At 71.2% G+C, this 56,575-nt stretch carries 54 protein-coding genes (1 of these 54 cut by a window edge); 42 read left to right on the forward strand and 12 right to left on the reverse strand.

Translation table 11 applies throughout. From position 1 onward, the window contains the following. Positions 1–46 precede the first annotated feature (46 nt). From ACFW5B_RS13620 to ACFW5B_RS13635, 4 genes are all read left to right on the forward strand, one after another. On the forward strand, positions 47–910 hold the full coding sequence (locus ACFW5B_RS13620) for a helix-turn-helix domain-containing protein (RefSeq protein WP_386438009.1): 864 nt from the start codon (positions 47–49) through the stop codon (positions 908–910). Between the two features lie 84 nt (positions 911–994). After that, positions 995–2,452, forward strand: coding sequence for an aldehyde dehydrogenase family protein (locus ACFW5B_RS13625; RefSeq protein ID WP_386438012.1), 1,458 nt, complete (start codon positions 995–997; stop codon positions 2,450–2,452). 146 nt (positions 2,453–2,598) lie between these two features. After that, positions 2,599–3,147: a DinB family protein gene (locus ACFW5B_RS13630; protein WP_386438015.1), complete on the forward strand. Its 549-nt coding sequence runs from the start codon at positions 2,599–2,601 to the stop codon at positions 3,145–3,147. Between the two features lie 61 nt (positions 3,148–3,208). Next, the gene (locus ACFW5B_RS13635; protein WP_386438018.1) at positions 3,209–3,880 is read left to right on the forward strand and encodes a PadR family transcriptional regulator; all 672 of its coding nucleotides are present in this window, start codon (positions 3,209–3,211) and stop codon (positions 3,878–3,880) included. A 17-nt stretch (positions 3,881–3,897) separates the two neighbouring features. Here ACFW5B_RS13635 and ACFW5B_RS13640 read toward each other — a convergent pair whose 3' ends face one another. From ACFW5B_RS13640 to leuE, 3 genes are all read right to left on the reverse strand, one after another. Next, complete coding sequence (locus tag ACFW5B_RS13640) at positions 3,898–5,313, reverse strand: glutamate decarboxylase (RefSeq protein WP_386438020.1); 1,416 nt, start codon at positions 5,311–5,313, stop codon at positions 3,898–3,900. A gap of 16 nt (positions 5,314–5,329) precedes the next feature. Then, positions 5,330–5,953: an NAD(P)H:quinone oxidoreductase gene (wrbA, locus tag ACFW5B_RS13645; RefSeq protein ID WP_386438023.1), complete on the reverse strand. Its 624-nt coding sequence runs from the start codon at positions 5,951–5,953 to the stop codon at positions 5,330–5,332. A 169-nt stretch (positions 5,954–6,122) separates the two neighbouring features. After that, on the reverse strand, positions 6,123–6,788 hold the full coding sequence (gene leuE, locus ACFW5B_RS13650) for a leucine efflux protein LeuE (protein ID WP_386438026.1): 666 nt from the start codon (positions 6,786–6,788) through the stop codon (positions 6,123–6,125). A gap of 113 nt (positions 6,789–6,901) precedes the next feature. Between leuE and ACFW5B_RS13655 the strand changes: the two genes are divergently transcribed. Beyond that, positions 6,902–7,660 (forward strand): MerR family transcriptional regulator, encoded by a 759-nt coding sequence (locus ACFW5B_RS13655; RefSeq protein WP_386438029.1) that lies wholly within the window; start codon positions 6,902–6,904, stop codon positions 7,658–7,660. A 52-nt stretch (positions 7,661–7,712) separates the two neighbouring features. Here ACFW5B_RS13655 and ACFW5B_RS13660 read toward each other — a convergent pair whose 3' ends face one another. After that, a complete protein-coding gene (locus tag ACFW5B_RS13660) occupies positions 7,713–8,081 on the reverse strand; it encodes a YbjQ family protein (RefSeq protein WP_386438032.1) in 369 nt (122 codons plus the stop codon). 205 nt (positions 8,082–8,286) lie between these two features. Between ACFW5B_RS13660 and ACFW5B_RS13665 the strand changes: the two genes are divergently transcribed. The 10 genes from ACFW5B_RS13665 (at position 8,287) to ACFW5B_RS13710 (ending at position 18,988) form a co-directional block, all read left to right on the forward strand. Beyond that, positions 8,287–8,988, forward strand: coding sequence for a DedA family protein (locus ACFW5B_RS13665; RefSeq protein ID WP_386438035.1), 702 nt, complete (start codon positions 8,287–8,289; stop codon positions 8,986–8,988). 209 nt (positions 8,989–9,197) lie between these two features. After that, positions 9,198–10,889, forward strand: a complete 1,692-nt coding sequence (locus tag ACFW5B_RS13670) for a threonine/serine exporter ThrE family protein (protein ID WP_386438038.1) — start codon at positions 9,198–9,200, stop codon at positions 10,887–10,889. Positions 10,890–11,127: 238 nt separating this feature from the next. Beyond that, positions 11,128–13,065 (forward strand): ABC transporter ATP-binding protein, encoded by a 1,938-nt coding sequence (locus ACFW5B_RS13675; RefSeq protein ID WP_386438041.1) that lies wholly within the window; start codon positions 11,128–11,130, stop codon positions 13,063–13,065. Then, entirely contained in the window at positions 13,062–14,546 is a 1,485-nt protein-coding gene (locus ACFW5B_RS13680; RefSeq protein WP_386438044.1) for a phytoene desaturase family protein, read from the forward strand. Before ACFW5B_RS13675 ends, ACFW5B_RS13680 begins: the two co-directional genes overlap by 4 nt. A 311-nt stretch (positions 14,547–14,857) precedes the next feature. After that, positions 14,858–15,616 carry a class I SAM-dependent methyltransferase gene (locus ACFW5B_RS13685; RefSeq protein WP_386438047.1) on the forward strand — a complete coding sequence of 253 codons (759 nt, stop codon included), beginning with the start codon at positions 14,858–14,860 and terminating at the stop codon, positions 15,614–15,616. After that, entirely contained in the window at positions 15,510–16,004 is a 495-nt protein-coding gene (locus ACFW5B_RS13690) for a transposase (protein ID WP_386438049.1), read from the forward strand. Before ACFW5B_RS13685 ends, ACFW5B_RS13690 begins: the two co-directional genes overlap by 107 nt. Before the next feature lie 246 nt (positions 16,005–16,250). Next, positions 16,251–17,096 (forward strand): alpha/beta fold hydrolase, encoded by an 846-nt coding sequence (locus ACFW5B_RS13695; protein WP_386438052.1) that lies wholly within the window; start codon positions 16,251–16,253, stop codon positions 17,094–17,096. Between the two features lie 8 nt (positions 17,097–17,104). Next, positions 17,105–17,680 carry a hypothetical protein gene (locus ACFW5B_RS13700; protein ID WP_386438055.1) on the forward strand — a complete coding sequence of 192 codons (576 nt, stop codon included), beginning with the start codon at positions 17,105–17,107 and terminating at the stop codon, positions 17,678–17,680. A 127-nt stretch (positions 17,681–17,807) separates the two neighbouring features. Continuing rightward, entirely contained in the window at positions 17,808–17,990 is a 183-nt protein-coding gene (locus ACFW5B_RS13705; protein WP_386438058.1) for a linaridin family RiPP, read from the forward strand. Between the two features lie 182 nt (positions 17,991–18,172). Further along, on the forward strand, positions 18,173–18,988 hold the full coding sequence (locus tag ACFW5B_RS13710; RefSeq protein ID WP_386438061.1) for a hypothetical protein: 816 nt from the start codon (positions 18,173–18,175) through the stop codon (positions 18,986–18,988). Between the two features lie 170 nt (positions 18,989–19,158). Here the strand turns inward: ACFW5B_RS13710 and ACFW5B_RS13715 are convergent, their stop codons facing one another. After that, positions 19,159–19,653: an inorganic diphosphatase gene (locus ACFW5B_RS13715; protein WP_018090094.1), complete on the reverse strand. Its 495-nt coding sequence runs from the start codon at positions 19,651–19,653 to the stop codon at positions 19,159–19,161. A gap of 86 nt (positions 19,654–19,739) precedes the next feature. On the opposite strand from ACFW5B_RS13715, the gene dacB reads away from it, so the two are divergent. The 6 genes from dacB (at position 19,740) to folE (ending at position 27,600) form a co-directional block, all read left to right on the forward strand. After that, a complete protein-coding gene (dacB, locus tag ACFW5B_RS13720) occupies positions 19,740–21,314 on the forward strand; it encodes a D-alanyl-D-alanine carboxypeptidase/D-alanyl-D-alanine-endopeptidase (protein WP_386438065.1) in 1,575 nt (524 codons plus the stop codon). A gap of 249 nt (positions 21,315–21,563) precedes the next feature. Then, on the forward strand, positions 21,564–22,709 hold the full coding sequence (locus ACFW5B_RS13725; RefSeq protein WP_386438068.1) for a zinc-dependent metalloprotease: 1,146 nt from the start codon (positions 21,564–21,566) through the stop codon (positions 22,707–22,709). A 191-nt stretch (positions 22,710–22,900) separates the two neighbouring features. Then, positions 22,901–23,959, forward strand: a complete 1,059-nt coding sequence (gene tilS, locus ACFW5B_RS13730; protein WP_386438071.1) for a tRNA lysidine(34) synthetase TilS — start codon at positions 22,901–22,903, stop codon at positions 23,957–23,959. Positions 23,960–24,045: 86 nt separating this feature from the next. Continuing rightward, positions 24,046–24,585 (forward strand): hypoxanthine phosphoribosyltransferase, encoded by a 540-nt coding sequence (hpt, locus tag ACFW5B_RS13735; RefSeq protein WP_030077134.1) that lies wholly within the window; start codon positions 24,046–24,048, stop codon positions 24,583–24,585. 281 nt (positions 24,586–24,866) lie between these two features. Next, on the forward strand, positions 24,867–26,879 hold the full coding sequence (ftsH, locus tag ACFW5B_RS13740; RefSeq protein WP_386438074.1) for an ATP-dependent zinc metalloprotease FtsH: 2,013 nt from the start codon (positions 24,867–24,869) through the stop codon (positions 26,877–26,879). A gap of 115 nt (positions 26,880–26,994) precedes the next feature. Beyond that, complete coding sequence (gene folE / locus ACFW5B_RS13745) at positions 26,995–27,600, forward strand: GTP cyclohydrolase I FolE (protein WP_386438077.1); 606 nt, start codon at positions 26,995–26,997, stop codon at positions 27,598–27,600. Positions 27,601–27,719: 119 nt separating this feature from the next. Here the strand turns inward: folE and ACFW5B_RS13750 are convergent, their stop codons facing one another. Then, positions 27,720–28,835 (reverse strand): alpha/beta hydrolase, encoded by a 1,116-nt coding sequence (locus ACFW5B_RS13750; protein ID WP_386438080.1) that lies wholly within the window; start codon positions 28,833–28,835, stop codon positions 27,720–27,722. 141 nt (positions 28,836–28,976) lie between these two features. On the opposite strand from ACFW5B_RS13750, the gene ACFW5B_RS13755 reads away from it, so the two are divergent. From ACFW5B_RS13755 to ACFW5B_RS13785, 7 genes are all read left to right on the forward strand, one after another. Next, positions 28,977–30,824 carry a phosphatidylglycerol lysyltransferase domain-containing protein gene (locus tag ACFW5B_RS13755; protein WP_386438083.1) on the forward strand — a complete coding sequence of 616 codons (1,848 nt, stop codon included), beginning with the start codon at positions 28,977–28,979 and terminating at the stop codon, positions 30,822–30,824. Positions 30,825–30,954: 130 nt separating this feature from the next. After that, the gene (folP, locus tag ACFW5B_RS13760) at positions 30,955–31,863 is read left to right on the forward strand and encodes a dihydropteroate synthase (protein WP_386438086.1); all 909 of its coding nucleotides are present in this window, start codon (positions 30,955–30,957) and stop codon (positions 31,861–31,863) included. A gap of 5 nt (positions 31,864–31,868) precedes the next feature. Next, positions 31,869–32,348, forward strand: coding sequence for a nuclear transport factor 2 family protein (locus ACFW5B_RS13765; protein ID WP_386438088.1), 480 nt, complete (start codon positions 31,869–31,871; stop codon positions 32,346–32,348). Between the two features lie 417 nt (positions 32,349–32,765). After that, on the forward strand, positions 32,766–33,125 hold the full coding sequence (folB, locus tag ACFW5B_RS13770) for a dihydroneopterin aldolase (RefSeq protein ID WP_386438091.1): 360 nt from the start codon (positions 32,766–32,768) through the stop codon (positions 33,123–33,125). After that, positions 33,122–33,769, forward strand: coding sequence for a 2-amino-4-hydroxy-6-hydroxymethyldihydropteridine diphosphokinase (gene folK, locus ACFW5B_RS13775; RefSeq protein WP_386438097.1), 648 nt, complete (start codon positions 33,122–33,124; stop codon positions 33,767–33,769). The genes folB and folK overlap by 4 nt, the downstream gene beginning before the upstream one ends. A gap of 136 nt (positions 33,770–33,905) precedes the next feature. Beyond that, positions 33,906–34,394, forward strand: a complete 489-nt coding sequence (locus tag ACFW5B_RS13780; RefSeq protein ID WP_386438100.1) for a DUF3180 domain-containing protein — start codon at positions 33,906–33,908, stop codon at positions 34,392–34,394. 278 nt (positions 34,395–34,672) lie between these two features. Further along, positions 34,673–35,881: a hypothetical protein gene (locus ACFW5B_RS13785; protein ID WP_386438103.1), complete on the forward strand. Its 1,209-nt coding sequence runs from the start codon at positions 34,673–34,675 to the stop codon at positions 35,879–35,881. A 76-nt stretch (positions 35,882–35,957) separates the two neighbouring features. On the opposite strand, the gene ACFW5B_RS13790 is transcribed toward ACFW5B_RS13785, so the two are convergent. Together ACFW5B_RS13790 and ACFW5B_RS13795 are read right to left on the reverse strand one after the other, a co-directional pair. Next, entirely contained in the window at positions 35,958–37,100 is a 1,143-nt protein-coding gene (locus ACFW5B_RS13790; RefSeq protein ID WP_386438106.1) for an NADH-quinone oxidoreductase subunit D, read from the reverse strand. A 44-nt stretch (positions 37,101–37,144) separates the two neighbouring features. Further along, positions 37,145–38,179, reverse strand: a complete 1,035-nt coding sequence (locus ACFW5B_RS13795) for an SAM-dependent methyltransferase (RefSeq protein ID WP_386438109.1) — start codon at positions 38,177–38,179, stop codon at positions 37,145–37,147. 173 nt (positions 38,180–38,352) lie between these two features. On the opposite strand from ACFW5B_RS13795, the gene ACFW5B_RS13800 reads away from it, so the two are divergent. Next, positions 38,353–39,552, forward strand: coding sequence for a sensor histidine kinase (locus tag ACFW5B_RS13800; protein WP_386438111.1), 1,200 nt, complete (start codon positions 38,353–38,355; stop codon positions 39,550–39,552). Positions 39,553–39,659: 107 nt separating this feature from the next. After that, positions 39,660–40,340, forward strand: coding sequence for a response regulator (locus ACFW5B_RS13805; RefSeq protein ID WP_386438114.1), 681 nt, complete (start codon positions 39,660–39,662; stop codon positions 40,338–40,340). Positions 40,341–40,377: 37 nt separating this feature from the next. Here ACFW5B_RS13805 and ACFW5B_RS13810 read toward each other — a convergent pair whose 3' ends face one another. Further along, positions 40,378–41,493 carry a DUF5937 family protein gene (locus ACFW5B_RS13810; protein WP_386438117.1) on the reverse strand — a complete coding sequence of 372 codons (1,116 nt, stop codon included), beginning with the start codon at positions 41,491–41,493 and terminating at the stop codon, positions 40,378–40,380. A gap of 100 nt (positions 41,494–41,593) precedes the next feature. Here ACFW5B_RS13810 and ACFW5B_RS13815 point away from each other — a divergent pair, with 100 nt between their 5' ends. Further along, the gene (locus ACFW5B_RS13815) at positions 41,594–41,845 is read left to right on the forward strand and encodes a hypothetical protein (protein ID WP_386438120.1); all 252 of its coding nucleotides are present in this window, start codon (positions 41,594–41,596) and stop codon (positions 41,843–41,845) included. Positions 41,846–41,980: 135 nt separating this feature from the next. On the opposite strand, the gene ACFW5B_RS13820 is transcribed toward ACFW5B_RS13815, so the two are convergent. Next, on the reverse strand, positions 41,981–43,228 hold the full coding sequence (locus ACFW5B_RS13820) for a threonine aldolase family protein (RefSeq protein ID WP_386438123.1): 1,248 nt from the start codon (positions 43,226–43,228) through the stop codon (positions 41,981–41,983). Between the two features lie 218 nt (positions 43,229–43,446). Between ACFW5B_RS13820 and ACFW5B_RS13825 the strand changes: the two genes are divergently transcribed. The 10 genes from ACFW5B_RS13825 to ACFW5B_RS13870 all read left to right on the forward strand — a co-directional run bounded on the left by ACFW5B_RS13825 (position 43,447) and on the right by ACFW5B_RS13870 (position 52,211). Beyond that, a complete protein-coding gene (locus ACFW5B_RS13825; RefSeq protein WP_386438126.1) occupies positions 43,447–44,442 on the forward strand; it encodes a Rossmann-like and DUF2520 domain-containing protein in 996 nt (331 codons plus the stop codon). A 104-nt stretch (positions 44,443–44,546) separates the two neighbouring features. Further along, positions 44,547–45,758 carry a pantoate--beta-alanine ligase gene (gene panC, locus ACFW5B_RS13830; RefSeq protein WP_386438275.1) on the forward strand — a complete coding sequence of 404 codons (1,212 nt, stop codon included), beginning with the start codon at positions 44,547–44,549 and terminating at the stop codon, positions 45,756–45,758. After that, positions 45,755–47,611 (forward strand): L-aspartate oxidase, encoded by a 1,857-nt coding sequence (locus ACFW5B_RS13835; protein ID WP_386438129.1) that lies wholly within the window; start codon positions 45,755–45,757, stop codon positions 47,609–47,611. The genes panC and ACFW5B_RS13835 overlap by 4 nt, the downstream gene beginning before the upstream one ends. A 71-nt stretch (positions 47,612–47,682) precedes the next feature. Further along, complete coding sequence (gene nadC / locus ACFW5B_RS13840) at positions 47,683–48,747, forward strand: carboxylating nicotinate-nucleotide diphosphorylase (protein WP_386438131.1); 1,065 nt, start codon at positions 47,683–47,685, stop codon at positions 48,745–48,747. A 5-nt stretch (positions 48,748–48,752) separates the two neighbouring features. Continuing rightward, the gene (locus ACFW5B_RS13845; protein WP_386438134.1) at positions 48,753–49,550 is read left to right on the forward strand and encodes a type III pantothenate kinase; all 798 of its coding nucleotides are present in this window, start codon (positions 48,753–48,755) and stop codon (positions 49,548–49,550) included. 150 nt (positions 49,551–49,700) lie between these two features. After that, on the forward strand, positions 49,701–50,315 hold the full coding sequence (locus ACFW5B_RS13850) for a hypothetical protein (RefSeq protein ID WP_386438277.1): 615 nt from the start codon (positions 49,701–49,703) through the stop codon (positions 50,313–50,315). Positions 50,316–50,361: 46 nt separating this feature from the next. Then, a complete protein-coding gene (locus ACFW5B_RS13855) occupies positions 50,362–50,541 on the forward strand; it encodes a hypothetical protein (protein ID WP_018092982.1) in 180 nt (59 codons plus the stop codon). A 170-nt stretch (positions 50,542–50,711) separates the two neighbouring features. After that, complete coding sequence (locus ACFW5B_RS13860; protein WP_386438279.1) at positions 50,712–51,188, forward strand: BlaI/MecI/CopY family transcriptional regulator; 477 nt, start codon at positions 50,712–50,714, stop codon at positions 51,186–51,188. 9 nt (positions 51,189–51,197) lie between these two features. Next, a complete protein-coding gene (locus ACFW5B_RS13865) occupies positions 51,198–51,716 on the forward strand; it encodes an amino-acid N-acetyltransferase (protein ID WP_386438137.1) in 519 nt (172 codons plus the stop codon). Between the two features lie 156 nt (positions 51,717–51,872). Beyond that, complete coding sequence (locus tag ACFW5B_RS13870; RefSeq protein WP_018092985.1) at positions 51,873–52,211, forward strand: Lsr2 family protein; 339 nt, start codon at positions 51,873–51,875, stop codon at positions 52,209–52,211. Here ACFW5B_RS13870 and ACFW5B_RS13875 read toward each other — a convergent pair. Beyond that, positions 52,142–52,843 carry an SCO3374 family protein gene (locus tag ACFW5B_RS13875; RefSeq protein ID WP_386438140.1) on the reverse strand — a complete coding sequence of 234 codons (702 nt, stop codon included), beginning with the start codon at positions 52,841–52,843 and terminating at the stop codon, positions 52,142–52,144. The two genes, ACFW5B_RS13870 and ACFW5B_RS13875, sit on opposite strands and share 70 nt — an antisense overlap. A 477-nt stretch (positions 52,844–53,320) precedes the next feature. Between ACFW5B_RS13875 and ACFW5B_RS13880 the strand changes: the two genes are divergently transcribed. After that, entirely contained in the window at positions 53,321–55,846 is a 2,526-nt protein-coding gene (locus ACFW5B_RS13880; RefSeq protein ID WP_386438142.1) for an ATP-dependent Clp protease ATP-binding subunit, read from the forward strand. Between the two features lie 210 nt (positions 55,847–56,056). On the opposite strand, the gene ACFW5B_RS13885 is transcribed toward ACFW5B_RS13880, so the two are convergent. After that, a protein-coding gene (locus ACFW5B_RS13885; protein ID WP_386438145.1) for an NACHT domain-containing protein crosses the window boundary here: on the reverse strand, positions 56,057–56,575 show its 3' end. It continues 2,163 nt past the right edge of the window; only the last 519 of its 2,682 coding nucleotides appear in the window; the start codon falls outside the window, past its right edge; the stop codon is at positions 56,057–56,059.

The following is a 56,575-nucleotide window of genomic DNA, read 5'->3' on the forward strand; positions in this document are numbered from 1 at the left end:
TGCGGCCCACTGTTGGACGGGGTGGGGTCACAGGAGGGTCTGAGAGGTGTCCGCAAGTGAGTCGAGCGGGTCGGTGGTGCGGCGAATCCTGCTCGGGTCGCAGCTCCGTCGGCTGCGTGAATCGCGCGGGATAACCCGCGAGGCGGCCGGCTACTCGATCCGTGCGTCCGAATCGAAGATCAGCCGCATGGAGTTGGGCCGCGTGAGCTTCAAGGCACGGGATGTGGAGGACCTGCTCACCCTGTACGGGGTCGGCGACGCCCAGGAGCGTGAGGCGCTGCTCTCCCTGGCGCGGGAGGCGAACGTGGCCGGCTGGTGGCACAGCTACAGCGATGTGCTTCCCGGGTGGTTCCAGACGTATGTGGGTCTGGAAGGCGCCACTTCTCTGCTCCGGGTCTATGAAGTCCAGTTCGTTCACGGGCTGTTGCAGACCGAGAGCTATGCGCAGGCCGTCGTGCGGCGCGGGATGCCCGACGCCGGGCCGGCGGAGATCGAGAGACGGGTCGCGCTGCGCATGGAGCGCCAGAAGCTGCTGGTGGCCGAGCGGTCGGCGCAGTTCCACTGTGTGCTGGACGAGGCCGCGCTACGGCGCCCGTACGGCGAACGCGCGGTGATGCGCGAGCAGTTGAAGCATCTGATCGAGGTGTCCGAGTGGCCCAATGTGCGGCTCCAGGTGATGCCCTTCAGTCTCGGCGGGCACGCCGGGGAGAGCGGTGCGTTCACCATGCTCGGCTTCCAGGAGTCGGGTCTGCCGGACGTCGTCTACCTGGAGCAGCTGACGAGCGCGCTCTATGTGGACAAGCCCGAGGAAGTCGCCCAGTACGCACGGGTGATGGACCGGCTCCAGAAAGAAGGTCCCAACCCCGCCGAGTCCAGGGACCTCTTGCGCGGACTGCTCCAACTGATATGACGCATCGGTAGGATGGCGCACCATCAGGAGTCAGCACCCCCCAATGCGGCGCCCTGAGCGCCCTGTTCTCCAGATCGGGATGGCATGTCCTATTTCGACGAGTTGGCGTATCAGTTCATCGACGGTGAGTGGCGGACCGGCAGCGGCTCGTGGGACATCGTTGATTTCAATCCGTACAACGGCGAGAAACTGACCTCCATACCCGTCGCCACGGTAGCGGAGATCGATCAGGCCTACCGTGCCGCCGAGCGCGCACAGCGGGAGTGGGGCGCCACCAATCCGTATTCCCGGCGGCTGGTCTTCGAGCGCGTGCTGCGGATCATCGACGACCGCGAGGCGGAGCTGGGCGCGGCGATCGCCGCGGAGGTCGGGGGCACGCTCGCCAAGGTGGGCTTCGAACTCCATCTCGCCCGGGAGTTCCTGCGCGAGGCCATTCAACTGGCGCTGCGCGCCGAGGGCCGCATCCTGCCCTCGCCCATCGACGGCAAGGAGAACCGCCTCTACCGGCTGCCGGTCGGTGTCGTGGGCGTCATCAGCCCCTTCAACTTCCCCTTCCTGCTGTCGCTGAAGTCCGTCGCGCCGGCCCTCGCGCTCGGGAACGCCGTGGTCCTCAAGCCGCACCAGAACACCCCGGTGTGCGGTGGCGGTCTGGTCGCCAGGATCTTCGAGGAGGCCGGGCTGCCGGCGGGCGTGCTGAACGTCGTCGTCACGGACATCGCCGAGATCGGCGACGCGCTCATCGAGCACCCGGTCCCCAAGACCATCTCCTTCACCGGCTCCGAGAAGGTCGGCCGGCACGTCGCCACGGTCGCCGCGGCCCACTTCAAGCACACCGTGCTGGAGCTGGGCGGCAACAGCGCGCTGGTCGTCCTCGACGACGCCGATGTCGACTACGCCGTGGACGCCGCCGTCTTCAGCCGCTTCGTCCACCAGGGGCAGGTCTGTATGGCCGCCAACCGGGTGCTCGTGGACCGGTCCGTGGAGCGGGAGTTCACCGAGAAGTTCGTCGCCAAGGTCGCGTCCCTGAAGGTGGGGGACCCGACCGACCCGCAGACCCATATCGGTCCGCTGATCAACGAGGGCCAGGCCGAGTCGATCACCGCGCTGGTGGAGCGCGCGGTCGCGGACGGCGCCTCGGCGCTCCTGCAGGGCGAGGCCCGGGGCACGCTGGTCGCGCCGAGCGTGCTGAGCGGCCTGCCGGAGGACTCGCCGCTGCTGCGGCAGGAGATCTTCGGGCCCGTCGCGCTGCTGGTGCCGTTCGACGGGGACGAGGAGGCGGTGCGGCTGACCAACGCGACCTCGTTCGGGCTCAGCGGTGCCGTGCACACCGGCGACATCGAGCGCGGGGTGCGGTTCGCCAAGCGCATCGACACCGGGATGTTCCACGTCAATGACGCCACGGTGCACGACGAGCCGATCGTGCCCTTCGGCGGCGAGAAGAGCTCCGGTGTGGGGCGGCTGAACGGCGACGCGATGGTGGAGGCGTTCACCACGACCAAGTGGATCTCCATCCAGCACGGGCGGTCGCGGTTCCCGTTCTGAGGCGCGGTGTCCCCTCCGGCGGTCCGGGAGCGGTCCGTGGCGCGTTGCGGACAGAAGCTGACCGCAAGGGCTTCTACGTTGAGTGGTGTCGGAAGGCGGACGGCGAGAGGCCGGCCGCCGCGGGACGTCACGAAAGGTGAACCCCCATGCCCACTCACGTTCTTGCCGAGGCCCACGGCGACGAGACCGGCGCGCTGCTGGCCTTCCTGGAGGCCCAGCGCGGCGGGCTGCGCCGGGCCGTCCTGGGGCTGACCGGGGCACAGGCGGCCCAGCGGCCGACCGCCAGTGAGCTGTCGCTCGCCGGGCTGGTCAAGCATGTCGCGGAGACCGAGCAGGGCTGGATCGAGACCGCGCAGGAGCTGCCGCACTCCATCGAGCGCACCCAGGACACCTGGCATCTGAGCTTCCGGCTGGAGGACGACGAGACACTCGCCGAGACGCTGGCCTTCTGGGACCGGGTGGCGCAGCGGACGGAGGAGTTCATCCGCTCCGTGCCCAGCCTGAACGACACCTTCCCGCTGCCTCCGGCGCCGTGGTTCCCGCCGGAGGCCCGGCAGTCGATGCGCTGGCTGCTGCTGCATCTGATCGAGGAGACCGCCCGGCACGCCGGCCACGCCGACATCCTCCGCGAGTCCGTCGACGGCAAGACGGCCTTCGAGCTGGTGGACGCGGAGCGCGCAGGCCGGGAGGGGTAGCGGGCGGGGTCCCGGCGCGCTCTAGGCTGGCGGAGGGGGCGCGATAGGGATTGAGGAGACGATGTCGGCGATCCGGCTGTTGGTACTGGGCGCCGTGCGGCAGCACGGCCGGGCGCACGGCTACCAGGTGCGCAACGACCTGGAGTACTGGGGCGCCCAGGACTGGTCCAACGCCAAACCCGGCTCGATCTACCACGCGCTCAAACAGATGGCCAAGCAAGGCCTGCTGCGCGCCCACGACATCGCGCCCAGCACCGCCGGCGGCCCGCCGCGGACCGAGTACGAGCTGACCGCGGCGGGCGAGACGGAGTATTTCGCGCTGCTGCGCACCGCGCTCTCCCAGCCGGACCAGAAGGTCGACATGCTCAGCGCGGGCATCGGCTTCGTGGTCGATCTGCCGCGGGCCGAGGCGGTGGCGCTGCTCCAGGAGCGGGTGCGGGCGCTGCAGGAGTGGCGCACCACGGTCACCGGCTACTACACCCCCGAGGGCGGGACCGGTCAGCTCGGCCACATCGGCGAGATCATGAACATGTGGGTGCACTCCGCGGACAGCGGCGCCGCGTGGACGCGGGGGCTGATCGAGCGGATCGAGGGCGGGGCGTATGTCTTCGCCGGCGAGGGGGAGCCGTTCGTCGGTGTCCTGGCGGACGGGCAGGAGAACCCGTACGCGACGCGGGACACGGACCGGCCGGGCGGGGACACGGACCGGCCGGGTGCGGGCCGGACCGGCTGACCGGGGCCGGACGCCGGTCAGTGGTGGAAGGCGGTGGCGACGCTCTCCGGGCGCTCCATCGGGCCGGACTGTTCCCGGAGTTCGGGCAGCAGCGCCTCCAGGTCCGCGAGGAACAGGTCGGCGAGGTCCAGTGAGAAGCCGTTGCGGCAGACCACCCGTAGGACGGAGAGGTCCTGGCGGTTCTCCGGGAAGGTGTAGGCGGGCAGCAGCCAGCCGCGCTCCTTCATCCGCCGGGAGACGTCGAACACGTCGAAGGCGGTGATGTGGTCCGCGGTCGTGAAGGCGAAGACCGGCAGCTGGTCGCCCCTGGTCAGCAGCCGGAAGTCGCCCAGTGCGCGGATCCGTTCGGACATCGAGAGGGCCACGTCCCGGGTGGCCTGCTGGACGGCGCGGAAGCCGGCCCGGCCGAGCCGCAGGAAGGTGTAGTACTGCGCGGCGACCTGGGCGCCGGGGCGGGAGAAGTTGAGCGCGAAGGTCGGCATGTCGCCGCCCAGGTAGTTGACCCGGAAGACCAGCTCCTCGGGCAGCGCCGCGGCGTCGCGCCACAGGGCCCAGCCGACGCCCGGGTAGACCAGACCGTACTTGTGCCCCGAGGTGTTGATGGAGGCGACCCGGGGCAGCCGGAAGTCCCAGACCAGCTCCGGGTCGAGGAACGGCGCGACCATGGCGCCGGACGCGCCGTCCACATGGACCGGGATGTCCCAGCCGTGCTTCTCCTGGACCTCGTCGAGCGCCGCGCAGATCTCGCCCACCGGCTCGTACGACCCGTCGAAGGTGGAGCCGAGGATCGCCACCACGCCGATGGTGTTCTCGTCGCAGAGCGCGGCGGCGGAGGCCGCGTCCAGGTGGTAGCGGTCGCCCTCCATGGGGACCTGGCGCGCCTCGACCTCCCAGAAGTTGCAGAACTTCTCCCAGCAGACCTGGACGTTGGCGCCCATGATGAGGTTGGGGCGGGCGCGGCCCGGATAGCGGTCCTTGTTTCGCTGCATCCAGCGGCGCTTGAGGGCCATCCCGGCGAGCATGCAGGCCTCGCTGGACCCGGTGGTGGAGCAGCCCATGGCGGTCGACGGGTCGGGGGCGTGCCACAGGTCGGCGAGCATCGCCACGCACCGCTTCTCCAGCTCGGCGGTGCGCGGGTACTCGTCCTTGTCGATCATGTTCTTGTCCCGGCACTCCGACATCAGGATGCCGGCCTGCGGCTCCATCCAGGTGGTGACGAAGGTCGCGAGGTTCAGCCGGGCGTTGCCGTCGAGCATCAGCTCGTCGTGCACGAACTGGTAGGCGGTGTGCGGGGAGAGCGGGCCGTCCGGCAGGGTGTGCCGTGGTGGCGAGGTCTCCATCCCGGCGACCGGGTCGGCCTCCCCGTAGAAGGGATTGACCGCGTGCCCGGTCTGCTTGCGGTCGGATGTCGATGCGCCTTTGTGCAGAGTCATCTGTCGCGCCTACCCGTCAACTCGCCTGCGAAAGGCCGTGTTTGATGGCTTTGGTGAACTTCACCACGCGCTCCGCCTGGATGCGGGCGGCGGTGCGTGCGTCGTCGTCGAGCGGGGTGTCGGGGCCGCCGACGTGGGAGGTGCCGTAGGGGTTGCCGTCGGTGAACTTCGCCGGGTCCGTATAGCCCGGCGCCACGAGGATGCCGCCGAAGTGGTGGACGGTCTGGTAGAGCGCGAGCAGCGTGGACTCCTGGCCGCCGTGCCGGGTGGCGCTCGCGGTGAAGCCGCTGTAGACCTTGTCGGCCAGTTTCCCCTGCTGCCAGAGGCCGCCCAGGGTGTCGAGGTACTGCTTGAGCTGCGAGGACACATTGCCGAAGCGGGTGGGGGTCCCCAGGATCACGCCGTCCGCCCAGAGCACGTCCTCGTGGGTGGCCTCCATGATGTCGGCGGTGGCCGCGGCGTTGGCGGCCCAGGCCGGGTTGGCGTCGATGGCGGTCTGCGGGGCGAGTTCCGCGGCCCGGCGCAGGCGTACGTCGGCGCCGGCGTGCTCGGCGGCGTCCGCGATCAGGCGGGCGAGGTCGGCGACGGTACCGGTCGACGAGTAGTAGATGACGGCGACATGGACGTCGTGCACGGGCATCGGCCTACCTCCTCGAACCCGACAATAAGGGCATAGGGGGTATGGGGCCTCCAGGGTTCACCCAGTGGAAGCGCGACGGGCGGGTGGCCGCCCCGGAGGACCGCCACCCGCCCGCACCCGCGCGCCGGCCGGGCCCGCTCCGGCCCGGCTCAGCCCGCTCCGCCCCGGCTCAGCCCGCGCTCGCCAGCGACAGCTTCGCGGCGAAGCCGAGGAACGCCGCCCCGGCGCCGGCGGACAGCCCGGCCGTCAGCCGCCTGCGGCGGCGGAAGGTCGCCGCCAGGAACGTCCCGCTGAAGATCAGCACCGACAGGTACGTGAAGCTGAACAGCTGAGCCCAGGCGCCCAGCGTCAGGAACGACAGCACCGGATGGGCGTAGGACGGGTCCACGAACTGCACGAAGAACGAGATGAAGAACAGGATCGCCTTCGGGTTGAGCAGACTGACCACCAGCGCCCTGCGGAACGGCCGCTCCACGGCCTCCTTCGGGGCCTCGGGCGCCTCGTCGGCCCGCCCGGCCCGGCGCGTCTCCCGGCCGCGCCACAGCGCCCAGGCGCCGCGCAGCATCCCGACCGCCAGCCAGGTCAGATAGCCCGCACCGGCGAACTTGACCACGGCGAACAGCACCGGCGTGGTCTGCAGCAGCGAGGCCACCCCGCCCGCCGACAGCGTCATCAGCACCGTGTCACCGCACAGCACCCCGGCCGCCGCCCGGTACGCCACCCGCGGGCCGCGGCGGGCCGCCACCGACACGACGTACAGCGAATTCGGGCCCGGCAGCAGAATGATCAGCGCGAGTCCCACCAGATACGTGGACAGATCCGTTATCCCCATCACGGTCGGCAGGATCTCACCCGCCGGTCCGCCGCCTCACGGCGTTTTCAGCATGCGGACTTGCACCTCACGCGGCGTGAGGCCACATCGTGGAGCGCGTACCAGAAGGAGCGGAGATGAGTTATTCGGTGGGCCAGGTCGCGACCTTGGCCGGGGTGACGGTGCGCACCCTGCACCACTACGACGAGATCGGGCTGCTCCAGCCCGGCGAGCGCAATCACGCAGGTCACCGGCGCTACGGCGACGACGACCTGGACCGGCTGCAGCAGATCCTGTTCTACCGGGAGCTCGGCTTTCCGCTCGACGAGGTGGCGGCTCTCCTGGACGATCCGGACACCGACCCGCGGGAGCATCTGCGGCGCCAGCACGACCTGCTGACCGCGCGGATCGAGCGGCTCCAGAAGATGGCCGCCGCCGTCGAGAACGCGATGGAGGCACGCAGGATGAACGTACGGCTCACCCCGGAGGAGAAGTTCGAGGCCTTCGGGGACTTCGACCCCGACGAGCACGCGGCGGAGGTCGAGGAACGCTGGGGCCACACCGAGGCCTACAAGGAGTCGGTGCGCAGGACGGCCGCGTACACCAAGGAGGACTGGAAGCGGCTGACGGCGGAGCTCGACGCCCTGCACCGCAGGATGGCGGACCTGCTCGCGGAGGGGGCGACGGCGGACTCCGCGGCGGCCATGGACGTCGCCGAGGAGCACCGGCAGTTCATCTGCGAGGCGTACTACGAGTGCTCCCACGACCTCCACAGCTGCCTCGGCGGGATATACGTCGACGACGAGCGCTTCACCGCCACCTACGAGGCGATCCGGCCCGGCCTCGCGGTGTACCTGCGCGACGCGATCCTGGCCAACGCGGCCCGTCACCGCTGATCCGTACGGGCCGGGGAGCGCGACCCCGGCCCGTACGGAGCCCTGCCGGTGGTCAGCCCTGTGGCGCGATCACCACGGCCGTGCCGTAGGCACAGACCTCGGTGCCCACGTCGGCGGCCTCCGTGACATCGAAGCGGAACATCAGCACCGCGTTCGCACCGCGCGAGCGGGCCTGGTCCACCAGCCGCTCCATCGCCTGGTTACGGGTCTCGACCAGGGTCTTGGTCAGGCCCCGCAGCTCGCCGCCGATCATCGACTTCAGGCCCGCGCCGATCTGGCTGCCGAGGTGCCGGGAGCGCACCGTCAGGCCGAAGACCTCGCCGATCACCCGTTCCACGTGAAACCCCGGGACGTCGTTGGTCGTCACCACCAGGACGTCGGACTGCGCATGCTGTCCACCGCCGTATTCATCGATGCCCATGGCGCGCACCTCCTTGCGGCCAGCATCACCCGGCCCCGGGGGGACGGCCAGCGGTCGGGGGCCGTCGGGTGGGGGCCCGGGGCCCGCCTGGAACCATGTCGGGGCACCCGGCGTTGATAGCTTTGGCCGCACACGCGCCGGTATCCCGCCGCTTCGCCCGCCGCACCGCCCGATCCGGCGCCCTCGACCCAGGAGCCTTCACCCCGTGAATACTCTCGCGCTCGGCCCCCAGTGGCTGGACCCGGACTATCTGATCGCGACGTTCGGCCTGCTCGGCGTCCTGGTGATCGTCTTCGCGGAGTCCGGCCTGCTGATCGGCTTCTTCCTGCCGGGCGACTCGCTCCTGTTCACCACCGGCCTGCTGGTGACGACGAACAAGCTCGACCGCCCGCTGTGGATGGTGTGCTCGCTGATCGTGCTGGCCGCCGTCCTCGGCGACCAGGCCGGCTATCTCTTCGGCCGCAAGGTCGGCCCCTCGCTCTTCAAGCGGCCCGACTCCCGCCTCTTCAAGCAGGAGAACGTCGAGAAGGCGCATGAGTTCTTCGAGAAGCACGGCCCCAAGTCGCTGATCCTGGCCCGCTTCGTGCCGATCGTGCGCACCTTCACCCCGATCATCGCCGGTGTGAGCCGGATGAACTACCGCTCCTTCATCACCTTCAACCTCATCGGCGGCGCGCTGTGGGGCGCCGGTGTCACGCTGCTCGGCGCCTCGCTGGGCAAGGTCCAGTTCGTCCACAAGCACATCGAGCTGATCCTGGTCGCGATCGTGCTGGTCTCCGTCGTGCCGATTGTCATCGAGTACCTCCGCGCCCGCGGCAAGAAGAAGACCGAGGCGCCCGCGCCGGGCGGCGCCCCGGACGGCGCTCCCGCGGAGTCCGCGCGCCGCGGCCGGCACGCCAAACGCTGACCGCGCTCCCGCACGCCGCCGCGCTCCCGTGAGCGCGGCCGGGTGCCGGGGAATGTGTCCCTCCGGCCGCGGGCAGGCGGGGGGAGGTGAGTCCCCGAATACGGCACGGCGCCACAGCCGAAAACGCCCGCCCCGAGGAAGCGCAGCAGATAGCCATCAGGCATCGTGTCCTTGACATCCGTCAGGAGGCCAACGAGGAGCGAAGAACGGTGGCGTCGGACCAGAGCGGTTCCCCCGAGGACCGCAAGCCCCAGTCGGACGAGGCGCACAGCGCCTTCACCCCGCCGCTGGGTGTGCCGTATCCGCCGGTACCCGAGGAAGAGCACCCCACCTCCGAGTTCGCGCTGCCCGCCGGCCTGCGCCCGGAGGCCCCTGCCGAGCAGGAGGGCTCGGCCTTCACCACGCCCAGCAGCACCACCGGCCAGACCCCGCTGCCCGTCCCCGTGGGTGCCACGGCGATGAGCGCCTTCACCCCGCCGCACGGCATCCCCGCGGTCAGCCTCACCAAGGAGGCGCCCTGGCAGGACCGGATGCGGACCATGCTCCGGATGCCGGTCCACGAGCGCCCGGTCCCCGAGCGCTTCGAGCGCGGTGACGAGGAGACCGGCCCGGCCGTCCCCCGCGTGCTCGACCTGACGCTGCGTATCGGCGAGATCCTGCTGGCCGGCGGTGAGGGCGCGGAGGACGTCGAGGCCGCGATGTTCGGCGTCGCGCACGCCTACGGGCTGGAGCGGGTCGAGCCGACCGTCACCTTCACCCTGCTGTCGATCTCCTACCAGCCGTCGCTGGTCGACGACCCGGTCACCGCCAGCCGGACGGTACGCCGCCGCGGTGTCGACTACACCCGGCTGTCCGCGGTCTTCAAGCTCGTCGACGACATCACCTCCGACGGCATCACTCTGGAGGAGGCCTACCGCGGCCTCGCCGAGATCCGCCGTAACCGCCACCCCTACCCGAGCTGGGCCCTGACGGTGGCCTCCGGGCTGTTGTCCGGTGCGGCCTCCATGCTGGTCGGCGGTGAGGCGCTGGTGTTCTTCGCGGCGGCGCTGGGCTCGATGCTCGGCGACCGGCTGGCCTGGCTCGCGTCCGGGCGGGGGCTGCCGGAGTTCTACCAGTTCGTGGTCGCGGCGATGCCGCCCGCGGCGGTGGGCGTCGCCTTCGGCCTGGCGCACGCCAATGTGCAGGCCTCCGCGGTGATCACCGGTGGCCTCTTCGCACTGATCCCGGGACGGGCCCTGGTCGCCGGCGTCCACGACGGGCTGACCGGCTACTACATCACCGCCGCCGCCCGTCTGCTGGAGGTCGGCTACCTCATCGTCGGCATCGTCGTCGGCGTCCTCAGCGTGCTCTACATCGGCCTCCAGCTGAACCCCGGCCTCCGGCGGCTCAACCCCGAGCAGGCACTGGGGGCGTACGACGAGCCGGTGGTGCAGATCGTCGCGTCCATGCTGCTGGCGCTGGCGTTCTGTGTGCTGCTTCAGCAGGAACGTCACACCGTGGCGTTCGCGACCCTGAACGGCGGTGTCGCCTGGGCCGTGTACGGCGCGCTCGGGGTCGCCGAGATCAACCCGGTGCCCGCCACCGCCATCGCCGCCGGCCTGGTCGGTCTCTTCGGGCAGTTGCTGTCCCGATACCGCTACGCGTCCGCGCTCCCGTACGTCACCGCGGCCATCGGCCCGCTGCTGCCCGGTAGCGCCACGTACTTCGGGCTGCTCAACTTCGCCCAGGGCCATCTGCCGGAGGGCCTCACCTCGCTGATCCAGGCCGCGTCGCTGGCGCTCGCCATCGCGGTCGGGGTGAACCTCGGCGCCGAGGTCGCCCGCCTGTTCCTGCGCGCGCCGGGCGTCGAGGAGGAGGCCGCCGGCGGCCGCCGCGCCGCCAAGCGCACCCGCGGCTTCTAGGCCGGCCGACGGCGGAGCAACCTTACGTCTCCGGGCGCCGGAACAAATAAAAAGCAGAGCAATTAACTGACGCCATTCGCGTACCGCTGCCATGAATTCAAGGGAGGCGCGGCAGGCAGTCAACTAACCCATAACTTGATACCGGGCGCCATGTTAGCTTCGAGCCTCTTGACGGCGGATCCCCTCTGACGGGGCTCTCGCGCGCGAAGCGACCGTCGTCAATACGGGGGGAGCACTCATGGCGAGTCATGTGCACCGCGCGGGCCTGAGAGGCGGGACACGAAGCAGCGGCAACGGGTCGGTCGCAAGCGTTGCCGGACAGCACACCAGGCTGCTGGCCGGCGGCGTGCTGGTGGGGCTGCTGGGCGTCGCCGCCTCGCTCGCGCAGCCCTGGGCCATCGGCAAACTGATCGAGGCGGCGGGCGGCGGCGGTTCGCTGGCCCGGCCCATTGCCCAGCTGGTCGGGCTGTTCTGCGCGGGGGCCCTGTTCTCTTCGCTGCAGGCCTATCTGATCGGCCGGGCCGGGGAGAATATCGTCTTCGATGTCCGTGGCATCCTGACCGGACGGCTGCTGCGCGCCGATCTCACCGCATTCGGGAAACAGTCCCAGGGCGATATTTTCACCCGTACGGTCACCGATACCTCGTTGGTGAAGATCGCCCTCTCGCAGAGCCTCGCGCAGCTGATTGTCAGCGGCGCCACGGTCATCGGCGGCGTCGTGCTGATGTTCCTCATCGACCTGTGGCTGATGGTCATCACCCTGAGCTGCCTCGGCGCCGCCAGCGTCCTGTCCATCGCCCTCGCCCGCAAGCTGCGCAAGGTCGCGCTGGAAAACCGGGACGACACCGGCGAGTTCGCCAGTGACATCCAGCGTGTGCTCTCCGCGCTGCCCACGGTCAAGGCCTCCCGCGCCGAGCCCAGGGAGGCCGCGCGCATCGGCAAGCTGGCCGACAAGGCGCGCCGTTCCGGTATCCGGGTCAACGCCTACAACGCGCTGCTGATGCCGTCCATGAACGTCGGCACACAGGGCGCGCTGGCCGTCGTGGTGGGCGTCGGCATGACCTGGGTGGCCCGCGGCGAGATGAACATGGCCACCCTGACCTCGTTCATCATGTACCTCTTCCAACTGGTCTCGCCCCTGGTGACGTTCTTCATGGGCGTGGGCCAGTTCGTCCAGGGCCGGGCGGCGATCCAGCGGGTCGACGAATTGGCCGGTATGCCGCAGGAGAGCAGCGGGACGACGGACGTACGGCCCCCCATGTCCTTCGGGCCGCTGGCCCAGCACCGTCCGGCGGTCGAGTTCCACGACGTGCGGTTCGCCTACCGGCGCGGGAAGCAGGAGGAGCTGACGCAGGTGCTCGGCGGTGTCTCGTTCACCGTGCCGGCCCGCGGGCTGACGGCGGTCGTCGGACCGTCCGGCGCGGGCAAGACCACCATGTTCCAGCTGATCGAGCGCTTCTACGCGCCGGACAGCGGCCGCGTCCAGCTCAGCGGGCAGAACATCGAGTCCCTGCCGCTCGACACGGTCCGCGGACTGGTCGGCTACGTCCAGCAGGACAGCGCCGCGATGCGCGGCACGGTCCGGGAGAACCTGACCTACGCCAACCCCCACGCCACGGATTACGAGATCCAGGAGGCGGTGGAGATGGCCGGTCTCGCCTCGGTGGTCGCCGGTCTCCCGCACGGGCTGGACACCGAACTCGGCGACCAGGGCAGCGGGTTGTCCGGAGGTCAGCGCCAGCGGCTGTGCATCGCCCGCACGCTGCTGCAGAAGCCCGCGGTCATGCTGCTGGACGAGGCCACCTCCAACCTGGACTCCGACTCGGAGCGGGACTTCCGGGACGTGCTGCGCCGGATCTCCGGGCAGTGCGCGGTCATCGCCATCGCCCACCGGATCTCCACGGTGGTCGACGCCGAGAAGATCGTGGTGATGGAGGGCGGCCGGGTCCGGGCCACCGGCGTGCACCACGACCTGATGGAGCACGACGAGCTCTACCGGCGGCTGGCGGGCTCGCAGCTGCACGCCGGGCCCGGTCACCCCGCCCATCAGGCCGCCCCGGTGCCCATGGAGCCGTGGACCCCGCCGCCGGCCATAGCGATCGGCTGGCCCGCGTACGCCGGCCTCGCCGAGCAGACCGTCCGTCTCCGGCCGATCAGGGGGGATGAGCAGTGGTGAGCGCCGCAGACGTGGCGATCGTGGGCACCGGGCCGAACGGCCTCGCGGCGGGTGTGGTCCTGGCCCGTGCTGGCCTGCGGGTGGAGCTCCACGAGCAAGCCGAGACCATCGGCGGCGGGCTGCGCACGGTGCCGCTCTTCGACAGCGGTGTCGTGCACGACCTCTGCGCCGCCGTCCACCCCATGGCCGCCGCGTCCCCCTTCTTCCGGGCGTTCGGCCTGGCGGCCCGCGGGGTCGAGCTGCTGCACCCGGAGATCAGTTACGCCCACCCGCTGGACGGCGGTCGCGCGGCGCTGGCCTACCGCTCGCTGGCGGCGACCTGCGCGCACCTGGGCCCCGACGGGCCTCGCTGGCGGCAGCTGATGGGCCCGCTGCTGGAGCACAGCGACGGCGTGGTCGACCTGCTGCTGTCCGGGCAGCGCGGGCTGCCGCGCGATCCGGTGGCGGCCGTGCTGCTGGCGCGCCGGGTGGCGGTCCACGGCAGCGGGCTCGGCGCGGCACGCTTCCGCGGCGAGGAGGCGGCCGCCCTGCTCACCGGCGTCGCCGCGCATGCGGTCGGCCGGCTGCCGAGTCTCGCGTCCGGCGCGGTGGCCATGCTGCTCGGCCATCTCGCGCACGGGACGGGGTGGCCGCTGCCGCGCGGCGGCAGCGCCCGTATCGCCGAGGCGATGGCACAGGACATCACCGCGCACGGCGGCGTCTTCCACACCGGCCACACGGTGACGGACCTGGCGGAACTGCGCGGTGCACGGGCGGTGTTGCTCGATACGAGCCCCAAGGGGCTGCTGGCCCTGGCGGGCGACCGGCTGCCCCGCCCGTATGCGCGCGGGCTGGGGCGCTTCCGATACGGTCCGGGCGCCGCCAAGGTCGACTTCCTGGTGTCCGAGCCGATCCCCTGGTCCGACCCCGCGGTGGGCCGCGCCGGAACGGTGCATCTGGGCGGCACCCATGCCGAGATGGTCCGGCAGGAGACCGCGAACGCGCGGGGCGTGCGGACCAGGGAGCCGTTCGTCCTGGTCGTGGACCCGGCGGTGACCGATCCGGGCCGCGCGCTGCCGGGGAAGCGCCCGGTGTGGGCGTACGCGCACGTGCCGAACGGGGATCCCACCGACCCCTACGACCTGGTGCGCGCCCGCATCGAGCGCTACGCCCCGGGCTTCGGGGACACGGTCCTCGACCACCGCTCCGTGCCCGCCGCCCACTACGAGGCCTACAACCCCAACTACGTGGGCGGGGACATCGGTTCCGGCGCGATCACGCTGTATCAGAGCCTCGCGCGGCCCGTCCCCCGCCTCGACCCCTACCGCACGCCGCTGCCCGGAGTCTTTCTGTGCTCCGCGGCCACCCCGCCGGGACCCAGCGTGCACGGCATGTCCGGGTATCTGGCGGCAATCTCCGCACTCCGGCACCGTTTCGGTATGCGCGATGTGCCCGGCCTGTCGGCCACGTCGGAATCCTTCAAATCGGGACGTGCCCGCTAATGCCGGTCCGGACCCGTCTGTCGCCCCGTCAGTCAACGCCAACTGCCCCTCAATGCTGTGGAGTACGCCACCGGGAAAGTATTGGAACAAGCCATAGGCACCTGATATTGTCTCAAACATAAGTACCCCCCCACACGTTCCGTTGAGGCGTCATCACGGGATCGACAAGAACTGCTGGTCCGACCAACCACGCAGGCGGCTTCGTTTTCACAGTGCCCTCTTGTCCTCGCATCACCGTGCCTCGTTCGAGCTCTTCGGCTTCGCGGCGTTCCCATCGGCATCGGCAGTGGGGATAAAGAGAGGAAGCTCGGGTGCAAAACGGGGTTGAAGACATTGGATACGGCCGGCAGTTCGAGGGCTGGTACGACAGGCTGATCCCGGATGACGGGATTACCACCGAGGCAGTGAAAGGGCTGCTGGCCCGCCATCCCGCACCCGAGGCGGGAACTCTTGAGTTCGGCGTCGGTACGGGACGGATTGCCATCCCGCTCTCCGGGAGCGTCGGCCGGGTGACCGGTGTGGACTCCTCACCGGAGATGCTGGACGCACTGCGCGTCAAACTGAAGGACCGCGGGGACGTCGACCCCGTACACGGGGACATTCGCACCTACACCTCGGAATCCCGTTACGGGCTGGTGTACTGCGTCTGTGCCACCCTGTCGATTCTGCACACCCCCGAGGACCAGCAGCAGGCCGTCTCGCGGGCGGCCGAACTCCTGGCCCCCGGCGGGCGCCTGGTGATCGAGACGCACAACAAGCCGTCGATCCTGGCACTTCACGAGGGCCGGGCCCGCACCAGCTACTTCGTGCCCTACCCGGAGCCCGGGACCGGTGTGCAGACCCATTCCACGCTGCTCGACGGCGGTCTGTGGCACTGCTCCCACATCCTCTACCAGGCCGACGGCACCACACGGGTGGGCACCGAACTCACCCGGCTGACCACCCCGGACGACGTCGACGGCTATGCCCGCGCGGCCGGGCTGGAGGCCGAAGGCCGTATGGCGCGGTGGGACGGCACCCCCTACAGCGAAGGGGCTCCCATGTTCATCTGTTGCTACGTCAAGCCCTGAAGACAGCACACAGAAAACGGGTGACGAAAGAGGGTTGAACGTGGGACGTCCTCCGATTTTGCCGGCCGACAAGAAATTCGCTCTCGTACTGAGAGTGGTGAGCGGTGAGCTGACCGCAGCCGAAGCAGCCCGGGAAGCCGGGGTATCCGAGCAGTCCGTATCGAACTGGCGCCGGCAGTTTATTGAGGGAGGCCGTAATGGCCTCGCCGGTGAGAGCGCCCGGGCCTCCGAAGGTGCCTCCCGGATAGCTGAACTGAACCGGGAAATCGCCACACTGAAGGCCACCATAGGCGAGCTCTACCTGGAACTCAGGAAGTGCAGTCGAAGCGCGGCGGTCCGTGTTCCGCAGCCGCGGGGGAAGACGCACCCCGCAACGCGAGTAAAGTAACTCGTTAATTTACCCCGGAATCGCGTGCTAGGTTCCGGGGTAACAGCCACTTCGAATCACGGGGGAGGGAATGTGGCGTCTGTTGAGCGCCATTTTGCCGTAGGCATGGCTGGACTGGCCGGCGCAAGCCTGCTGGCCGGCGCGGTAACGCGATACACCGGTAAACGCGAACGTGCGCGTCGTTATCTGCTGCATGAGAGGCCGGACGGCAGCCTTGTCGAGGTCGACGTCCATATTCCTCCGCAGGTGCAGCGTGTCGTTCTGCTCAACAATGGCCTGGGCGCGCCCCACGAATACTGGGACTGGGTGTGCGGCGCACTTCCCGCCGACACGGGATATGTGCGGTTCAACCGTCCCGGCTACGGTCTCAGCACCCCGGACAACCGCTACGGCCTGGAGCGGCACTTCGAGCTGCTCCAGGAGCTGCGCGACACCTACATCGGCGACCTCCCGGTCGTCCTGGCCGGCCACTCCCTGGGCGGCTACCTCGTCGCGGCCTACGCGTCGCTGCATCCGGACGCGCTGAACGGCGTGACCGCGGTGGTCATGATCGACGCCACCGAAGTGGTCAGCCTGCGTCATGCCCGCCGTACCGATGTCGACCGGTGGTCCCACCAGTCGATGCTGATGGAGCAGATCTTCGCGGGGACCGGCCTCTCGGTCTTCCGCCCCGCGATGAACGTGCACCAGCAGTACCGCCCGGAGATCAACCGGAGCTATACGGCGTTCCTGGCGACCCCCCGTACGTGGGCCACGTCCTACCGGGAGTACCGGGACGCCATGACCTACCCGGAACTGAGCGGTCTGGACTGCCCGTTGACCGTCATCACGGCGGAGAACAACGCGGGGGACAACGCCCGGCACCACGGGATCCAGGCCAGGCTGGCCGTCATCTCGGACCGGTCCCGGCACCACTTCGTCGACCGCTCCGACCACGAGTCCCTGCTCGCCGTGCAGAAGCACGCCGAAGAGGTGACGGAACTGATCGTCGGCGAACCGCCCTCCGAGTGGCTCGGGGAGTCCTGGCAGCCGACCACCACGGCGAGCCGGACCGCCGGGGACGCCGCGGAGCGCGAAGAGGCACGGAGATGAGGGGGAGCGTGAACACGGAACGTGTGAAGACGGCCGCCGTCACGGCGGCGCTGGCCGGCTGGCTGGTCGCGACGGCCGTGGCCCAGATTCCCGAGCAGCGCTTCGACACCCTCATGCGCCGCGGGACGCTGCGGATCCCGACCCCGAACTGGCGTTTCTTCGGGCCGAATCCCGGGGTCAAGGACAACCACCTGCTCTACCGGGACATCACGGACGGCAAGCCCGGTGAGTGGACGGAGATTCCGATCACCCGCGACCGGCCGTGGTACGCCCTGGCGTGGAACGCCCGCAACCGGTGTCCGAAGGCCCTGTTCGACGCGAGCCAGCACACCATCGCCCAGTCGGTCGCCTTCGGTTCGGAAGTGCTGCCGGTGACGACGGCGTCCGGGTACCGGCTGCTGGCCCGCTACATCCAGCTCCACCTGCCGCACGCCGAAGGCGCCTCGCACAGCCAGTTCATGCTGCTGCACTCGTACCTCAAGGACCCCGAGGACCGGCACATCGATCCGGTCTTCGTCTCCCTGGAATTCCCGCTCGACGGAGACGTCACCCCCGCCGGGGCCCCGTCCCTGGCCGCCGCATAGCGAGCCGCTCAGCCCTCTCGACTGGAAGCTGCGAGCTCACTCGGCGCCCCGCGCCGCGTGAGTCCGCGCCCTCCCGCCGAACGGTTGGAGAACGTGCTCAAGCAAGCCTGAGAGAAAGAGAAAAGAAATGTCTGTTGTGGCTGACTTCGCCAACACCGAGCTGACCGACGTGGCGCCGGGCCGTATCGGCAACGACGCGACCCCGACCATGCTCACCCCGCTGGCCACCCTCGCGACCCCCGAGGGTGTCGCCGTGACCTCCGCCACCGCTTACGCGCTGCACGAGGTCACCAAGGACGTCCAGCGCTGAACAGCCGGCCGGCAGGCGATGCCGCCCGGCATCGTTAGCCCCGTCTGATGAAGACGCGGCGGCACGGTACGCCCGATACGCATACCGTGCCGCCGCTTTCCATATCCACCGTACTCGCATCACATCAACGGGAGCACCCATCCATGTTCCTCAGCGCTCCACCCGAGGTCACGGCACGCCGAGTGGCTTCGCTGGGTACGCTGGTCTCCGCACTGGAAATGCTGAGCCAGTCGCGTAAGTTCGAAGAAGGCGAAATGCTGAGCGGGCAATTGGCGAACATGCGCCCCAAGTTCGCCAAGCGCTTTCCCAAGCTGACCCGCGCCCTCAGCTCCAAGAAGGCCGCGGTCGCCCTCTACGGGGTCCAGGCGGGTGCTTCTGCCGCCACACTGATCTGGGGTCACAAGCGCGGCGTGCGCACGGCCGGCAGCGCCGTGCTGGCCGTGACGGGCGCGGCCGGACGGCTGCGCTCCCCCTTCGGCGGGGACGGCGCCGACCAGCTCCAGCAGGTCATCAACATCGTCCTCGCCTCGACCGGCACCTTCCAGGACGACGCGAAGGCCCGCGACGTCGCCATGCGCGCGCTGGCCCTGGAAACCAGCATCTCGTACGTCGCGTCCGGTGTGGTCAAGCTGGTCTCCCCGGTGTGGCTCAGCGGCGAGGCGTTCAGCGGCGTCATCCGTACGCACAACTACGGGGACCCGCGGATCTTCCAGCTCGTGCACAAGTACCCGCTGCTGGGGAAGCTCATCACCTGGGGAACGATCGCCGCGGAGGTCGGCTTCCCGCTGGTCTTCGTGCTGCCGAAGCCCGCGGCGAAGGCCTGGCTGGGCTCGATGACGCTGTTCCACCTGGGCATCGGCCAGTTCATGGGGCTCAACCGCTTCGTGCTGGCCTTCGGCGCCACCCACCCGGCCCTCCTCTACGTCCTGACCCAGCAGGACAAGCCGGCGCTGCCCGCCGGGAGGACCGCCACCGCTCCCGTCCTCACCGCTGCCTGAGAGCGCTGTCCGTGGCGCCGGGCCACCGCCCGGCGACGCCGTGACACGGACAGACGGACAACGGGCGGCACCCGACCGGGTGCCGCCCGTTGGCGTACGAAAAAACGGAGCGCGCACCTCCCCGTACGGGGCCGCGAACGGCCCCGCCGGCGAGGTGCCGGGACGCTACGTCAGTGCGCGCCGCCCTGCGCCTCGAGGCGCTTGAACGAGGCCTCGATCTCCGCCTCGGCCTCGGTGCGGCCGACCCAGTTGGCGCCCTCGACGGACTTGCCGGGCTCCAGGTCCTTGTAGACCTCGAAGAAGTGCTGGATCTCCAGGCGGTCGAACTCCGACACGTGGTGGATGTCCCGCAGGTGCTCCACGCGCGGGTCGGACGCCGGCACGCACAGCAGCTTGTCGTCGCCGCCGGCCTCGTCCGTCATCCGGAACATGCCGATGGCGCGGCACTTGATGAGGCAGCCGGGGAAGGTCGGCTCGTCCAGGATGACCAGGGCGTCCAGCGGGTCGCCGTCCTCGCCCAGGGTGTTCTCGACAAAGCCGTAGTCGGCCGGGTAGCTGGTCGAGGTGAAGAGTCGACGGTCCAGGCGGATCCGACCGGTCTCGTGGTCCACCTCGTACTTGTTCCGCGAACCCTTCGGGATCTCGATGGTGACGTCGAACTCCACGGGTGGCTCCTCCATGATCAACACATACGTCTGGTGATTAAGTGTCCCCCACGCACGTGTGTGGTGGCGAAAGGGGCTGGTCCGAGGTGCCGGAGACCGGAAAGTGGCAGGTCAGATGGCAGTCGGCGGAAAGGTCCGCGCGGTCGGCGACGCGCGCGGCGGTCCGGTCGGCGCAGACGGCGGTCACGACCACGCGGCAGGTATGGCACGCCACACCGCGCCATACCCAGCAGACCTGGCAGCTGACGGCGGTCTCCGCAGCCACCGGCCTGGCGGTCGCGATCGCCGCGGTGGCGGCGGCCGGTCCGTGGGACTCGGGTCAGCGTACGGCCGAGCGGGCGGAGGCGGCGGCCATGGACGGTGCCAGTGGCGAGCATCACGCTCCGGACGCCCGGCCCGCGCCCAGCGCACCGCCCGTGCTGCCCGCGCTCGGCGGCCGGGCGCCCGGTGCCGCGGGCCGCGGCGCGGCGCCCGCCCCCACCGACGCCGGGCTCGCCGACGCGCTCGAACCGCTGCTGAAGGACCCGGCGCTCGGCCCGCTGCGGACGGCGTCCGTGCTGGACGTGGCCGCGGGCCGCGAGGTCTTCGGCGCCGACCAGCGCAAGGCCGCCACGCCCGCCTCCACCGTCAAGCTCGCCACCGCCGTCGCCGCGCTCTCCGCGCTCGGCCCCGACCACCGCATCGACACCACGGCCGTCCTGGCCGGCAAGGACCGCGTCGTCCTGGTCGGCGGCGGCGACCCCACCCTCACCGCCCGCGCCCCCCGGCACGGCGCCGAGGAACAGCCCGCGAACCTGCGCACCCTCGCCGACACCACCGCCCGGGCGCTCAAACGGCGCCACCTCACCAAGATCAGCCTGGGCTACGACACCGCCGCCTACTCGGGCCCCGCGCAGCACCCCATCGGCCCGAACGAGAACATCGCCCCCGTCACCGCCCTGATGACCGACGAGGCCCGCCTCGACGACTCCGAGCACGGCACCGCCCCCCGCGACCCCGACCCGGCCCGCACCGCGGCCCGCACCTTCGCCGACCTGCTCCATGACCGCGGCATCACCGTGGACGGCGAACCCGAAGGCGCCAAGGCCCCCAAGAAGGCCGCCCGGCTCGCCGCCGTCCACTCCCTCCCCCTGTCCGCGCTCGTCGAGCGGATGCTCACCTACAGCGACAACGACATCGCCGAGGCACTGGCCCGCCAGACCGCCCTCGCCTCCCGGCAGCCGGCCAGCTTCGCCGGCGCCGGAAAGGCCGTCCGCACCGCCCTCCAGCGGGAGCACCTCCCGCTGTCCGGCGCCGTCTTCGAGGACGGCAGCGGCCTGGACCGCGACGACAAGGTCACCGCCGCCCTGCTCTCCCGCCTCCTGCTGCACGCCTCCTCACCCGACCACCCGGCTCTGCGCCCGGTCGTCACCGGCCTCCCGGTGGCCGCCTTCACCGGCACCCTCAGCACCCGCTACCGGGGCCAGAGCGCCGGCGCCGGCGCCGTACGCGCCAAGACCGGCACCCTCACCGGCGTGAACACCCTGGCCGGCACCGTCGTCGACGCCGACGGCCGTCTCCTCGTCTTCTCCTTCATGACCACCGGCACCACCGACCCCCAAGGCGCCCAGACCGCCCTGGACAAACTCGCCTCAGCAGTAGCCAACTGCGGCTGCCGCTGACCCAACCAGCACCGACGCACCACCCCGCCCTGGCACCGCCCCACCGAGGTGAACCCCCACCCACCGCACCCCGACAGTCCCGCGCAGCGGAGCGGCCCGCCGCAGGCGCAACGGCGGGAAAGCCAAAATCGTGGGAGGCCGGCAAAGCGCAGCGAAACGGCGAGCAACAACCACGGCCGGAAAGCCAAAAACGTAGGAAGCCACAACAGCCGCTACCCCCCACACCAACCCCCCACGTACGGTGAACTCATGACGAGCATCGGTGGAGCCGAGATGGTCGACTGGAACCTCGCGGTCGCGACCGCGACCCGCTTCGTGCGGCCGGGCCCGGACGTGAGCCGGGACGAGGCGCGCGCGATCGTCGCCGAGCTGCGCAAGCACGCCAAGGCCTCCGAGGCGCATGTCCGCGCCTTCACGCGGATGGCACAGCCCGACGCGACGGGCGAGGCGCCGCATGACACACCGGTCCTCGTCGTGGACCGGCCCGGCTGGATCAAGGCCAATGTCGCCGGGTTCCGGGCGGTGCTGAAGCCGCTGCTGGCCAAGATGGAGGACCGCCGCTCGACGGTCCCCGGGGGCGGGGTGCTCGGCGCGGTCGGCGGCAAGGTGACCGGCGTGGAGCTGGGCATGCTGCTGTCGTTCCTGGCGTCGCGGGTGCTCGGCCAGTACGAGACCTTCGCACCGGCCTCCCGGGACCTGCCGGCCGCGGCACAGGGCGGCCGCCTGCTGCTCGTCGCGCCGAACATCGTGCACGTGGAGCGCGAGCTCGAAGTGGCCCCGCACGACTTCCGGCTGTGGGTGTGCCTCCATGAGGAGACCCACCGCACCCAGTTCACCGCCGTCCCGTGGCTGCGGGACCACATCGAGGGCGAGATCCAGGCGTTCCTCGGTGAGACGGACATCGACCCGGGCACCCTCTTGGAGCGGCTGCGGGAGGCCGCCCAGTCGCTGGCCGGTGCCAGGCCCGAGGGCGAGGAGGGCGAGGAGGAGAGCCGCTCCCTCGTCGACCTCGTCCAGACGCCCGCGCAGCGGGAGATCCTCGGCCGGCTGACCGCGGTGATGTCCCTTCTGGAGGGGCACGCGGATTTCGTGATGGACGGCGTCGGGCCCGATGTCGTGCCGTCGGTCGCGGAGATCCGGGAGAAGTTCCAGAAGCGCCGGGCGAGCGGCGCCGGCCGGCTGGACCAGGCGCTGCGCAAGCTGCTCGGCCTGGACGCCAAGCTGCGGCAGTACCGCGACGGCGAGCGGTTCGTCAGCGCGGTCGTCGAGGAGGTGGGCATGGAGGGCTTCAACCGGGTCTGGACGTCGCCGAACACCCTCCCGACCAAACAGGAGATCGCCAAACCGGCGGACTGGATCGCGCGGGTGCACCGCAAGGCGGACGGGGCACCGTAGGCGAACGGCGTGAGCTGGGCACGCCGCGTGGCAGTAGAGCGCCCCTTCAATCACCCGTCTGAGGGACCGTTACCGATGGATAGGCGTGCAATGCTCGGGGAACCGCTCGCCTCTGTCACCATCTAGGCACTCTGTGTGACGAAGTGCCGTCCACGGCCCGAGGCTCCCCAGCTGAACGATTGGAAACGGACATGGGTCCCCATCCAGCGGTCGCCGCGATACGCCTGGCGGTCCGCCGCGTACTCCACGACGTGCTCACCCACCACTCCGCGCACGACCGGCGCGAGCCCCCGCTCGTGCTCGTCGCGTGCTCCGGCGGCGCCGACTCCATGGCGCTCGCCTCCGCCCTCGCCTTCGAGGCCCCCAAGCTCGGGGTCCGCGCCGGGGGCGTCACCATCGACCACGGCCTCCAGGAGGGCTCGGACCTCCGCGCAGCCGAGGTCGCCCTGCGCCTGCGGGCCCTGGGACTCGACCCCGTAGAGGTCGTCGCCGTCGACGTGAGCGAACCCAACAGGGTGGCGCACGGCAGCGCATACCGGGGGAGCGGCAGCCGCCCGGCGGGCGGACCGGAAGCCGCCGCCCGTGACGCCCGCTACGCCGCTCTGGACGCCACCGCCGAGCGCCACGGCGCCACCGCCGTCCTCCTCGGCCACACCCGCGACGACCAGGCGGAGACCGTGCTGCTCGGTCTCGCCCGCGGCTCCGGGACCCGTTCGCTCTCCGGTATGGCCGCGACCAGCGGCCGCGACGGGCGCTACCGCCGGCCCTTCCTCGACGTGGACCGCCAGACCGCCCGCAAGGCCTGTCTGATCCAGGCGCTGCCCGTCTGGGACGACCCGCACAACGCCGACCCGGCCTACACCCGCTCACGGCTCCGCCACGAGGGCCTGCCCGCACTGGAGAAGGCGCTCGGCAAGGGCGTCGTCGAGGCGCTGGCCCGTACCGCCCAGCTCTCCCGCGACGACGCCGACGCCCTGGATGCCTGGGCCGCCGATGCCGAGGGCTCGGTGCTCGACGACAGCGGCTCCCTCGACATCGCCGCCCTGTTCGCGCTGCCCCCCGCGGTGCGCCGCCGGGTGCTGCGCCGGGCCGTCATCGGCGCCGGTTCACCGGCCGGTTCGCTCTTCGCCCGCCACATCGAAGAAGTGGACCGGCTGATCACGGCCTGGAGGGGCCAGGGGGCCATCAACCTCCCCGGGCGCGTGGGTGTGCGACGCCAGGGTGGCAGACTGGTGATTCGGCAGGGCTGAGCCGCAGCCCCTGCCCCGTTTACGAAGTCTCACGACTGACGCGAACACCGAACCGAGCGAGAGTGGCACGGGTGGACGACAAGGACATGGGTTCCGACCTTCAGTCGGTACTCATCAGCAAGGAAGAGATCGACGCGAAGCTGGCGGAGCTGGCCGCGAAGATCGACGCGGAGTACGCGGGCAAGGACCTGCTCATCGTCGGTGTCCTCAAGGGCGCGGTGATGGTGATGGCGGACCTGGCGCGCGCGCTGTCCACCCCCGTCACGATGGACTGGATGGCCGTGTCGTCGTACGGCGCGGGCACCCAGTCCTCCGGTGTGGTCCGCATCCTCAAGGACCTCGACACCGACATCAAGGGCAAGCACGTCCTGATCGTCGAGGACATCATCGACTCCGGCCTGACGCTGTCGTGGCTGCTGTCGAACCTGGGCTCGCGCGAGCCGGCCTCGCTGGAGGTCTGCACGCTGCTGCGCAAGCCGGACGCGGCCAAGGTCGCCATCGACGTGAAGTGGATCGGCTTCGACATTCCCAACGAATTCGTCGTCGGATACGGCCTCGACTTCGCGGAGAAGTACCGCAACCTGCCGTTCGTCGGCACCCTGGCGCCGCACGTCTACGGCGGCTGAGGGCGCTCCGCGCTCGTCCGGCCGGCCTGGCCGGGCGAGCTTGGTCCGGTCCGCTGCGGCCCGGCGGGAACCCTTCGGGGCCTCCCGCCGTTGGAGCAGGGAGAGCGGAATCCTCGGCTGCATGTTCACCCTCGGCGCAGGCGCCGGGTGACAATGCTGGGGTACCGTCCGAAGGCAGTTCTTTTTCGGGCCAGTAATACACCGTACGCACGACCAGCCCTCCCAAAGGGCGTTGTGCCTCACTGTGGCAGGAGGGACGGGGCCTCAGCGGCTCCGTATGGATGGACGTGAAGCGATACTTCCGTGGGCCGGTCATGTGGATCGTGCTGGCCGTCCTCGCCGTGGTCGTGTTGATGCAAGTCGTCGGCTCGTCCGGCGGCTACAAGACGGTGGACACCGGTCAGGTCGTCAAGGCGATCGCTGACAACAAGGTGAAGTCCGCCGAGCTGACGACCGGTGACGAGAACAAGATCAAGATCGAGTTGTCGGGCTCCAACAAGGTTGAGGGCTCCAACAAGATCCAGGCGAGCTACATCGGCGACCAGGGCGTCGACCTGGCGAAGAATCTCCAGGCCAAGTACCAGACCGGCGAGATCAAGGACGGATACACCGTCTCCCCGGAGAAGCAGAACCCGTTCGTCGGGCTGCTGATCACGCTGCTCCCCTTCATCCTGCTTCCCATCGTCTTCCTGTTCCTGATGAATCAGATGCAGGGCGGCGGCTCCCGGGTGATGAACTTCGGGAAGTCGAAGGCGAAGCTGATCACCAAGGACACCCCGAAGACGACGTTCAAGGACGTCGCGGGGTCGGACGAGGCGGTCGAGGAGCTCCACGAGATCAAGGAATTCCTCCAGGAGCCGGCGAAGTTCCAGGCCGTCGGTGCCAAGATCCCCAAGGGCGTGCTGCTGTACGGCCCGCCCGGAACGGGCAAGACGCTGCTGGCGCGTGCCGTCGCCGGCGAGGCGGGCGTCCCGTTCTACTCGATCTCCGGCTCCGACTTCGTCGAGATGTTCGTCGGTGTCGGTGCCTCCCGGGTCCGTGACCTCTTCGAGCAGGCCAAGGCGAACGCCCCGGCGATCGTCTTCGTCGACGAGATCGACGCGGTGGGCCGCCACCGTGGCGCGGGTCTCGGCGGCGGTCACGACGAGCGCGAGCAGACGCTGAACCAGCTGCTCGTCGAGATGGACGGCTTCGACGTCAAGGGCGGCGTCATCCTGATCGCCGCCACGAACCGTCCGGACATCCTCGACCCGGCGCTGCTGCGCCCCGGCCGTTTCGACCGGCAGATCGCCGTCGACCGCCCGGACCTGCAGGGCCGTCTGGAGATCCTCAAGGTCCACCAGAAGGGCAAGCCGGTCGCGCCGGACGTCGACCTCTCGGCCGTCGCCAAGCGCACCCCCGGCTTCACCGGTGCCGATCTGTCCAACGTCCTCAACGAGGCCGCGCTGCTGACGGCCCGGAGCGACGAGAAGCTGATCAACAACCACTTCCTGGACGAGGCGATCGACCGCGTCGTGGCCGGCCCGCAGAAGCGGACCCGGATCATGTCCGAGAAGGAGAAGAAGATCACCGCGTACCACGAGGGCGGACACGCCCTGGTCGCGGCGGCCTCACCGAACTCCGACCCGGTCCACAAGATCACGATCCTGTCCCGCGGCCGGGCCCTGGGCTACACCATGGTCCTGCCCGACGAGGACAAGTACTCCACCACCCGCAACGAGATGCTCGACCAGCTGGCGTACATGCTGGGCGGCCGCGCGGCGGAGGAGCTGGTCTTCCACGACCCGACCACGGGCGCCGCGAACGACATCGAGAAGGCCACCGCCACGGCCCGCGCGATGGTCACGCAGTACGGCATGACCGAGCGGCTCGGTGCGATCAAGTTCGGTACCGACAACTCCGAGCCCTTCCTGGGCCGTGAGATGGGTCACCAGCGCGACTACTCGGAAGAGGTCGCCGCGCTGGTCGATGAGGAAGTCAAGAAGCTCATCGAGACCGCGCACAACGAGGCGTGGGAGATCCTGGTCGAGAACCGCGATGTGCTCGACAACCTCGTGCTGACGCTCCTGGAGAAGGAGACGCTCGGCAAGGAGGAGATCGCCGAGCTGTTCAAGCACGTGGTCAAGCGCCCGGCCCGCCCGGCGTGGACCGGCTCGTCGCGCCGTACGCCCTCCAGCCGCCCGCCGGTGCTGTCGCCGAAGGAGCTGGCCCCGGCCAACGGCTCGGTGACCACCACCGCCACCGTCTCCACGGAGAAGGCGGAGCAGCCCGAGGAGCAGCGCCCCGAGAGCTGAGCCCGGCGGCCCGGGCCCCGGAATAGATGCCGCGCCCCCCAGGTTTACTCTGGGGGGCGCGGCATTCCGCGTTTCCACCGCGAATCGTGCGGGCGCAGAAGGAACGAGGCACCACATGACGGACCCTGTGACGCTGGGCGTCGACGGCACGATCGGCACGTTCGACGAGAAGCGCGCCGAGAACGCCGTACGCGAGCTCCTCATCGCGGTGGGCGAGGACCCGGACCGCGAGGGGCTGCTGGAGACGCCGGCGCGGGTGGCACGGGCGTACAAGGAGATCTTCGCCGGGCTGTGGCAGAAGCCGGAAGACGTGCTGACCACCACTTTCGACCTGGGCCACGACGAAATGGTGCTGGTCAAGGACATCGAAGTGGTCTCCAGCTGTGAGCACCACCTCGTCCCGTTCGTCGGTGTGGCCCATGTCGGCTACATCCCGTCCACCGAAGGCAAGATCACCGGCCTGTCCAAGCTGGCCCGGCTGGTCGATGTGTTCGCCCGGCGCCCGCAGGTCCAGGAGCGGCTGACCACACAGATCGCGGACTCGCTGATGGAGATCCTGGAGCCGCGCGGCGTGATCGTCGTCATCGAGTGCGAGCACATGTGCATGACCATGCGCGGGGTGCGCAAGCCGGGCGCCAAGACCACGACCTCGGCCGTCCGCGGCCAGCTGCGGGACGCCGCCACCCGCGCCGAGGCGATGAGCCTGATACTCGCCCGCTGAGGCGCCGGGCGCGGGCCCGTATGGCGCCCGTCCCGCCCGCAGACACAGCGCGACGGCCGGGCCCCTCCTGTGAGGGACCCGGCCGTCGTCGTTCTCCGGGGGCGTGGGGCGCCACCCCGTCAGGCCTTGAGGTGGTTGCCGAGCCACGCCAGAGCGGCGGGGATCTCCCGGCGCCAGGTGTTGAAGTTGTGGCCGCCGCTGTCGAGGATGATCGACGAAACCCGGCTCGGCGACTTCGTCTGCTGGATGAACCGCAGCGTCTGCCGGTAATTGCTCTCGCCCTGCTTGCTGCTGGTGACCAGCAGGTTCACCGGGGGCGCGGGCAGATTCCGCTGACGCCACAGCAGATTGTTCTCGCGCTCCAGCTGTTGGCTGCCGCCGAACAGGTCACCGGTGGTGGCATCGCGCGGGGCCTTGTAGGCGCCGGAGAGGGCCACGGCGCTGGAGTACGCCTCGGGGTGGCGCATGGTCATCTTCAGCGCGCAGTAGCCGCCGGTGGAGTCACCGACGACACCCCAGCTCCTGGCCTCGCGGCCTATTCGGTAATGCTCGGTGATATCCGCGCGCAGGTCCTTGGTGAAGAACGTCTCGGTCTGCGGGCCGTTCGGTATGTCCATGCACTCGGTGTCGCGGGGCGGTGCCACCGTCGGGCGCATCATCACCAGGACGGTCGGCCGCATCTTGCGCTGTTTGAGCAGTTCGTGCTGGGTCTGCGGGAAATGCAGCTTCTTGTAGAGCGCCTGGGCGGTGCCGGGGTAGCCGGTGAGTACGAGAGCCGCCGGGAATTTCTTGTGGGCGTATTTCTTCTGGAAGTACTGCGGCGGCAGATAGACATACGCCGGGCTGGCGATCTGCGAGTGTTCGCCCTGGACCAGCACTTTGTCGATCCGGCCGCCGGTCGTCGGGTGGGAGCCGTTCCGGACGCTGACCCGTTCGGTGCCCAGCATCCGCAGTTCGGTACCGTGCGGCCCGGTCTTGTAATCGGTGACCACGCCCGGCTCCTGTTCCTGGCCGAAGAGGTCGGCCCAGGAGGCGTAGAAACCGAAGGAATTGTTGGCGTAGAGGCCGATGACGGCGAACAGGGTGATCTGCGTCGCCACCAGGAGACCGATACGGCCGAGAACGGCGCGCCAGTTCCCCTTGGAGAGGCGCGGCCAGAGCCACACGGTGAGGACGAACAGTGCCACCGCGACGAGGACGGCAAGAAGCAGCACTTTCTTACTGGTGAGACCCATGCGGTGCTTTCTTCCGGGCGGCCGGGCCATCCGTACCGCTGGTGGAACCCCGAGCCCTGAAACGCCGTCATACAGGGCGCAAAAAGTCCAGATGCTGCGACAAGGCTCGCACGTTCTCTCGACCGGGGCGACGGGAAAGTGATGTCTGACAGGCTAGATGGCGAAAAGTCGGAGACGGTTGCGTGGCGAACACCACGCTGGCTCCGTGGCCCGCGGCCCGAAGCGGTACCCGGAATCGTCGGGACGGCCGGCGCGGTCGTCGGCCTGCTGAACCTGGCGGCAGGGGTGTTCCCGCGGTTCAGGCACAGCCGGATGCACGCCCTGGCGGAGGTGCTGCCGGGCGCCGTGAGCCCGCTGGCGGCCGCCGCCTCCATCGTCGTCGGCATCCTGCTGCTCCTTTTGGCGCACGGGCTCAAGCGGCGTAAGCGGCGGGCCTGGGGGGCGGCCGTGGCGCTGCTCCCGGTGGGGATCGCCGCCCAGCTGGTGTACCGCCACTCCGTCTTTGGGGCGGTGCTGTCGATGGCGCTTCTGGCCTACCTGGTGTGGCACCGGCGGGAGTTCGCGGCGCTGCCCGACCCGCGCAGCCGCTGGAAGGCGCTGGCCAACCTCGTCGTCCTCGGCGGGGCGAGCTTCGGCATCGGCATGGTCATCGTCAGCTCGCACCCCCACAAGACCGTCGGCTCGCCGACGCTCTGGGAGCGCACCCAGCACGTCCTGTGGGGCCTGTTCGGCTTCGAGGGCCCGGTCTCCTACACCCAGCACGTCGACTACACCGTCGGCTACTCGCTCGGCGCGCTCGGCCTGCTGACCGTCGCCACCACCGCCTATCTCGCCTTCCGCCCCGAGCACCCGGCGGCCCGGCTCACCGACGACGACGAGCGGCAGCTGCGCGCGCTGCTCGACCGGCACGGCGCCCGGGACTCGCTCGGCTACTTCGCGCTGCGCCGCGACAAGGGCGTGGTCTTCTCCCCGACCGGCAAGGCCGCGGTCTGCTACCGGGTGATCTCCGGGGTGATGCTCGCCAGCGGCGACCCGATCGGCGATGTGGAGGCCTGGCCGGGCGCCATCGAGCGCTTCATGGCCGAGGCCAGGGCGCACTCCTGGACCCCGGCGGTCACCGGCTGCAGCGAGACCGGCGGCCAGGTGTGGACCCGGGAGACCGGGATGGACGCGCTGGAGCTCGGCGACGAGGCGATCGTGGACGTCGCCGACTTCACCCTCTCCGGCCGCGCGATGCGCAACGTACGGCAGATGGTCAAGCGCATCGAGCGCAACGGTTACGAGACCCGGGTGCGGCGGGTGCGCGACCTGGAGCCGGCCGAGCTGGAGCGCATCCAGCGGGCCGCGGACGCCTGGCGGGACACCGACACCGAGCGCGGGTTCTCCATGGCGCTGGGCCGCATCGACGCGGTGGCGGACGGCGACGCGGTGATCGCCACCGCGCACCAGCCGGTGCCCGAGGGCGAGGAGCCCGGCCCGTACGGCGACCTCAAGGCGATGCAGCACTTCGTGCCGTGGGGCGACAGCGGGATCTCCCTGGAGCTGATGCGGCGCGACCGCAGCGCCGACCCCGGGATGAACGAGCTGCTGATCGTCGCCACCCTGCAGGCGGCCCCCGACCTGGCGATCAAGCAGGTGTCGCTGAACTTCGCGGTCTTCCGCTCCTCTCTGGAGCGCGGCGAGAAGCTCGGCGCGGGGCCGGTCATCCGGGTCTGGCGCGGGATGCTGATCTTCCTGTCCCGCTGGTACCAGATCGAGTCGCTCTACAAGTTCAACGACAAGTTCCGGCCGCGCTGGGAGCCCCGTTTCGTGGTCTTCCGCAACAGCCGTGACATCCCCCGCATCGGCCTGGCGGCGCTGCAGGCCGAGGGTTATCTGGAGCTGGGCCTGCCGCGCGTGCTGCGGCGCCGGAAGACCTCGGCGCCGCGGCCGTGCGCGCACCTGCCGCAGCCGGCCGCCGCGTCGGGCGTGGTGGAGCGGGCGGCCTGACGCCGGACGGGCCGCCCGACGGGGGTGCGGCCGGGCTGTCCCGTACGGCGTGCCGCGGCCCGGCGGCCCCGGGATTCCCGCACGCGGTGGCGGCAATCCGGCCGGTCGGCACACGGCCTACGCTGGTGCCATGAGTACCTTGCGTGGCCGGGTGGCCGGACTGCCGGACTGGGAACGCTGCGCGGTGATGGGCGTCGTCAATGTGACGCCCGATTCGTTCTCCGACGGCGGTGAGTGGTTCGACACCGAACTCGCCGTCAAACACGGTCTCGACCTGGTGGCGCAGGGCGCCGACATGGTGGACGTGGGCGGCGAGTCGACCCGGCCGGGCGCGGCGCGGGTGGACGAGGCCGAGGAGCTGCGCCGGGTCGTCCCGGTCGTCCGGGAGCTGGCCGCGGCCGGTGTGGTGGTCTCCGTGGACACCATGCGGGCCGCAGTGGCCGAGCGGGCCGTGGAGGCCGGGGCGCGGCTGGTCAACGACGTCAGCGGGGGCGCCGCCGACCCGGCGATGGTCCCGGTGGTGGCCGCGCACCACGTCCCGTTCGTCGTGATGCACTGGCGCGGCCAGTCCATCGACATGAACAACCGCGCCGTCTACGGGGACGTGGTCACCGAGGTCGTCGCCGAGCTCGCCATGAGCATGGAGTGCGCGGTGTCCGGCGGGATCGACCCGGACCGGATCGTGATCGACCCCGGCCTGGGCTTCGCCAAGGAGGCCGGGCACGATCTCGCGCTGGTCGCCGGGCTGAACCGGCTGCGGGCGCTGGGCCGGCCGCTGCTGGTGGCCGCATCGAGGAAACGGTTCCTGGGCAGGGTGCTGGCAGGCGGCGAGGGAGCCGCCCCACCGCCGGCCCGGGAGCGGGATGCCGCGAGCGCGGCGGTGTCGGCGATCGTGGCGCGAGAGGGGGCCTGGGCGGTGCGGGTGCACGAGGTCAGGGCGAGCGCGGATGCGGTACGGGTGGCCCGTGCCGTGGAGGGCGCGACAGCGGCCGGCAGCGGTACGGACACGACGACGGCGAACATGACGGGAACGGTGTGAGCGGCTTGGGCCCGCAGACGGACATCGAGCTGGTCGAGCAGGCGAACACCACCCTGTACGAGACCATCGAGCGCGGTGATCACGAGGCGCTGTCCGAACTGTGGCTGGACGGCCAGGTGAGCGTGGTCCACCCGGGGTGGCCGGTGTTGCGCGGGCGCGGCGAGGTGCTGCGCTCGTACGCCCTGATCATGGCGAACACCGAGTACATCCAGTTCTTCCTCACCGACGTGGAGATCGATGTCGTCGGGGACACCGCGCTGGTGACCTGCACCGAGAACATCCTCAGCGGCGGGCCCGCCGAGGACGACGGCTCGGTGGGGCCGCTGATCGGCCAGCTGGTCGTGGCGACCAATGTCTTCCGGCGCACGGACGACGGCTGGCGGGTGTGGTCGCACCACGGCTCGCCGGTGCTGGCGGACCGCGACGACGAGGACGAGGACGACGAGAACGGGGGAGCCGGCGAGGGCGGCGAGGAGGCCCTCTGAGCCCGTCCGGGAGCGCGGGTGCCGGGACGGGCGGCTCCGGCCGCGGGCGGCGTGTGAGCCTTGCCATGCCGGACGCCCTTGCGTCCGGGGCGCCGGCCCGCACCGCCGTCAGGGGCGGACGTCAGCCATACGGGCGAGGGCGCACCCGTTCGAGCCAAGTGCGGCCCGGGTAGGGGTGGGGCGTGAGCAGGGGGGTAAGAGGGCCGCGCGGACGATCTCCCGGCCCGCTGGCCGCTGCCTCGCGGGGCAGCATCTAGCAGCCGGACGGGGTCTTGTCCATAGCCCCCGTGGGCGAGGACTGTCGGCACTCGAAGGTAGATTCGACGGCGGGGTGTGTTGCCGGATCGCTCCGGCGGCGGCCCGGAATCCGACGAACAGTGGCGCCAGAGGTGCCGTGGACCAGTGGGAGTGATTCGCGTGGATCGTGTCGCGCTGCGCGGGCTGAAGGCCCGGGGCCACCACGGGGTGTTTCCCCGGGAGCGCGAGGAGGGGCAGACCTTCGTCGTCGATGTGGTGCTCGGCCTGGACACCCGTCAGGCGGCGGCCGGTGACGATCTCGCGAAGACCGTGCACTACGGCGTCGTGGCCGAGGAGGTGGTGGCCGTCGTCGAGGGCGATCCGGTCGACCTCATCGAGACCCTGGCCGAGCGCATCGCCGACCAGTGCCTCAAGCACGAGGGCGTGCAGGAGGTGGAGGTGGTGGTGCACAAGCCGGAAGCGCCGATCACCGTCCCCTTCGACGACGTGACCATCACCATCACTCGGAGCCGAGTATGAAGCACACCCGCCAGCCGACCACCACCCCCGCCGGCGCCGCGCCCGTGCGCCCCGGCCTGGGTGACCCGACCGTGCAGCCGGTGCCCGCCTCCGTGGTGGAGCAGGTGGACGCCGCCGATGTGACGCTCTCGAACCCCAAACGCGCCGTGATCTCCCTCGGCAGCAACCTCGGCAACCGCCTGGAGACCCTCCAGGGCGCCGTCGACGCGCTGGAGGACACCCCGGGCCTGCGGGTCAAGGCGGTCTCCCCGGTCTACGAGACCGTGCCGTGGGGCGTCGACCCCGGCTCCCAGCCGTCGTACTTCAACGCCGTCGTGCTGATCAAGACGACGCTGCCGCCGGAATCCCTCCTGGAGCGCGGACAGGCGATCGAGGAGGCCTTCGAGCGGGTCCGCGACGAGCGCTGGGGCCCGCGCACGATCGACGTCGACATCCTGGCCTACCAGGACGTGGTCTCCGACGACCCGCGGCTGACGCTGCCGCACCCGCGCGCCCATGAGCGGGCGTTCGTGCTGGTGCCGTGGTACGACATCGACCCGGAGGCCGTGGTCCCCGGGCGCGGCGGGGTGGCCGACCTGCTGTCCGCGGTCGGCCGCGACGGGGTGGAACCGCGGGCGGACCTGGAACTGCGGCTGCCGGAGTAGTCGTTAGGGTTGCGGGCCGGCTCCGTGCGGCAGGCATCCGTACGGAACGGACACGGCGGCCCGACGACGGCGGCGACGAGGACAGGACGGCCGTGACGGCAGAGAAGGTCATGACGGCGCGAGGGGCGATCGCTCGGTGAAGCAGCTACACATCAAGGTGCTGGTCGGGCTGTTCCTGGCGGCCGGGGTGCTGGCCTGGGGCGGCGCCCGGCTGTGGGACTCGTTCGGCAGTCTGCCCAGCGTTCCGGTTGCCGCCCCGGTCGTGCTGGCACTGATCGCCGCGGTGCTCGCGGCCACCGCGTTCTCCTTCCGGTCGCGGCTGCGGGCCCAGCGCGAGCGGCGGCCGGGCGCCAAGGGCGTCGAACCGCTGGTGGCCGCCCGAGCGGTGATCTTCGGCCAGGCCAGCGCGCTGGTGGCGGCGCTGGTCGCCGGGCTGTACGGCGGTGTCGGCGTCTTTCTGCTGACCGCCGGGCTGGAGACCGCCCCGCGCCGGGACCAGGCGATCTACACCGGGCTGTCGGTGGTCGCCGGAGCGGCGGTGGTCGCCGCGGCCATCTTCCTGGAGCGGGTGTGCAAGCTGCCCGAGGACGGCGACGGGAACGGCGGGGTGGACGCGGCGCGGTGACGCCGCGACGGGCCTGACCCGGCGCGCGCGGAGGGCGCCGGCCCGCGGAAGGCAGGGTCGAATTCGGGACGGAAGGGCGAACCCGCCGCGGGCGCGGAACGCACGTCCGGGGCCATGCCGGGCCGGTCCCGGACAAGACGTACGGCATCGGCAGCACGGGGCCGTTCCCCGGGGCATTGGCCTATAAGGGGCCAAGGGCATGGTCGAGAAGTAACCAGCGGGAAACGGATCGGTGTGCACGGCCCCATAAGTCCCGCACGCACGGTAAGTTTCTGGCCATGCCACGAGGACGCCACCGCCAATCACCACCCCTCCACCGGCTGCTTCCTCCCTCCGCGGTCGCCGGTGCGTCACTCGCCTGCGCCGCGGGCGCGTGGTTTGTCGGCGACGATCTGGTGCAACGGGTGCTCGCCGCGGGCGCCGCGGCCGCCGCACTGACCGGCGCCGTCCTTCTGCGGACCTGGGACCGAAACGCCGGCCGACAGGTCGCCGAACTCACCCGCGCCCGGGTGCGCGACGAGTGGCGCACCGAGGAGCGGATCGCCGAACTCGAAACGGACGTCGAGGAAGCCCGCGAGATGCGGGCCGGCCTGGAGACCAAACTCCGCGCCAAGCGCGCCGAGTTGGCCCGGCTGCGCAGCGAACATGCCGCGCTGCTCCGCCGGTACGCCACCGCCGAGACCGAACGGGCCAGCGCCCTGGAAGGCCGCCGGCTGCTCGCCATCGAGGCCGCCCCGGCCAAGGCGCTGCCCGCCGCCGACCTCCCGGGCACCGGCAACTCCCCGCTGAGGCTCTCGACTTCGTCCGCGCAGAAGGGAACCGCCCGCGCGGCGGAGCCCTCCGTGCCGGACCGCCGCGAGCCCGCCACCTTCGCGCAGGCCGACCAGGCGCTGCGCCGGCTGGCCCGTAACGCCGCCCGGCAGCGCGCCGCCCAGCAGGTCGCGCGGACGTCGACGGCCGGGGCCGGGGCCGACGGAGCCAAGCCGTCCGGACCGCCCGCCCCCCGCGACGCCCAGGGCGCCCGGGACGGTGACAAGGGCCGGGGGAAGGCACCGGCGGCAGCCGCGGAGCCCACGGGAGGTACCGGCCCGGCCCGTCCGGACAGCGCCACCGGACCGACGCTCCGCCCGGTGCCGGCCACCGCCACCGCCGTCACCCCGTCCCGCCCCGCCGCGTCGCGTGCCACGGGCGGCTTCGACTTCTTCGGCAACGAGACCGCCGCCGGCCCCCGGCAGCTGACCGGGCCGATGGAGGAGGACCTGGCGGACGTCGTCGGGGACGAGGCCGTCGCCGAACAGTCGGCCCGTACGCAGCCCGCGGACGCCGCCGAGGCGGACGCCCAACAGGCGGAGCGGTCCGGGAAGTCGGAGCGGCCCGAGCAGACCGAAGGGGAAACGACCACCGGCAGCGGCGAGGTCATCGACCTGACCGCCCACGACGAGACCGAACAACTCGACCTCGGCGCCCTGCACACCGCCATCTCCTGACCGACCGTCAGACACCCGGCCCCGGAGCTTCCCTGAGCTCCGGGGCCGGACGGCGTTCGGGGGCGGTGCGCGCCGCCTACTTGTCGATGTCCCCCACCACGAAGAACAGCGAGCCGAGGATCGCGACCATGTCGGCGACCAGCGTGCCCGGCAGCAGTTCCACCAGTGCCTGGATGTTGTTGAACGACGCCGAGCGCAGCTTGAGGCGGTAGGGGGTCTTGTCGCCCTTGGAGACGAGGTAGTAGCCGTTGATGCCGAGGGGGTTCTCGGTCCAGGCGTACGTCGCGCCCTCGGGAGCCTTCAGGACCTTGGGGAGCCGCTGGTTGATCGGGCCCGGCGGCAGCTCCGCGAGCCGGTCCAGGCAGGCGTCGGCCAGATCGAGCGCGTTGTGGCTCTGCGCCAGCAGGCATTCGAAGCGGGCCAGGCAGTCGCCTTCCTCGCGGGTGATGACGTCGAGCGTGGACTGCAGCTCCCCGTACGCCAGATACGGCTCGTCGCGCCGCAGGTCGAAGTCGACACCGGAGGCGCGGGCGATCGGCCCGGAGACGCCGTACGCGTGCACCGTCTCCGGCGCGAGGACCCCGACGCCGCGGGTACGGCCGCGGAAGATCTCGTTGCCCAGGACCAGGTTGTCGTAGACGTCCATCCGGGAGCGCACATCGGCAACGGCCTGCCGGGCCCGGCCGAGCCAGCCGGCCGGCAGGTCCTCCTTGAGGCCGCCGACGCGGTTGAACATGTAGTGCATCCGGCCGCCGGAGATCTCCTCCATGACGGTCTGGAGTTCCTCCCGCTCCCGGAAGGCGTGGAAGACGGGCGTGATCCCGCCGAGCTCCAGGGGGTACGAGCCGAGGAACATCAGATGGTTCAGCACCCGGTTCAGCTCGGCGAGCAGGGTCCGCGTCCAGACGGCACGCTCGGGCACCTCCATGCCCAGCATCCGCTCCACGGCCATGACCACGCCCAGCTCGTTGGAGAACGCCGACAGCCAGTCGTGCCGGTTGGCGAGCATGATGATCTGGCGGTAGTCGCGCGCCTCGAAGAGCTTCTCGGCGCCGCGGTGCATATAGCCGATCACCGGCTCGGCGTGCTGGATGCGCTCGCCGTCCAGGACGAGGCGCAGTCGCAGCACGCCGTGCGTCGAGGGGTGCTGCGGGCCGATGTTCAGCACCATGTCGGTGCTCTCCGCCGCGCCGCCGATGCCGACCGTCGTCTCCGTCATGGGAACAGTCTCGCAGCCCGCCCTCCGGCCAGGGGCCCTGGCCCTCAGGCGTCCCACTCCTTGAGCAGCCCCGCGCACGCCCCGCCCACCGGCTCCAGCAGCCAGCCGAAACCGCCCAGGCCCGCCGGGTCCGTCAGCTCCGCCGCCGCCCCCGCCGCCGAGAGGGCCCGTACGTACCCGGACGGGTCGGTGGCGGCCATGGCCAGCGGCGGGCGCCGGCCGTCCACCCCCAGGGCGTGCAGCGCCGCCCGCTGGGTCAGCAGCTCGGCCGACGGCCCGGCGCAGGCGTCGAGCGCCACATGGGCCGTGATGTCGCAGCTGCCGTCCGGTACGGGCGGCACCTCGCGGCCGTCGCGGAAGCCGGTGAGCGTGCCGAACAGCGGACGGTCGCCCCGTTGGTGCGCGTAGTCGGCGGCGACGGCCAGACCGGCGCGCAGCGTACGGACCGCCTGGGCCCAGGCCTCGTCCCGGGGGCGGCCGATTTCGGCGCGCAGTCCCGGGGCGGCGCCTCCGGTGGCGGCGGGGGCCAGCGGCGGTGCCCACCAGCGGTCGAGCCACTCCGCGTCCGCGCCGGTCACCGGCTCGCCCAGGCGCTCCGTGCCGTCGCCGCGGACCAGCACCCGGCGCGGCACCCCGTCCCCGTCCGTCTCGACGACCTCGACCGGCACGTTGTCGAGCCATTCGTTCGCGAACAGCAGGCCGGTGACCGAAGCCGGCGCGGGCAGCTCGCCCCGCCAGTCGATCCGCGGGTCGAGCCCCTGGGGGCGCGCGGCGCGCTCGACCGCATACGGGCGCAGCCGCGCGGACACCTCCGCGGGCAGCACGGCCAGCACGCCAGTGAGCAGCTCGCCGCGCCCCGCGCCCACATCGACCAGTGCCAGCTCGTCCGGATGGCCGAGCGCGGCGTCGACCCGGCACAGGAGACCGGCGACGGCCCCCGCATACAGCGGTGAGACGTGCACGGAGGTACGGAAGTGGCCGGCCGGGCCGGGGCCGCCGGGCCGGGTGTAGAAGCCGTTCTCCGGGCCGTACAGCGCCCGCTCCGTGGCCTCGCGCCACCCGCACCACTCGTTCGTCATCTGCCCCACGGTACGGGCGCGCACCGGCCCGTACGGACGGCACGGGGTGCCGGTCCTCCAGAGGTCCGGCACAGGGGGAGCAGAGGGTCTCCACCTTGGGGAGTAGGCCCGGCTGACAGGATCGCTCGCTCGGTTGACTCGTACATGTATTCATGGTGCCTACGCTGGGTTACGTGCAGCGTCTCTACGACTTCCTCCGCAGGCACCCGACAGGGGTGGACGCCTTCTGGGCCGTCCTCCTCTTCGGGTTCTCCAGCCTGTGGGTCGCCTTTCAGACGCACGGCCTCGCGCAGGTGGCCGCCGCGGTCTTCTCGGCCGGCCTGTGCCTCGTCGTCGCGCTGCGCCGCAAGGCACCCGTGAAGATGCTGCTGCTGACGGCCGCCATCGGCATCGGCCAGCTGATCGTCGGCCTCGGGACCAACCCCGGCGACGCCGCGATGTTCGTGATCACCTACACCGTGGCGTCCGCGCCCGCCGTCCCCCGCTGGGCCTCCCGCTGCGCCCTCGCCGGCGCCGTCTTCGGACCCGCCCTCTCCTTCTGGCGCGAGGGCGTCGGCGGGCGGGGGCCGGGGGAGAGCCTGTTCGTCACCGTGCTGCTCACCGTGCCCTTCGTCCTGGCCTGGGTGCTCGGCGACTCCATGCGCACCCGGCGCGCCTACTGGGCACAGCTGGAGGAGCGGGCCGCCCGGCTGGAGAAGGAGCGCGAGGCCCAGTCCCGGATAGCGGTCGCGGCCGAACGCGCCCGTATCGCCCGCGAACTGCACGATGTCGTCGCCCACAACGTCTCGGTGATGGTCGTCCAGGCCGACGGCGCCGCCTATGTGCTCGACGCCGCGCCCGAACAGACCCGGCAGGCCCTGGAGACGATCTCCGGCACCGGGCGCCAGGCGCTGGCCGAGATGCGCCGGCTGCTGGGCGTGCTCCGTACCGGCGAGCAGCCCGAGAGCGGCGAATACGTGCCCCAGCCGGGCATCGAGCAGCTCGCCGAGCTCATGGACCAGGTCCGCAGCACGGGGCTGCCGGTCGACTTCCGGACCGTGGGCGAACCCCGTGAGCTGCCCAGCAGCGTCGCACTGACCGTGTACCGCATCGTCCAGGAAGCACTGACCAACACCCGCAAACACGGCGGCCCCCATGTCGGCGCGACCGTCCGGCTCGCCTACCGGGACGACGACCTCGATCTGCTGGTCGAGGACGATGGCCGCGGCGCGCAGCGCGAGCTCTACGAGGAGGGCGGGTCGGACGGTCTCGGCCACGGCCTCATCGGCATGCGCGAGCGGGTCGGCATGGTCGGCGGCACCCTGACCGCCGGGCCGCGGCCCGGCGGCGGATTCCGGGTCAGCGCCGTACTCCCGCTCAAACCGGCCCGGTGAGGACGCCAACCGGCCCGGACCTGACGGCGTCCTAGGAACGGGACACGCACCACCGGCGCTGCACCCCGTACGCTCAGCCCCATTCCTGCCCGAAGGGACCCCTGCCAATGACCATCCGTGTGATGCTCGTCGACGACCAGGTGCTGCTGCGCACCGGTTTCCGGATGGTGCTGGCCGCGCAGCCCGACATGGAGGTCGTCGCGGAGGCCGGGAACGGCGCGGAGGCCCTGGAGGTGCTGCGCGGCACCCAGGTCGACGTGATCCTCATGGACGTCCGGATGCCGCAGCTGGACGGGGTGGAGGCCACCCGCCGGATCTGCGAGGGCGGGCAGAAGGAGGGCGCGCCGAAGGTGCTCATCCTGACCACCTTCGACCTGGACGAGTACGCCTTCTCCGCGCTGAAGGCCGGGGCCAGCGGCTTCATGCTCAAGGACGTCCCGCCGAGCGAACTCCTCGCCGCGATCCGGGCGGTGGAGAGCGGCGACGCGGTCGTCGCACCGTCCACCACCCGCCGGCTCCTGGACCGTTTCACGCCGATGCTGCCCACCACCTCCGGCCCGTCCCGGCCCGAGCTGGACCGGCTGACGGAGCGCGAGCGGGAGGTGCTGCTGCTGGTCGCGCAGGGCCTGTCGAACGGCGAGATCGCGGCGCGGCTGGTGCTCTCCGAGGCCACCGTCAAGACCCATGTGGGCCGCATCCTCACCAAGCTGAGCCTCCGCGACCGCGTCCAGGCCGTGGTGCTGGCGTACGAGACGGGGCTGGTGCGGGCCGGGGGGACGGGGGCTTAGGCGGGACGGGCCTGAGCGTCCCCCACGTCGCGCTTCCTCAACGCAGCACACCTTCGAGGAAGTCGCTGCCCAGCCGGGCCACCACCTGGAGGTCCAGCTGGTGCAGGACATAACGTCCACGGCGCCGCGTCCGGATCAGCCCGGCCTTCTTCAGCGTCGCGACGTGCCGGGACACCTCCGGCGCGGTGATGCCGAACGCGGCCGCCAGCTCGCCCGTCGTGTGCGGCCCCCGCGACAGCGTCCGGCACAGCTGCATCCGCATCGGGTGGCCCAGCGCCTCCAGCCGCTGCTGGACGAGCTCCAGCGCGGCCGGCGCCGGCAACTCCTGCCCGGTGACCGGGTACTGGAGCACCGGGCGCCAGCCCGGGGCATGGCTGAACACCAGATGTGGCCAGCCGAACGACGTCGGCAGGAAGGTGACCCCCGGATCCGCGGGGTCCGCGAACGCCGTCGTACGTCCCTGGGCGAGCTTGTCGAGGAGGATGCGGGTGCCGGTGCCGCCGCTGCCGTTCTGCCCCTCGTCCAGGGACAGCGCCTGCGAGGTCGCGGACAGCGTTTCGGCCAGGCCCTTCCGGCGCAGCAGCTCGGTCTTGTGCCGGGCATCGGCCGCCAGCTGGATGCCCACCCGGCGCCAGATGTCCCCGAAGAACGCCTCCTCGCAGTCCTCGAACAGGCGGCGCAGCCACACCCGCAGGCCGTCCGGGTCGGTGAGCATCCGGTCGGTGAAGGCTGCCTGCCGCGGGCCGCGCGCGGCGGCCATCTCCCGTACCCGCGCCCGCTCCTCCGCGTCGACCAGGGGCGACGGGGTGGGTGTGCTGTACCGCGCCGAGCAGGTGATCTCGAACGCGGCGGCCACGAACCGCTCGTCGTCGATCCGGTCCAGCTCGTCCAGGTCCTCGGCCAGCGTCGCCCCCGGACGGGTCGGCAGCAGGATGTCCGAACGGGAGGACCGCCACAGGAAGTCCGCCTCGCACAGCCGGTCGGCGAGGTCGGCCTTCAGCGCCGCGTTGGTGGCGGTGACCCAGCCGTGCAGCCCCGGGTGGTGCCCCGGCTCGGACAGCGCGTGCAGCGCGGCACCCAGCTCCGCCAAGGGCGACGGGGCGAAGACGAGGCGCTCCGGCGGCAGCCCGGTGATGTCGATGACGTTGGCCATGCGCCCATCATGCGCGAGGCCCCGACCTGCGCGGACGTTGATTGACGGGTCCCGTCAATCAACGGGCGGGGAGCGGCCGCACCACCGCACAGTGAGGGACATGAACGCCGGTCAGCAACACCTCCTCGACCTCTACCGCGCCGCCCGGCGAGGCGAAGCCGCACCGCCAGCCCCGGGCACCCACACCGTCGCCACCGCCCGCGAGATCCGCCGGTGGTTCCGCTTCCGCGCCGTCGTCAGGGCCCCCGCCGACCGCCTGCCGGCCCGTATCCGCCGCGTCGTGCGCTCGGTGGGCACGGCCTTCCGGCGCCGGGGGACAGGCGAGGCCCGCGGGGCCGTCCTCCGGCCCTGACGACTCACCTCAGGCCTCGCCACGTCCTCCCCGCATCACGTTCCATGTGCCTCGCCGCGTCCTGCCGCATGACGTTCCACATGCCCCGCCACACCCGCCCGCGTCACCTCCGGCACGCCCTCATGTCCTGCCGCATCACCCCACACCTTTGCCACGCCCTCCCGCACCGCCTCCCACACGTCTCACGAAGTCCATGAACTCCCCGGCCGCCGACCGGATGTCCGCGGCCGTCCAGCCCAGGGCCGCCGCGCCCGCCATGACCTCTGTCAGTGCCACCCCGGGCGGGCCGCCCGGACCCGGCTCGCGCCAGCCCCCGAACAGCACCGTCCCGGCTTCAACCGCCTGGCGCACGACGGCCTCGTTCAGCAGCGCGGGCGGTTGCGGCAGCCACACCTGGAACTGGTGGGTGTGCGGCACCGCGGGGTGCACCCGGAACCACGGCACACCGGCCCCGGCCAGGCCCTCGCCGAGCGCGTGGGCCACCACCTTCGCGTGGGCCACGTACTCCGGCAGCCGTGGCAGCTCTCGGTCCAGCCCGGCCAGGGCGGCCAGCGCGGCCGGCCACTGCTGGAACAGCCGGCCGCCGTACCGGTGCCGCCAGACCCGTGCCTCCTCGACGAAGTCCTCGCTGCCCGCGAGCGCGGCGCCCGCTATGCCGCCGAGCGACTTGTAGTAGGAGACGTACACGCTGTCCGCGAGGGCCGCGATCTCCGGGAGCGGGCGGCCGAAGTGCGGGCCGCACTCCCACAGGCGCGCACCGTCGAAGTGCACCACCGCCTCCCGGTCCCGCGCCGCCCCCACGGTCGCGGTCAGCTCGTCCCACGACGGCAGCACGAACCCGGCGTCCCGCAGCGGGAGTTCGAGGGCGAGGGTCCCGAACGGCTCCGGGAGGTCGTATATCTCCTCGGCGGTCGGTGGCCGCGGTGCGTTCGTCGGATGCACCATGCGCAGCCCGCTGACCACCGCGAAGGCATCGCCCTCATGGACTTCCAGATGTGACAGCGGATGGCCGGCGACCGTCGCGCTGCCCGTACGCCCCGCCCAGCAGCGCAGCGCCACCTGCTGGGCCATCGTGCCGGTCGGGAAGAAGACGGCGGCCTCGGCGCCCAGAGCGCCGGCGGTCCGGCGCTCCAGCTCGCCGATGACGCCGTCGTCGTTGCCGTAGACATCGGCCGGGGTGTCCAGGTCGTAGGCGTCCGGCGCCTCGGCGACCAGACGGTCCAGCCGCTCGCGGACCGTATCCCGCCGGACACCGTCCGGCAGCACCCGCCGTGCGGCGCGGAACGCCGCGTGCCTCCGCTCCTGGCCGACGGCCCGCGCCGCCCCGCCCGACGCGCCGTCCGCCCCGCCTGCACCCGCTTCCCGTGCGTCCGCTTCCCGCATCCGTCTCCTCCCCCTGATCCGGCCTGGCGCACGCTCTCCGCGTGCCGTCGCACCGATCGTCGCGCAGCGCCGCGCGGCTCCGCGACCCCTGTGGATAACTCTCGGGAGACCCCGGTCTCACCTTCCGTACAGCTCTGAAAGCCACCGGAAACACTCGCGTAGCATGGCGAGGAATCGTCCGGTACCCCCCGCGGACTGGAACGGAAGGCCATCGCCGCGTGAATGCAATCCCACCCCTCGAGGCCCAGGACCGACCCGCCCGGCTGACCGTCGGGGTCGTCGGCGCGGGCCGTGTCGGGCCCGCCCTGGCCGCCGCGCTGCAGCTCGCGGGGCATCGCCCGGTCGCCGTGTCCGGCGTGTCCGACGCCTCCGTACGCCGCGCCGCCCAGCTGCTGCCCGACGTTCCGCTGGTCCCCCCGGCCGAGGTGCTCGCCCGCGCCGACCTGGTCCTGCTGACCGTTCCGGACGACGCCCTGGCCGGCCTGGTGAGCGGCCTCGCCGAGACCGGTGCCGTACGGCCCGGCCAGCTGCTGGTGCACACCTCGGGGCGGTACGGCACGGCGGTCCTGGACCCGGCCACCCGCGCCGGCGCCCTGCCGCTCGCCCTGCACCCGGCCATGACGTTCACCGGCACCTCCGTGGACGTCCAGCGGCTGGCCGGCTGCTCGTTCGGGGTGACCTCGCCGGACGAGCTGCGGATGGCCGCCGAGGCACTGGTCATCGAGATGGGCGGAGAGCCCGAGTGGATCGCGGAATCCGCCCGTCCGCTCTACCACGCGGCGCTCGCCATCGGCGCGAACCACCTGGTCACGCTCGTCGCCCAGGCGATGGAGCTGCTGCACGACGCGGGGGTGCAGGCCCCGGACCGGATGCTGGGACCGCTGCTCGGCGCCGCCCTCGACAACGCCCTCCGGTCCGGTGACGCGGCGCTGACCGGCCCGGTCGCACGGGGCGACGCCGGTACCGTCGCCGCCCATCTCGCCGAGCTGCGCCGGCACGCGCCCCAGAGTGTCGCCGGGTACCGCGCCATGGCCCGTACGACGGCGGACCGGGCGCTGGCCCACGGTCTGCTGAAGCCGGAACTGGCCGAGGACCTGCTCGACGTGCTCGCCGACTCCGGAGACGGCCCCGGCACCACCCCGGGCGGTGCCCCCGAGGCCCCCGGCCACGGCCCCGACGCCCCCGGCCACGGCCCCGAGGGAGGCGACCGATGACCGCCTCGCCCCTGAGCCCGCCCCCCGGACCGGGCCCCCACCCGGACCCCGCCGCGGCACCGGACGTGCCCGTGAACCAGGAGCCGGACCAGCCCATGGACGCGATGGCCGAGAGCCGCCCCACCCAGCCCGTTCGCCCCGCCCGGCCCGTGCACCTCCTCCACACCGCCGCTGACCTCCGCGATCTGCCCCGCGGCGCCGGGGTCCGCGCCGTCGTCATGACCATGGGCGCGCTGCACGAGGGCCACGCCACCCTGATCCGCGCCGCCCGCCACCGCGCCGGACCGCAGGGCCAGGTCGTCGTCACGGTCTTCGTCAATCCGCTGCAGTTCGGGGCGGGCGAGGACCTGGACCGCTATCCGCGCACCCTGGAGGCGGACACCGAGCTGGCCGCCGCCGCGGGCGCGGACGTCGTCTTCGCCCCGTCCGCCGACGAGGTCTACCCGGGCGGAGAACCGCAGATCCGGATCACCGCGGGCCCCATGGGCACCCTCCTGGAGGGCGCCAGCCGCCCCGGGCACTTCGACGGGGTGCTGACCGTCGTCGCCAAGCTGCTGCATCTGACCGCGCCGGACATCGCCTTCTACGGGCAGAAGGACGCCCAGCAGCTCGCCGTCATCGCACGGATGGCGGCCGACCTCAACTTCCCCGTCGAGATCGTCGGCGTCCCCACGGTGCGCGAGGAGGACGGGCTCGCCCTCTCCAGCCGCAACCGCTACCTCTCCGCCCCGGAGCGGCGCACCGCGCTCGCGCTGTCGGCGGCGCTGTTCGCGGCCCGCGACCGGCTCGCCGCCGAGGAGGCGCTGCGCGCCCGCGCCGCCTCCACGGGCCACCCGGCGCAGGACCGTGCCGCGGCGCTGGCCGCCCTCGGCGAGGACCGGGCCGCCGCCGACGCGCACGCCGTCGCCTACGCCGCCGCGGGACTCCGGCACGGCCCGTCCGTGGCGCGCGCCGCGGCCCGTGCGGTGCTGGAGGACGCCGCCCGTCTGGAACCGCCGCTGCTCCTCGACTACCTGGCGCTGGTCGACCCGTCCGACTTCACCGAGATCCCGGACACCTACGAGGGCGAGGCCATCCTCGCGGTCGCCGCCAAGGTCGGCACCACCCGGCTGATCGACAACATCCGCCTGGTCTTCGGAGCCGGACGCTCCGGACCGGCCACCGCCCACCAGGGCGGCACAGGCACGGACACCGCCACTTCGGATGCCGCCGCCTCGGACACCGCCCTCTCGTACGGCCCCGCTTCCGACGCCCCCACCACCTCAGCCACCACACCGCCCACCACCCCCCAAGGCCCCCTCGGAGCGACCCGATGACCGCCACCGGAACAGGCACCGGCCCCGGCCCCGCAGCAGGCACCGGCATACGCCTGACCGCCCCCGCCCCCGGCTGGTCCATCGACGCGGACGTCGTCGTGGTGGGCTCCGGGGTGGCCGGGCTGACCGCCGCACTGCGCTGCGCCGCGGCCGGCCGCCGGACCGTCGTCGTCACCAAGGCCCGTCTGGACGACGGCTCCACGCGCTGGGCACAGGGCGGGATCGCGGCGGCGCTCGGCGACGGCGACACCCCGGAGCAGCATCTGTCCGACACCCTCGTGGCGGGCGCCGGACTCTGCGACGAGGCCGCCGTCCGCGCCCTGGTGACCGAGGGCCCGGACGCCGTCCACCGGCTGATCGGCACCGGAGCCCGCTTCGACACCGCCCCGGACAGCGACGAGATAGCGCTCACCCGCGAGGGCGGCCACCACCGCCCTCGTATCGCGCACGCCGGCGGCGACGCCACCGGGGCCGAGATCTCCCGTGCGCTGGTCGCCGCGGTCCGCGCCGCCGGACTGCGCACCATCGAGAACGCGCTGGTCCTCGACCTGCTCACGGACGCCGACGGCCGGACGGCCGGCGTCACCCTGCACGTCATGGGGGAGGGCCAGCACGACGGCGTCGGCGCCGTACACGCCCCGGCGGTGGTGCTCGCCACCGGGGGCATGGGCCAGGTCTTCTCCGCGACCACCAACCCGGCGGTCTCCACCGGCGACGGCGTGGCCCTGGCGCTGCGCGCCGGCGCCGAGGTCTCCGACCTGGAGTTCGTCCAATTCCACCCCACCGTCCTGTATTTGGGGCCGGAAGCGGAGGGCCAGCAGCCGCTGATCTCCGAGGCCGTACGGGGCGAGGGCGCCCACCTCGTCGACGCCGCCGGCACCCGCTTCATGGCCGGGCAGCACGAACTCGCCGAGCTGGCGCCGCGCGACATCGTCGCCAAGGCGATCCTGCGCCAGGCGCTCGAACAGGGCGTCGATCACATGTATTTGGACGGCCGGCACTTCGGTGCCCCGATGTGGGAAACCCGTTTCCCGACCATCCTCGCCGCCTGCCGCAGCCACGGCATCGACCCGGTCACCGAGCCGATACCGGTCGCCCCGGCCGCGCACTACGCCTCCGGCGGCGTACGCACCGATCTGCGCGGGCGCACGACGGTCCCCGGCCTCTACGCCTGCGGTGAGGTCGCCTGCACCGGCGTGCACGGCGCCAACCGGCTCGCCTCCAACTCCCTCCTGGAGGGCCTGGTCTTCGCGGAGCGGATCGCCGCGGACATCGCCGGGACGCCCGCCCCGGAGACCGCGGCGAGCGGCACGCCCGGCACTACGGACGGCGCCGCGCAGCTCCCCGAGGGCCCCGCCCCGCAGCACGCGCCCCGCACCGCCCTTCCGCTGCTCGCCCCGGAGACCCGTACGGCCGTGCAGCGGATCATGACCGCCGGCGCCGGTGTGCTGCGCAGCGCGGAGAGCCTGGCCCGTGCGGCCGCCGAACTGGACCGCCTCCACCGGGAGGCGACCGTGGCGGCCCGTCCGGCCGAAGGTGACGCACCGGCAACCGTGCCCGCCACCGGAGACACCGCAGCCTCCGCAGCCTCCGCCGCCGCACCCGCCGACCGTAAGGCCCCCGAGCCCGGCGTGGACGCCTGGGAGGCCACCAACCTCCTCTGCGTCGCACGGGTGCTGGTCGCCGCGGCGCAGCGCCGGGCGGAGACCCGCGGCTGCCATTGGCGCGAGGACCACCCGGACCGGGACGATGTCTCCTGGCGCCGCCATTTCCGCATCACCCTGGACGCGGACCGCGCGTTGACCCTCCGGATGACGGAGACCGCCGGCTTCCCGCCGACGGTCACCCCGTAGCCCCGACCGCACCGCCCGCCCAAGACAGCCCGCACCGCACACCCCACCTCCCCGAATACGGAGCGCACCCCGTGAGCAGCACCCCCGACGACCTCCCCCTCCTCCAGATCGGCGCCCCCACCGGCGGGGCCCCCACCGGGGGCTGCGGCGACGCCTGCGGCTGCGGCGACGACGGAAGCGCCTACGAGATCGACCCGCTGACCTGCGGTCTCGACCCCGACCTGGCCGCGCTCCTGGTGGCCGGCGGTCTCGACCCCGTCCAGGTGGAGGCCGTCGCACACCTCGCCCTGGAGGAGGACCTCGACCAGGGCGTGGACGTCACGACCGTGGCGACCGTCCCCGAAGACGCGGTCGCCACCGCCGACTTCACGGCCCGCGAGGCCGGAACGGTCGCCGGGCTGCGGATCGCCGAGGCGGTGCTGTCCCTCGTCTGCACCGAGGAGTTCGAGGTCGAGCGGCACGTCGAGGACGGCGACCGGGTCGCGGCCGGCACCCGGCTGCTGAGCGTCACCACCCGCACCCGTGACCTGCTCACCGCCGAGCGCAGCGCGCTGAACCTGCTGTGCCGGCTGTCCGGCATCGCGACCGCGACCCGGGCCTGGGCGGACGTCCTCGAAGGCACCGGGGCCAGGGTCCGCGACACCCGTAAGACGACGCCGGGCCTGCGCGCCATGGAGAAGTTCGCGGTGCGCTGCGGCGGCGGCGTCAACCACCGGATGTCGCTGTCCGACGCGGCGCTGATCAAGGACAACCACGTGGTCGCGGCGGGCGGCGTCGCCGCGGCGTTCACGGCCGTACGGACCGAGTTCCCCGGCGTCCCGATCGAGGTGGAGGTCGACCGCATCGACCAGATCCCGCCGATCCTCGCCGAGGGGGCCGATCTGATCCTGCTGGACAACTTCACCCCCGGGCAGACCCGCGAGGCGGTGGCCCTGGTCGCCGGCCGGGCGATGCTGGAGTCGTCGGGCCGGCTGACCCTCGACAACGCCCGCACCTACGCCGAGACCGGTGTCGACTACCTCGCGGTGGGCTCGCTCACCCACTCCTCCCCGATCCTCGACATCGGCCTCGACCTGCGCGAGGACGACGGCCAGGACGACGGGGGCGCGGCCGCCGACACCCGTGAGGACGGCTGACCGCCATGCTCCTGACGATCGACGTAGGCAACACCCACACCGTCCTGGGGCTCTTCGACGGCGAGGAGATCGTCGAACACTGGCGGATCTCCACCGACGCCCGGCGCACCGCCGACGAGCTCGCCGTCCTCCTCCAGGGCCTGATGGGCATGCACCCGCTGCTCGGCGACGACCTGGGCGACGGCATCGAGGGCATCGCCATCTGCTCCACGGTGCCCTCCGTCCTGCACGAGCTGCGCGAGGTCACCCGCCGCTACTACGGCGACGTGCCCGCCGTCCTGGTGGAGCCGGGCGTCAAGACGGGCGTGCCGATCCTCATGGACAACCCCAAGGAGGTCGGCGCCGACCGGATCATCAACGCCCTGGCGGCCGTCGAGCTCTACGGCGGACCCGCGGTGGTTGTCGACTTCGGTACGGCCACCACCTTCGACGCGGTCAGCGCGCGCGGCGAGTACGTCGGCGGCGTGATCGCGCCGGGCATCGAGATCTCGGTGGACGCGCTGGGCGTCAAGGGCGCCCAGCTCCGCAAGATCGAACTGGCCCGGCCGCGCAGCGTCATCGGCAAGAACACCGTGGAGGCCATGCAGTCCGGCATCCTCTACGGCTTCGCGGGCCAGGTCGACGGCGTGGTGCAGCGCATGGCGCGGGAGCTGGCCGATGACCCCGACGACGTGACCGTGATCGCCACCGGCGGGCTGGCGCCGATGGTGCTCGGTGAGTCCTCGGAGATCGACGAGCACGAGCCGTGGCTCACCCTGATCGGTCTGCGGCTGGTCTACGAGCGGAATATCGCCCGCTCGTAGCGGAACACCGTCCCGTCCGCAGAAGCCATTCCCGCCCCGGAAGACCGGTGGCGCGGCTCGCTGCCGCGCCACCGATCACGAATAAGCGGCTTTTGTCGGAATTGGTCGTAAAGTCGCCATATGCCAATGCCAAACGGAACCCGCGGCGGCATGGCGTTCAGCGCCGATGAGTTGCGTGTGCTCCGTCGCGCCCTCGCCCATGCCCTGCAGACGACGCCCCCCTCTGTCCCGCTCGGCACCCTCGGTCCCGAGTGGACCCAGGACATCCAGGATTACCTCCGGCTGGCCGAGGCGGTCGACGAGGCGGTCCGCGAAGGCGGCCGGCTGCGCGCCTTCCTCCTCGCCGACCTCACCCGCTACCGCGCCGCCCTGCCCGGCTCGGCCCCCGGCTATCTCGCCCGGCTCAAGGAGGCACTGGCGGCGGGCCATGTCCCCGGCCCCGACGATCTCGCCGCCCTGCGCTCGCTGCCGCGGTCCGGCGCAACGGCCGAGTGCGAGCGCCGCAGGGCCCTGCTGCGCCACTGCGAGCAGCTCGCCGAACAGTCCGTACGGACCCGGCTGCGCGCGCTGCCCGGCGGCCGCTGCGCGACCCGCGGCGGCCGGGAGCCGGAGCCCGAGCGGGAGCCGAAGCCGGAGCGCAAGCCGGCACCCGCCCCGGCACCCCGCCCCAAGGGCCCGCAGCGGGACCGGCCCATCCCCACACCGGGCGAGGTGTTCCCGCCCCGCCGCAAGCCCGCCCCGCCCCCCGAGAGCCGCACCGCCTGAGCGCTGCGTACTCTGGTATCTCACGCCCCGAAGGAGGCCATACGTCATGGATTACGTCGCAGCGCTGCTCCCGCCCGTGGTGATGGCCGTGGCCTTCACCGCTCTGATCGTGACGATCATCAAGAGCCAGGGCGGGGCCAACAAGGCCAAGGAGGACGCCGCCGTGGACGCCGCCCTGGCCCGCGCCGAATCCGCCGGTCAGGAGCCCACCGCACACGGCGCCTGAGCCGCCAGCCGCCCATCCGGCGGCCCGCACGCACCGTACGACCCGGGATGGACGTCCCGGGTCGTACGCCGTTTTCCGGCACAAACGCAACGAGATCAACGGGCATTCGCGACATCTCCCACTATTGTTCTTGTGTGCCGAGACGCTTGGGTGATCTGGAAGACGCGGTCATGACGCGGGTCTGGGAGTGGAACCGCCCGGTCACCGTTCGAGAAGTCCTGGAAGACCTGCAGAAGGAACGGTCCATCGCCTACACCACGGTCATGACCGTATTGGACAACCTTCACCAGAAGGGCTGGGTGCGCCGCGAAGCGGAAGGCCGCGCCTATCGATATGAGGCGGTCTCCACCCGCGCCGCCTACGCGGCAGCACTGATGAACGAGGCATGGTCCGCCAGCGACAACCCCGCGGCCGCTCTTGTCGCCTTCTTCGGCATGATGTCGCCGGAACAGCGACAGGCCCTGCGTGATGCCGTACGCATGGTCCAGGTCGACGAACCGGGAGACCCGGAACAACCGGCACAAGAGACGGAAGAGACCACGCCCGCGGAAGAACGTACGGCTCAAGCGGCACCCGAAGGAGCCGATGAAGCCGGGCCCGCCGAAGGGGATGAACCCGGGGCGAGTGCCACCGGCAAGGAGCGATAGCGTCCCGGCATGCCCCCGCATTCAAAAGGCCTCACCGTCCGCCGGGCCAGGACCAGCGATGTACCGGCCGTACGCCGCCTCATCGACGCCTACTCACGCGACGGGATCCTGCTCGACAAAGCCACCGTCACGCTTTACGAGGACATCCAGGAGTTCTGGGTGGCCGAGCGCGACGAAGACGCCGAGGTCGTCGGCTGCGGAGCGCTGCACGTCATGTGGGAAGACCTGGCGGAGGTCCGCACCCTGGCCGTCGATCCGCGGCACAAGGGGTCCGGAGTCGGCCACCAAGTCCTCGACAAGCTGGTGCGCACCGCGAGCTGGCTCGGAGTGCGGCGCATTTTCTGTCTCACCTTCGAAGTCGACTTCTTCACCAAGCACGGCTTCGTGGAGATCGGCGAAGCGCCGGTAGACGGTGATGTCTACAGTGAGCTGCTGCGTTCCTATGACGAGGGCGTTGCGGAGTTCCTGGGCCTCGAACGAGTGAAGCCCAACACCCTGGGTAACAGTCGGATGCTTCTGCACCTGTGATGAGTGTTCTATGTCCGAATCGCTCCCCTATCTCATGGGTACGGAAGCATGCGTTCCCCGCTCTGTGGGCAAGTGAACCCTACCCAAGGGTTTGTGTTTTTCCCGGAAAAGCGGTTTGCTTTCCGTCGTAATCCGCATTCGATGAAAGGGAAACCGGTGGCACAGAAGGTTCAGGTTCTTCTTGTCGATGACCTCAACGGTGGCGAGGCGGACGAGACGGTGACGTTCGCTCTCGACGGCAAGTCCTACGAGATCGACCTCTCTGACAGCAACGCCCAGAAGCTGCGCGACTCGCTCGCCGACTTCGTGAAGGCGGGCCGCCGTACCGGTGGCCGCGCTTCTTCGGGCCGTGGCAAGGCGCGTGGTGCGGCTTCCGGTGGCAGCCAGGACACCGCGAAGATCCGTGCCTGGGCCAAGGAGAACGGCTACAACGTCAATGACCGTGGCCGTGTCCCCGCCGACATTCGTGAGGCATTTGAGAAGGCCAACGGCTGATCGCCCTTCGCGCGGTCCGATTGGGCATTACGAGCACGCAACAACCGGGCACGGTGGCACTCCGTTGCCGCCGCGCTCACGAGTCGTACGAGGCCGGGGACGCCCCCGTCGTCCCCGTTTCCCGCCCCGAACCCCGTGGTGGGCAGGGAATTCTCGGTCTCGTACCCGGGCCGGGGAGGTCGCACCCATCGCGCGGCCTCCCGGGAACCGAATCCGTATGACGGTGCCCCGGCAGGGGGGAACGCCGGCGCGGGCATCCGGTCTCCGGTCCCACGCGCCGTGAGTTCCGGGACAAGCGCGCCCCACTCCAGCCATTCCAGGATTCCCGGGAGTTCCTCGGCACCACCGGCCGCGATGAGCATGAGCAATTTCGGCCGATCGTCCTGGTGATTCCCGTCGCATCCGGCCCGAAGGAGCGCCACCGGGCCGGTCCGCGGCAATCGCCGTAGTACGGCACTTCCCGCGTCGGCCGGCATCTCCAGGGCATCGAAGCGCAGACCCGTCGGCAGCTCCACCGGCTCCGTTCCGGTGGTCGGCCAGCCCAGCTCTTCCTCGTACCACCGGCGAACGGCGGTGAGGGGGCTGCGGGGGCGCGGAAGCACGCGGGCCATGCCCGGTGCAACTCCCCACATCCCAGGAAGTTACGCTGGGTACACGGCTCGGCACTCGCCGTGCTGACGGAAGAGGCGCGGGGAGGCATGCGAGGGCGTGCGGATGTTCGCCCGTAGCGGATGGAAGCGCCCCGCGCCGCATGGAGTGTCAGTGGCAGCGGGTAAGACAGTCTCAGTGGGAAGAGGCGGTGTGACCGGCGCCCGAGGCGTTCCGCCCCGGCTGTGGACCGACGGCGGACGGCGTGTCGGTACCGGGCGCGTTCGCCACGGGCGTAGTGGCAGAGGGCGTATATGCCTGGCCTGCGGGAACATCGTCTCGCACCATCGAGTTGGAGCAGATGTCAGCTGTTCGGCAGTAAATTTCCTCGCAGGAGCGGGGGTGATCCGGACGGGTGTCGGCAGTTGGAATGAGCTGTCCCGCCCCGCGGGACTAGCATGCGGAAGGACAGGGAGGGGACCGACCCCTAACTGCCTGACCGCTCTGAGGAGCGATTAACGATGTTCGAGAGGTTCACCGACCGCGCGCGGCGGGTTGTCGTCCTGGCTCAGGAAGAAGCCCGGATGCTCAACCACAACTACATCGGCACCGAGCACATCCTCCTGGGCCTGATCCATGAGGGTGAGGGTGTCGCCGCTAAGGCCCTGGAGAGCCTCGGGATTTCGCTCGAGGCGGTCCGCCAGCAGGTGGAGGAGATCATCGGGCAGGGCCAGCAGGCCCCGTCCGGGCACATCCCCTTCACCCCCCGTGCCAAGAAGGTCCTGGAGCTGTCGCTCCGCGAGGCCCTCCAGCTCGGCCACAACTACATCGGCACCGAGCACATCCTGCTCGGCCTGATCCGCGAGGGCGAGGGCGTCGCCGCCCAGGTCCTGGTGAAGCTGGGCGCCGATCTCAACCGGGTGCGGCAGCAGGTCATCCAGCTGCTCTCCGGCTACCAGGGCAAGGAAGCCGCCACCGCCGGCGGCCCCGCCGAGGGCACGCCCTCGACCTCCCTCGTCCTGGACCAGTTCGGCCGCAACCTCACGCAGGCCGCTCGCGAGACCAAGCTCGACCCCGTCATCGGGCGCGAGAAGGAAATCGAGCGGGTCATGCAGGTGCTGTCGCGCCGGACCAAGAACAACCCGGTCCTCATCGGCGAGCCCGGCGTCGGCAAGACGGCGGTCGTCGAGGGCCTGGCGCAGGCCATCGTCAAGGGCGAGGTGCCCGAGACCCTCAAGGACAAGCACCTCTACACCCTCGACCTCGGTGCCCTGGTCGCCGGCTCCCGCTACCGCGGTGACTTCGAGGAGCGCCTGAAGAAGGTCCTCAAGGAGATCCGCACCCGCGGCGACATCATCCTGTTCATCGACGAGCTCCACACCCTCGTCGGTGCGGGCGCCGCCGAGGGCGCGATCGACGCCGCCAGCATCCTCAAGCCCATGCTGGCGCGAGGTGAGCTGCAGACCATCGGTGCCACGACGCTCGACGAGTACCGCAAGCACCTGGAGAAGGACGCCGCGCTGGAGCGCCGCTTCCAGCCGATCCAGGTCGCCGAGCCGTCGCTGCCGCACACCATCGAGATCCTCAAGGGCCTGCGGGACCGCTACGAGGCGCACCACCGCGTCTCCATCACGGACTCCGCCCTGGTCGCCGCCGCCACCCTGGCCGACCGCTACATCTCGGACCGCTTCCTGCCGGACAAGGCGATCGACCTGATCGACGAGGCCGGCTCCCGGATGCGCATCCGCCGGATGACCGCGCCGCCGGACCTGCGCGAATTCGACGAGAAGATCGCCGATGTGCGCCGGGAGAAGGAGTCCGCGATCGACTCGCAGGACTTCGAGATGGCCGCGGGCCTGCGCGACAAGGAGAAGCAGCTCCTGGCCGCCAAGGCGAAGCGGGAGAAGGAGTGGAAGGCCGGCGACATGGACGTCGTCGCCGAGGTGGACGAGGAGCTGATCGCCGAGGTCCTGGCGACGGCCACCGGCATCCCGGTCTTCAAGCTCACCGAGGAGGAGTCCTCCCGGCTGCTGCGGATGGAAGACGAGCTGCACAAGCGCGTCATCGGCCAGAAGGACGCCATCAAGGCGCTCTCCCAGGCCATCCGCCGTACCCGCGCCGGCCTGAAGGACCCCAAGCGTCCCGGTGGCTCGTTCATCTTCGCCGGCCCGTCCGGTGTCGGTAAGACCGAGCTGTCCAAGACGCTGGCGGAGTTCCTCTTCGGCGACGAGGACGCGCTGATCTCCCTCGACATGTCGGAGTTCAGCGAGAAGCACACGGTCTCCCGGCTCTTCGGTTCGCCCCCCGGCTACGTCGGCTACGAAGAGGGCGGCCAGCTCACCGAGAAGGTGCGCCGCAAGCCGTTCTCCGTCGTGCTCTTCGACGAGGTCGAGAAGGCCCACCCGGACATCTTCAACTCGCTGCTGCAGATCCTGGAGGACGGTCGCCTGACCGACTCCCAGGGCCGGGTCGTGGACTTCAAGAACACGGTCATCATCATGACGACCAACCTCGGCACCCGGGACATCTCCAAGGGCTTCAACCTGGGCTTCGCGGCCCAGGGCGACACCAAGTCCAGCTACGAGCGGATGAAGAACAAGGTCAACGAAGAGCTCAAGCAGCACTTCCGCCCCGAGTTCCTCAACCGTGTCGACGACACCGTCGTCTTCCACCAGCTGACCGAGGACGACATCATCCAGATCGTCGACCTCATGATCGCCAAGGTGGACGAGCGGCTCAAGGACCGCGACATGGGCATCGAGCTCAGCGGCGAGGCCAAGTCGCTGCTGGCCAAGCGCGGGTACGACCCGGTGCTCGGCGCCCGTCCGCTGCGCCGCACGATCCAGCGCGAGATCGAGGACGCCCTCTCGGAGAAGATCCTCTTCAGCGAGCTGCGTCCGGGCCACATCGTGGTCGTCGACGTCGAGGGCGAGGGTGAGACCGCCAAGTTCACCTTCCGCGGTGAGGAGAAGGCGGCCCTGCCGGACGCCCCGCCGATCGAGTCCACGGCCGGTGGTTCGGGTCCGAACCTCAGCAAGGACGCCTGACCGGCACCAGCGCCACGCGCAGCACTGCCCCGGCATCGTTTCGTACGGTTCCGGGGCAGTGTCGTTCCGTAAGCAGTCCGCGCTTTACCGACGCGTTCTTCAGGTGCGCGGAAATACGGAGCCTTATTCGGCAAGGGCTATTTTCGGTCATTCCTGTCGGCCATTCCCGCGGAGGCGGTGTGCGGCAGATACGGGCGAACGCCGGGCCCGCTACATCTGCACGACGCGAATGCCCTCGGGGACACCGCCCACCGGCGGAATACGACGGCCGATCCGCAGGGTGTCCAGATTCGGAAAGGCCGACAGCCACTCCATCGAAACGCCCAGGTCGTACGCGAGCCACAACCGCGTCAGCCCCTCGGCCGGGGCGATGCCCTCGACCAGCTGATCCGGGGTGAAAGGCCCCGCGATCCGCAGGTGCGGACGGCCGCCCAGCCGGCGCAGCGTATGCAGCTCCTCCAGGTCGGAGACCGGGAAATACAGCTCGGCCGGTTCCAGATGGGCGATGATCTCGCGGGCGTAGCGGGCCGTGTCATGGCGCCGCCAGGCCCCGGCGAGCTGCGCCCGTACCTCGTGATGCGCCCGGTCGCGCAGGCCCGTCAGATAGTCGATCGCCATGTCGTCGGCGATCGAGGTGGCGGTGATCGCGAGGAGATAGGCCTCGTGATCGGATGCCTCGGCGGGGTCGGGCAGCATCTCCAGCACGATCGGCCCGATCCAGCCCAGCGC

It is taken from the genome of Streptomyces sp. NPDC058773 (assembly GCF_042746015.1).
Lineage (GTDB): Bacteria > Actinomycetota > Actinomycetes > Streptomycetales > Streptomycetaceae > Streptomyces.

What these genes read in the sequence shown, in the direction of transcription:
- ACFW5B_RS13880 (WP_386438142.1), top strand. Translation starts at nt 53,321, where the DNA reads ATGTTCGAGAGGTTCACCGACCGCGCGCGGCGGGTTGTCGTCCTGGCT.
- ACFW5B_RS13860 (WP_386438279.1), top strand. Translation starts at nt 50,712, where the DNA reads ATGACGCGGGTCTGGGAGTGGAACCGCCCGGTCACCGTTCGAGAAGTC.
- ACFW5B_RS13750 (WP_386438080.1), bottom strand. Translation starts at nt 28,835, where the DNA reads ATGGGTCTCACCAGTAAGAAAGTGCTGCTTCTTGCCGTCCTCGTCGCG.
- ACFW5B_RS13785 (WP_386438103.1), top strand. Translation starts at nt 34,673, where the DNA reads ATGCCACGAGGACGCCACCGCCAATCACCACCCCTCCACCGGCTGCTT.
- ACFW5B_RS13790 (WP_386438106.1), bottom strand. Translation starts at nt 37,100, where the DNA reads ATGACGGAGACGACGGTCGGCATCGGCGGCGCGGCGGAGAGCACCGAC.
- ACFW5B_RS13660 (WP_386438032.1), bottom strand. Translation starts at nt 8,081, where the DNA reads ATGGGCATCGATGAATACGGCGGTGGACAGCATGCGCAGTCCGACGTC.
- ACFW5B_RS13875 (WP_386438140.1), bottom strand. Translation starts at nt 52,843, where the DNA reads ATGTGGGGAGTTGCACCGGGCATGGCCCGCGTGCTTCCGCGCCCCCGC.
- hpt (WP_030077134.1), top strand. Translation starts at nt 24,046, where the DNA reads ATGGGTTCCGACCTTCAGTCGGTACTCATCAGCAAGGAAGAGATCGAC.
- ACFW5B_RS13705 (WP_386438058.1), top strand. Translation starts at nt 17,808, where the DNA reads ATGTCTGTTGTGGCTGACTTCGCCAACACCGAGCTGACCGACGTGGCG.
- ftsH (WP_386438074.1), top strand. Translation starts at nt 24,867, where the DNA reads ATGGACGTGAAGCGATACTTCCGTGGGCCGGTCATGTGGATCGTGCTG.
- ACFW5B_RS13655 (WP_386438029.1), top strand. Translation starts at nt 6,902, where the DNA reads ATGAGTTATTCGGTGGGCCAGGTCGCGACCTTGGCCGGGGTGACGGTG.
- ACFW5B_RS13865 (WP_386438137.1), top strand. Translation starts at nt 51,198, where the DNA reads ATGCCCCCGCATTCAAAAGGCCTCACCGTCCGCCGGGCCAGGACCAGC.
- ACFW5B_RS13675 (WP_386438041.1), top strand. Translation starts at nt 11,128, where the DNA reads ATGGCGAGTCATGTGCACCGCGCGGGCCTGAGAGGCGGGACACGAAGC.
- ACFW5B_RS13755 (WP_386438083.1), top strand. Translation starts at nt 28,977, where the DNA reads ATGTCTGACAGGCTAGATGGCGAAAAGTCGGAGACGGTTGCGTGGCGA.
- ACFW5B_RS13630 (WP_386438015.1), top strand. Translation starts at nt 2,599, where the DNA reads ATGCCCACTCACGTTCTTGCCGAGGCCCACGGCGACGAGACCGGCGCG.
- tilS (WP_386438071.1), top strand. Translation starts at nt 22,901, where the DNA reads ATGGGTCCCCATCCAGCGGTCGCCGCGATACGCCTGGCGGTCCGCCGC.
- panC (WP_386438275.1), top strand. Translation starts at nt 44,547, where the DNA reads ATGGCCGAGAGCCGCCCCACCCAGCCCGTTCGCCCCGCCCGGCCCGTG.
- ACFW5B_RS13810 (WP_386438117.1), bottom strand. Translation starts at nt 41,493, where the DNA reads ATGGCCAACGTCATCGACATCACCGGGCTGCCGCCGGAGCGCCTCGTC.
- folE (WP_386438077.1), top strand. Translation starts at nt 26,995, where the DNA reads ATGACGGACCCTGTGACGCTGGGCGTCGACGGCACGATCGGCACGTTC.
- wrbA (WP_386438023.1), bottom strand. Translation starts at nt 5,953, where the DNA reads ATGCCCGTGCACGACGTCCATGTCGCCGTCATCTACTACTCGTCGACC.
- ACFW5B_RS13820 (WP_386438123.1), bottom strand. Translation starts at nt 43,228, where the DNA reads ATGCGGGAAGCGGACGCACGGGAAGCGGGTGCAGGCGGGGCGGACGGC.
- ACFW5B_RS13640 (WP_386438020.1), bottom strand. Translation starts at nt 5,313, where the DNA reads ATGACTCTGCACAAAGGCGCATCGACATCCGACCGCAAGCAGACCGGG.
- ACFW5B_RS13625 (WP_386438012.1), top strand. Translation starts at nt 995, where the DNA reads ATGTCCTATTTCGACGAGTTGGCGTATCAGTTCATCGACGGTGAGTGG.
- ACFW5B_RS13845 (WP_386438134.1), top strand. Translation starts at nt 48,753, where the DNA reads ATGCTCCTGACGATCGACGTAGGCAACACCCACACCGTCCTGGGGCTC.
- folP (WP_386438086.1), top strand. Translation starts at nt 30,955, where the DNA reads ATGAGTACCTTGCGTGGCCGGGTGGCCGGACTGCCGGACTGGGAACGC.
- ACFW5B_RS13815 (WP_386438120.1), top strand. Translation starts at nt 41,594, where the DNA reads ATGAACGCCGGTCAGCAACACCTCCTCGACCTCTACCGCGCCGCCCGG.
- folK (WP_386438097.1), top strand. Translation starts at nt 33,122, where the DNA reads ATGAAGCACACCCGCCAGCCGACCACCACCCCCGCCGGCGCCGCGCCC.
- ACFW5B_RS13850 (WP_386438277.1), top strand. Translation starts at nt 49,701, where the DNA reads ATGGCGTTCAGCGCCGATGAGTTGCGTGTGCTCCGTCGCGCCCTCGCC.
- ACFW5B_RS13835 (WP_386438129.1), top strand. Translation starts at nt 45,755, where the DNA reads ATGACCGCCACCGGAACAGGCACCGGCCCCGGCCCCGCAGCAGGCACC.
- ACFW5B_RS13795 (WP_386438109.1), bottom strand. Translation starts at nt 38,179, where the DNA reads ATGACGAACGAGTGGTGCGGGTGGCGCGAGGCCACGGAGCGGGCGCTG.
- ACFW5B_RS13635 (WP_386438018.1), top strand. Translation starts at nt 3,209, where the DNA reads ATGTCGGCGATCCGGCTGTTGGTACTGGGCGCCGTGCGGCAGCACGGC.
- ACFW5B_RS13690 (WP_386438049.1), top strand. Translation starts at nt 15,510, where the DNA reads ATGCCCGCGCGGCCGGGCTGGAGGCCGAAGGCCGTATGGCGCGGTGGG.
- ACFW5B_RS13855 (WP_018092982.1), top strand. Translation starts at nt 50,362, where the DNA reads ATGGATTACGTCGCAGCGCTGCTCCCGCCCGTGGTGATGGCCGTGGCC.
- ACFW5B_RS13725 (WP_386438068.1), top strand. Translation starts at nt 21,564, where the DNA reads ATGACGAGCATCGGTGGAGCCGAGATGGTCGACTGGAACCTCGCGGTC.
- ACFW5B_RS13805 (WP_386438114.1), top strand. Translation starts at nt 39,660, where the DNA reads ATGACCATCCGTGTGATGCTCGTCGACGACCAGGTGCTGCTGCGCACC.